The 57,671-nt window shown below is 46.4% G+C and carries 50 protein-coding genes, 1 tRNA gene and 1 pseudogene (2 of these 52 running past the window's edge); 13 read left to right on the forward strand and 39 right to left on the reverse strand.

Annotated features, from left to right (window positions below):
• The 22 genes and pseudogenes from PWYN_RS05465 to ggt form a co-directional block, all read right to left on the reverse strand.
• Positions 1 to 1,361 carry the 5' portion of an FMN-binding protein gene (locus tag PWYN_RS05465; RefSeq protein WP_036649277.1) on the reverse strand. 868 nt of this gene lie to the left of the window's left edge, so 1,361 of the gene's 2,229 nt are visible here — the first part of the coding sequence; its start codon is at positions 1,359 to 1,361; its stop codon lies beyond the left edge, outside the window.
• 551 nt (positions 1,362 to 1,912) lie between these two features.
• Positions 1,913 to 2,365, reverse strand: a complete 453-nt coding sequence (locus PWYN_RS05470) for an IDEAL domain-containing protein (protein ID WP_036649280.1) — start codon at positions 2,363 to 2,365, stop codon at positions 1,913 to 1,915.
• A gap of 579 nt (positions 2,366 to 2,944) precedes the next feature.
• Complete coding sequence (locus PWYN_RS05475; RefSeq protein ID WP_052087777.1) at positions 2,945 to 4,396, reverse strand: IS1182 family transposase; 1,452 nt, start codon at positions 4,394 to 4,396, stop codon at positions 2,945 to 2,947.
• 150 nt (positions 4,397 to 4,546) lie between these two features.
• A pseudogene (locus PWYN_RS30610) lies at positions 4,547 to 4,684 on the reverse strand (IS256 family transposase); the annotation flags it as partial.
• A gap of 97 nt (positions 4,685 to 4,781) precedes the next feature.
• Positions 4,782 to 6,593 carry an adenine deaminase gene (locus PWYN_RS05480; protein WP_036649282.1) on the reverse strand — a complete coding sequence of 604 codons (1,812 nt, stop codon included), beginning with the start codon at positions 6,591 to 6,593 and terminating at the stop codon, positions 4,782 to 4,784.
• A 119-nt stretch (positions 6,594 to 6,712) separates the two neighbouring features.
• Complete coding sequence (locus PWYN_RS05485; RefSeq protein ID WP_036649284.1) at positions 6,713 to 7,933, reverse strand: pyridoxal-phosphate-dependent aminotransferase family protein; 1,221 nt, start codon at positions 7,931 to 7,933, stop codon at positions 6,713 to 6,715.
• A gap of 24 nt (positions 7,934 to 7,957) precedes the next feature.
• Positions 7,958 to 9,250, reverse strand: a complete 1,293-nt coding sequence (locus PWYN_RS29115; RefSeq protein ID WP_240479689.1) for a M20 family metallo-hydrolase — start codon at positions 9,248 to 9,250, stop codon at positions 7,958 to 7,960.
• Entirely contained in the window at positions 9,214 to 10,608 is a 1,395-nt protein-coding gene (locus PWYN_RS29120; RefSeq protein WP_036649286.1) for an allantoinase, read from the reverse strand. Before PWYN_RS29120 ends, PWYN_RS29115 begins: the two co-directional genes overlap by 37 nt.
• Before the next feature lie 28 nt (positions 10,609 to 10,636).
• Positions 10,637 to 11,536, reverse strand: coding sequence for a 2-oxo-4-hydroxy-4-carboxy-5-ureidoimidazoline decarboxylase (gene uraD, locus PWYN_RS30810; RefSeq protein ID WP_036649288.1), 900 nt, complete (start codon positions 11,534 to 11,536; stop codon positions 10,637 to 10,639).
• Between the two features lie 2 nt (positions 11,537 to 11,538).
• A complete protein-coding gene (locus PWYN_RS05505) occupies positions 11,539 to 12,045 on the reverse strand; it encodes a (2Fe-2S)-binding protein (protein ID WP_036653340.1) in 507 nt (168 codons plus the stop codon).
• A 7-nt stretch (positions 12,046 to 12,052) separates the two neighbouring features.
• On the reverse strand, positions 12,053 to 14,356 hold the full coding sequence (pucD, locus tag PWYN_RS05510; RefSeq protein ID WP_036649290.1) for a xanthine dehydrogenase subunit D: 2,304 nt from the start codon (positions 14,354 to 14,356) through the stop codon (positions 12,053 to 12,055).
• Positions 14,357 to 14,508: 152 nt separating this feature from the next.
• Positions 14,509 to 15,954, reverse strand: coding sequence for a transposase (locus tag PWYN_RS05515; RefSeq protein ID WP_036647382.1), 1,446 nt, complete (start codon positions 15,952 to 15,954; stop codon positions 14,509 to 14,511).
• 314 nt (positions 15,955 to 16,268) lie between these two features.
• Complete coding sequence (locus tag PWYN_RS05520) at positions 16,269 to 17,165, reverse strand: FAD binding domain-containing protein (protein ID WP_052087778.1); 897 nt, start codon at positions 17,163 to 17,165, stop codon at positions 16,269 to 16,271.
• Positions 17,166 to 17,196: 31 nt separating this feature from the next.
• Positions 17,197 to 18,126 carry an ABC transporter permease gene (locus PWYN_RS05525; RefSeq protein WP_036649292.1) on the reverse strand — a complete coding sequence of 310 codons (930 nt, stop codon included), beginning with the start codon at positions 18,124 to 18,126 and terminating at the stop codon, positions 17,197 to 17,199.
• 48 nt (positions 18,127 to 18,174) lie between these two features.
• A complete protein-coding gene (locus PWYN_RS05530; protein WP_036653345.1) occupies positions 18,175 to 19,284 on the reverse strand; it encodes an ABC transporter permease in 1,110 nt (369 codons plus the stop codon).
• A 5-nt stretch (positions 19,285 to 19,289) separates the two neighbouring features.
• Entirely contained in the window at positions 19,290 to 20,822 is a 1,533-nt protein-coding gene (locus tag PWYN_RS05535; protein ID WP_036649294.1) for an ABC transporter ATP-binding protein, read from the reverse strand.
• Positions 20,823 to 20,936: 114 nt separating this feature from the next.
• Positions 20,937 to 22,100 carry a BMP family ABC transporter substrate-binding protein gene (locus PWYN_RS05540; protein WP_036649296.1) on the reverse strand — a complete coding sequence of 388 codons (1,164 nt, stop codon included), beginning with the start codon at positions 22,098 to 22,100 and terminating at the stop codon, positions 20,937 to 20,939.
• A gap of 218 nt (positions 22,101 to 22,318) precedes the next feature.
• Complete coding sequence (locus PWYN_RS05545) at positions 22,319 to 22,942, reverse strand: NTP transferase domain-containing protein (protein ID WP_036649299.1); 624 nt, start codon at positions 22,940 to 22,942, stop codon at positions 22,319 to 22,321.
• Positions 22,830 to 23,891: an XdhC family protein gene (locus tag PWYN_RS05550; RefSeq protein WP_052087780.1), complete on the reverse strand. Its 1,062-nt coding sequence runs from the start codon at positions 23,889 to 23,891 to the stop codon at positions 22,830 to 22,832. Before PWYN_RS05550 ends, PWYN_RS05545 begins: the two co-directional genes overlap by 113 nt.
• Positions 23,892 to 24,014: 123 nt before the next feature.
• Positions 24,015 to 25,496, reverse strand: a complete 1,482-nt coding sequence (locus tag PWYN_RS05555) for a PucR family transcriptional regulator (RefSeq protein ID WP_240479691.1) — start codon at positions 25,494 to 25,496, stop codon at positions 24,015 to 24,017.
• A gap of 597 nt (positions 25,497 to 26,093) precedes the next feature.
• A complete protein-coding gene (locus PWYN_RS05560) occupies positions 26,094 to 27,266 on the reverse strand; it encodes an amidase (protein WP_036653350.1) in 1,173 nt (390 codons plus the stop codon).
• A gap of 72 nt (positions 27,267 to 27,338) precedes the next feature.
• A complete protein-coding gene (gene ggt, locus PWYN_RS05565; protein ID WP_036649301.1) occupies positions 27,339 to 28,922 on the reverse strand; it encodes a gamma-glutamyltransferase in 1,584 nt (527 codons plus the stop codon).
• Positions 28,923 to 29,175: 253 nt separating this feature from the next.
• Here ggt and PWYN_RS05570 point away from each other — a divergent pair, with 253 nt between their 5' ends.
• Both PWYN_RS05570 and PWYN_RS05575 read left to right on the forward strand, forming a co-directional pair.
• Positions 29,176 to 29,769 carry a chromate efflux transporter ChrB gene (locus tag PWYN_RS05570; RefSeq protein ID WP_036649303.1) on the forward strand — a complete coding sequence of 198 codons (594 nt, stop codon included), beginning with the start codon at positions 29,176 to 29,178 and terminating at the stop codon, positions 29,767 to 29,769.
• The gene (locus PWYN_RS05575; RefSeq protein ID WP_036649307.1) at positions 29,770 to 30,309 is read left to right on the forward strand and encodes a chromate efflux transporter ChrA; all 540 of its coding nucleotides are present in this window, start codon (positions 29,770 to 29,772) and stop codon (positions 30,307 to 30,309) included.
• Here the strand turns inward: PWYN_RS05575 and PWYN_RS05580 are convergent.
• Positions 30,306 to 30,686, reverse strand: a complete 381-nt coding sequence (locus PWYN_RS05580) for a PH domain-containing protein (protein ID WP_036649308.1) — start codon at positions 30,684 to 30,686, stop codon at positions 30,306 to 30,308. The genes PWYN_RS05575 and PWYN_RS05580 overlap by 4 nt on opposite strands.
• A gap of 145 nt (positions 30,687 to 30,831) precedes the next feature.
• On the opposite strand from PWYN_RS05580, the gene PWYN_RS29550 reads away from it, so the two are divergent.
• The 3 genes from PWYN_RS29550 to abc-f are packed head-to-tail and all read left to right on the forward strand — an operon-like array spanning position 30,832 to position 33,039.
• Positions 30,832 to 30,996, forward strand: coding sequence for a hypothetical protein (locus tag PWYN_RS29550; protein ID WP_169744089.1), 165 nt, complete (start codon positions 30,832 to 30,834; stop codon positions 30,994 to 30,996).
• Positions 30,959 to 31,066: a cytochrome c3 family protein gene (locus PWYN_RS30625; RefSeq protein ID WP_169744090.1), complete on the forward strand. Its 108-nt coding sequence runs from the start codon at positions 30,959 to 30,961 to the stop codon at positions 31,064 to 31,066. Before PWYN_RS29550 ends, PWYN_RS30625 begins: the two co-directional genes overlap by 38 nt.
• A 26-nt stretch (positions 31,067 to 31,092) precedes the next feature.
• Positions 31,093 to 33,039 carry a ribosomal protection-like ABC-F family protein gene (gene abc-f / locus PWYN_RS05585; RefSeq protein WP_036649310.1) on the forward strand — a complete coding sequence of 649 codons (1,947 nt, stop codon included), beginning with the start codon at positions 31,093 to 31,095 and terminating at the stop codon, positions 33,037 to 33,039.
• Positions 33,040 to 33,239: 200 nt separating this feature from the next.
• On the opposite strand, the gene PWYN_RS29555 is transcribed toward abc-f, so the two are convergent.
• The 3 genes from PWYN_RS29555 to PWYN_RS05595 form a co-directional block, all read right to left on the reverse strand.
• Positions 33,240 to 33,392, reverse strand: a complete 153-nt coding sequence (locus tag PWYN_RS29555) for a hypothetical protein (protein WP_169744091.1) — start codon at positions 33,390 to 33,392, stop codon at positions 33,240 to 33,242.
• Between the two features lie 202 nt (positions 33,393 to 33,594).
• Positions 33,595 to 34,212, reverse strand: a complete 618-nt coding sequence (locus tag PWYN_RS05590; protein ID WP_036649312.1) for an NUDIX hydrolase — start codon at positions 34,210 to 34,212, stop codon at positions 33,595 to 33,597.
• A 32-nt stretch (positions 34,213 to 34,244) separates the two neighbouring features.
• Positions 34,245 to 35,198, reverse strand: a complete 954-nt coding sequence (locus tag PWYN_RS05595) for a TRM11 family SAM-dependent methyltransferase (protein ID WP_036649313.1) — start codon at positions 35,196 to 35,198, stop codon at positions 34,245 to 34,247.
• A 185-nt stretch (positions 35,199 to 35,383) separates the two neighbouring features.
• On the opposite strand from PWYN_RS05595, the gene PWYN_RS05600 reads away from it, so the two are divergent.
• Both PWYN_RS05600 and PWYN_RS30630 read left to right on the forward strand, forming a co-directional pair.
• Positions 35,384 to 36,739, forward strand: coding sequence for a dipeptidase (locus tag PWYN_RS05600; RefSeq protein WP_036649315.1), 1,356 nt, complete (start codon positions 35,384 to 35,386; stop codon positions 36,737 to 36,739).
• A 407-nt stretch (positions 36,740 to 37,146) separates the two neighbouring features.
• Positions 37,147 to 37,335 carry a P22AR C-terminal domain-containing protein gene (locus PWYN_RS30630; RefSeq protein ID WP_157261090.1) on the forward strand — a complete coding sequence of 63 codons (189 nt, stop codon included), beginning with the start codon at positions 37,147 to 37,149 and terminating at the stop codon, positions 37,333 to 37,335.
• 270 nt (positions 37,336 to 37,605) lie between these two features.
• Here PWYN_RS30630 and PWYN_RS05610 read toward each other — a convergent pair.
• The 3 genes from PWYN_RS05610 to PWYN_RS05620 all read right to left on the reverse strand — a co-directional run bounded on the left by PWYN_RS05610 (position 37,606) and on the right by PWYN_RS05620 (position 41,064).
• A tRNA-Gly gene (locus tag PWYN_RS05610) sits at positions 37,606 to 37,679 on the reverse strand.
• 59 nt (positions 37,680 to 37,738) lie between these two features.
• On the reverse strand, positions 37,739 to 39,865 hold the full coding sequence (locus PWYN_RS05615; RefSeq protein ID WP_036649321.1) for a putative bifunctional diguanylate cyclase/phosphodiesterase: 2,127 nt from the start codon (positions 39,863 to 39,865) through the stop codon (positions 37,739 to 37,741).
• 239 nt (positions 39,866 to 40,104) lie between these two features.
• On the reverse strand, positions 40,105 to 41,064 hold the full coding sequence (locus tag PWYN_RS05620; protein ID WP_205622736.1) for an aldolase catalytic domain-containing protein: 960 nt from the start codon (positions 41,062 to 41,064) through the stop codon (positions 40,105 to 40,107).
• 236 nt (positions 41,065 to 41,300) lie between these two features.
• Here PWYN_RS05620 and PWYN_RS05625 point away from each other — a divergent pair, with 236 nt between their 5' ends.
• The 4 genes from PWYN_RS05625 to PWYN_RS29560 all read left to right on the forward strand — a co-directional run bounded on the left by PWYN_RS05625 (position 41,301) and on the right by PWYN_RS29560 (position 44,031).
• Positions 41,301 to 41,543 (forward strand): FeoA family protein, encoded by a 243-nt coding sequence (locus tag PWYN_RS05625; protein ID WP_036649326.1) that lies wholly within the window; start codon positions 41,301 to 41,303, stop codon positions 41,541 to 41,543.
• Positions 41,540 to 43,552, forward strand: a complete 2,013-nt coding sequence (feoB, locus tag PWYN_RS05630; RefSeq protein ID WP_036649328.1) for a ferrous iron transport protein B — start codon at positions 41,540 to 41,542, stop codon at positions 43,550 to 43,552. The genes PWYN_RS05625 and feoB overlap by 4 nt, the downstream gene beginning before the upstream one ends.
• Before the next feature lie 43 nt (positions 43,553 to 43,595).
• On the forward strand, positions 43,596 to 43,784 hold the full coding sequence (locus PWYN_RS05635) for a FeoB-associated Cys-rich membrane protein (RefSeq protein ID WP_036649331.1): 189 nt from the start codon (positions 43,596 to 43,598) through the stop codon (positions 43,782 to 43,784).
• A gap of 109 nt (positions 43,785 to 43,893) precedes the next feature.
• Positions 43,894 to 44,031, forward strand: coding sequence for a hypothetical protein (locus PWYN_RS29560; protein ID WP_169744092.1), 138 nt, complete (start codon positions 43,894 to 43,896; stop codon positions 44,029 to 44,031).
• A 121-nt stretch (positions 44,032 to 44,152) separates the two neighbouring features.
• Here the strand turns inward: PWYN_RS29560 and PWYN_RS05640 are convergent, their stop codons facing one another.
• From PWYN_RS05640 to leuB, 5 genes are all read right to left on the reverse strand, one after another.
• The gene (locus tag PWYN_RS05640) at positions 44,153 to 45,661 is read right to left on the reverse strand and encodes a leucyl aminopeptidase (RefSeq protein ID WP_036649332.1); all 1,509 of its coding nucleotides are present in this window, start codon (positions 45,659 to 45,661) and stop codon (positions 44,153 to 44,155) included.
• A 112-nt stretch (positions 45,662 to 45,773) separates the two neighbouring features.
• On the reverse strand, positions 45,774 to 46,877 hold the full coding sequence (locus PWYN_RS05645) for an ATP-binding protein (RefSeq protein WP_036649334.1): 1,104 nt from the start codon (positions 46,875 to 46,877) through the stop codon (positions 45,774 to 45,776).
• 281 nt (positions 46,878 to 47,158) lie between these two features.
• Positions 47,159 to 47,566: a hypothetical protein gene (locus PWYN_RS05650; RefSeq protein ID WP_036649335.1), complete on the reverse strand. Its 408-nt coding sequence runs from the start codon at positions 47,564 to 47,566 to the stop codon at positions 47,159 to 47,161.
• Positions 47,567 to 47,780: 214 nt separating this feature from the next.
• Positions 47,781 to 48,320 carry a peroxiredoxin gene (locus PWYN_RS05655; protein WP_036649337.1) on the reverse strand — a complete coding sequence of 180 codons (540 nt, stop codon included), beginning with the start codon at positions 48,318 to 48,320 and terminating at the stop codon, positions 47,781 to 47,783.
• A 211-nt stretch (positions 48,321 to 48,531) separates the two neighbouring features.
• The gene (gene leuB, locus PWYN_RS05660; RefSeq protein WP_036649340.1) at positions 48,532 to 49,614 is read right to left on the reverse strand and encodes a 3-isopropylmalate dehydrogenase; all 1,083 of its coding nucleotides are present in this window, start codon (positions 49,612 to 49,614) and stop codon (positions 48,532 to 48,534) included.
• 220 nt (positions 49,615 to 49,834) lie between these two features.
• On the opposite strand from leuB, the gene PWYN_RS05665 reads away from it, so the two are divergent.
• Entirely contained in the window at positions 49,835 to 50,893 is a 1,059-nt protein-coding gene (locus PWYN_RS05665; RefSeq protein ID WP_036649343.1) for a hypothetical protein, read from the forward strand.
• A 95-nt stretch (positions 50,894 to 50,988) separates the two neighbouring features.
• Complete coding sequence (locus tag PWYN_RS05670) at positions 50,989 to 51,969, forward strand: aldo/keto reductase (protein WP_036649346.1); 981 nt, start codon at positions 50,989 to 50,991, stop codon at positions 51,967 to 51,969.
• 204 nt (positions 51,970 to 52,173) lie between these two features.
• On the opposite strand, the gene PWYN_RS05675 is transcribed toward PWYN_RS05670, so the two are convergent.
• The 5 genes from PWYN_RS05675 to PWYN_RS05695 all read right to left on the reverse strand — a co-directional run.
• Entirely contained in the window at positions 52,174 to 53,265 is a 1,092-nt protein-coding gene (locus PWYN_RS05675; RefSeq protein ID WP_036649349.1) for a DUF4097 family beta strand repeat-containing protein, read from the reverse strand.
• Between the two features lie 16 nt (positions 53,266 to 53,281).
• Complete coding sequence (locus PWYN_RS27875; protein WP_052087781.1) at positions 53,282 to 53,779, reverse strand: hypothetical protein; 498 nt, start codon at positions 53,777 to 53,779, stop codon at positions 53,282 to 53,284.
• A 32-nt stretch (positions 53,780 to 53,811) separates the two neighbouring features.
• Positions 53,812 to 54,276 carry an anti-sigma factor family protein gene (locus tag PWYN_RS05685; RefSeq protein ID WP_036649352.1) on the reverse strand — a complete coding sequence of 155 codons (465 nt, stop codon included), beginning with the start codon at positions 54,274 to 54,276 and terminating at the stop codon, positions 53,812 to 53,814.
• The gene (locus tag PWYN_RS05690; RefSeq protein WP_084146618.1) at positions 54,273 to 54,833 is read right to left on the reverse strand and encodes a sigma-70 family RNA polymerase sigma factor; all 561 of its coding nucleotides are present in this window, start codon (positions 54,831 to 54,833) and stop codon (positions 54,273 to 54,275) included. The genes PWYN_RS05685 and PWYN_RS05690 overlap by 4 nt, the downstream gene beginning before the upstream one ends.
• A gap of 423 nt (positions 54,834 to 55,256) precedes the next feature.
• Positions 55,257 to 57,671: the 3' portion of a collagen binding domain-containing protein gene (locus PWYN_RS05695; RefSeq protein ID WP_052087783.1), read on the reverse strand. The gene runs 1,227 nt beyond the window's last position; the window shows 2,415 of its 3,642 coding nt (coding positions 1,228-3,642); its start codon lies off the right edge, out of view; the stop codon is at positions 55,257 to 55,259.

The following is a 57,671-nucleotide window of genomic DNA, read 5'->3' on the forward strand; positions in this document are numbered from 1 at the left end:
ACCAACAGGAGAACCTTAGATTGGTTGTCAACACCGGCAAATTTACCGTCATAATATTGACCTGCAGTAGGAACCTTCAATGCCTTTTCGAATGCTCTTTCTACAGCTTGATTCCAGCTGTGACTACTTTCAGTAGCACCGGAAATTCCGTCTACCTTCTCATCGTAGTTAGCGATGAAAGATCCATTAGCAAGCAATTTAGCAGTCATAGGTGCGTTTGCTTTAACTACTGAAGCATAAGCAGTTGCGCCTCTGTCGATCAGGTTTGTTCCCAATCTGAACAATTTTACATCAACAAGTTTACCGTTACGGATAACGATGTCGGCTCTTTCTACGCCTACACTTCTTGCAGTACCGTAAGCGGAGTAGAACCCGTCTACATATGCAGATTTATTATCGATAATAGCATTTTGCTGTGCATCCCAGAATGCCTTTACAGCAGCCTTGAATTCAACTTCCAAGCCAGCTGTTGCAGTTGCAGCGATACCGTTAGCCAGCAGTGCTGGTTTGATAGCTGCGATAGCTGCAGTTTGCTCAGCTGTATAAGTCTTCTCATCAATAAAGTCTCCTGCAGCGTTCAGTGCATATACCTTAACATCAGTCAGCTTGTTAGCTGAATATGTTGTGAATACTGCATATTTACCTTCAGGATCAATACCCATATGTTCGCCGTCAAAGTAAACAGCGTCTGCAGGCTTAACTTTCAAAGCTCTTTCAAAAGCTCTGTCAACAGCCAATTTCCAACCGTTGCTTGAACGAGTAGCGCCGGATACAGCATCAACTGCAGCGGCTCCTTCTCTAGTCTTTCCAACCAATCTGTCTTCCATAAGACCATAAGCCTGCCAGAGAGTTTGATAGTTGTTGCGAGCATCTCTATCAATCAATTTAGGGCTAGTTCTCAAAAGTTCAACACTTGTGATCTTACCGTTTTTAATTGTTACTTTAGCGCCTTCAGTACCTTTGGAGTAAGCTTGACCGTAAGTAACATAAACTCCATCTTGGTATACGCTTGCTTTAACAGTAACAGGTTTTGCTGTTGCTGCAGGTTTCACTGCAGGTTTCACTGCAGGTTTCACTGCAGGTTTTACTGCAGGTTTTACAGTTGCCTTAGCTGTTGGTTTTGCTGTTGGTTTTGCTGTTGGTTTTGCTGTTGGTTTTGCTGTTGGTTTTGCTGTTGGTTTTGGTGCTGGTTTTGCTGTTGGCTTTGGTGCTGGTTTAGCTGTTGCAGCAGGTGCTTCCTCAGAAGCAGCGGATACCGCATCAACCTTTAGGTTCAAAGCTGGTGCATTAATTGTAAACGCGATCGGTGACAACAATAATGCGGCAGAAATAGTCAATGAAATAAATTTTTTGTTTTTCAATCTGTATTCTCCTTTACCAATTCCCCAGTTTTATGTAGCATTTTGACAAGTGAATCCTTCGCAAGTGTGATATACTTCCCTTCTCATGAAGAACCTGTTGTCTCTTCACAAGAGGTCATCCCCCCTCTCGCTCCTCTTCTACACCGAACAATTCGAATTCCCAAAAAAATGTATACGTGTTCATTTCTTTTTGATTAAGTGTGAATCTACCTATAATAAGGTGAATTTATTCACATAAAAAGATGTCGGTATTTTACCAGTATTTTCAGCTTGATATTATCAAACTTTTTAAGTTCTTTTCTGTATATAAAATCACACCCCCTATAATAAAAGTCACTATTTACCATATTACACCACATTCGCATGTCATTACCTATTAGAGTTTTTCATGGATCAAACATGACGAATGAAGTGACCGGCGAGCGGAAAATTTATCTTCTATCTATTCCTCAAGCAAACATTCTGAAAGAGATATCACTGGTCACTCGGTCGGTCATTTTAGAAGTGAGGTATGGTCAAAAAGTAGAGGGGGTAGTAGTAAAATAGCAAGCTTATGCTGTCAGTTGTCTATATTTATTAGTCAGCTCCTGAAACCACTGTTTGTCCTGAAGGGCCAGGGCGAAATCAATCAACTCTGTAATCTCACTCTTTTGCAGTTCCGGTGAATCATTAAAGCTAATTTCTGCACTTGCAGCAGCAGCCCCTTCTGAGCCTTCTGTGAAATCAAAGTCAAATTGGAGCTTAATGTCGCTCTCCATAAACTCGTTACGAAGGAAATACAGAATCTCGCACATGAGTACCGGTCTGATCTGGTTGTCAAATACACAGTCCATTACCTTTGCCCAATAATGCTGATTCGTGAGGTGTAACTTATCATTGGTTAAGAGATATTTCTCTCCCTGAAAATCATTGACGAAGTTTAGCTCCAGCGGCTCCATTTTAAATATACCGGCGATTTGCTTCTTGGCAATATTCACAATGTCTTGCGTTTCTAATCTAATCATCTTTCAAGCACCTCATCCCTCTTATTTGGACTTCCAGTAACTTCGCTGCTATCCGCAATAATACTACTAATTTTTATTTAATTTAAAGTTAATATCGTCATCATACTCTACTTTGTTTATAGTTTTATATAAATTTCTTAAAAAAAGTGATTCAAATTTGATAAATTTGTTTAATTTATGTCCTGAAATAAAAAAAGACTGTTTTGCGTGTTAAAAAACACCTCAAAACAGTCTAGTATATAGAACTATATAGATTGTACTTAAGATTTACTCCTTGGGTGTATGGTAGTGTGTTAGTAACTACGATGAATGTGTAGACTACGAGCATCTATCCGCGACAAATACGGCAAATCGTCTACCTACATGGGTTTCTATATATAGTTGCACAACTTACACTTATATTTCTCCCTTAGCACACTTTAGGGGGTTTAATTGCACTTTATACACTTATTTTTGGGTATTCCGGGGTTTAACCGGCATATTCGTGTTTTTAGTTGCACAATGTACACCTATCCATTCATCCGAGCGCCAAAAGCTAGAAATAAGTGTATAAAATCAGACTGTTGAGAAAGCAAACTTTCAAGCTGCAAATATCATGCGGAAACCCAAATGACGGTTAAAGTAGTGAAGGTTACTCTTTTTCATACACAAATGAAAAGCATAGGCCTCCATCTTTGCTAAGTGACGGGCCATTTTCTTCAGATTCTGTGCAATGGCCGTCATCAATGCCTGTTCCTGCATCTTGGCTTTGCCCCGCATTCGGCATCGACGGTACCCGTGGAGATTTTTGGCATCAGCAAAGCTACGCTCAATGGTTTGAGCGCGGTATTTGTAGATTTTCTCGCCTTCGGGACTTTTCCGGTTTTGGTGTACTTTCTCTTTGAAGTCTTCCCATACATGCCGCTGAATCGTACGCTGGTGCTTGGAGTTTTCAGTACATTGAGTGACTTTCGGGCAAGCCGCGCAGTGCCCCTTGGATGATATATACTCGTTGTAGCCTTGTCGGTTCGTCGTTCGGTACGTGAGTGGTTGTCCTAATGGACATACGTATACATCCTTTTTCGCATCATAGGTAAAGTCTTCTTTCGTGAGAAAGCCGGGTTTGCTGGGTGGTTTCCGCTCGGCAATTACAGTCATCCATGGCGTCGTTTGTTTGCAAATATGGGGCACCATGTATCCGGAATCCAAGGCTATGGCTTCGAGGGTGTCTCGAAAACCAAAGGTCTCCAGTTGCCGGGTTAAGCGCTCCATATACACGGTTGAATCATTGACATTGCCTGGCGTCACATACACATCGGTAATCATATTGTATTTGTGGTCAACCGTCCGGTGGTCTAAGTAAAAGAATCCTTCCGGTTTGTTCTTACGATTCATGTAGCCGCTCTCTGGATCAGTCAGGCTCACTTTCAGTTTTTTGGGCTCCTCCTCCCGTTTCCCGCGTGGAGGAGCTAATGGCTTTTTCCCGTGAGCACGGCGGCTTTCATGGACTGCGGTCTCCAACTCTTGCAGATAGGCGTGCGGGGACTCACTCGTCATTTGCTGCGTATAACGATTTTTATTGGCATTCGCCTCGATGTGCGTCGAATCTGTAATTAAGAGCCGCCCCGCAATCATGCGGTGGGAAATGGCAAGCCGCACCACTTCGTCGAAGATTTCCTGGAAGACATCGGTTCCCTGAAATCGTCCATTCCGGTTATAACTAATCGTGGAATGGTCCGGAACTGGTTCACTAAGGCCCAGGCCTAAAAACCACCGGTAGGCAAGGTTAACGTTAATGTCCTGCTCAAGGATGCGTTCGGAACGAATGTTAAACAGGTAGCCAATCAGCATCATTTTGAATAAACGGATGGGTGGAATCGAAGGTCTTCCTTGGGTTGCACTATAATAAGGGCGTACCTTTTCGGTAATGAACGAAAAATCCACATGTTTTTCGACCAAACGAAGGAGGTGATCGGAGGGAACCAACTGGTCTAAACAAACCATCTCCATTTGATATTTTCCGCTATCCCCTTGATCTTTTTCGTTTAACATAAGACACCGCGCTTTCTAGCAAAGTTATCTATATTATACCAAATTAACGCGGTGTCGTGTTGAAATTCGGACTTTCTCAACAGTCTGATAAAATACTTCTATTTCACTGACTACCTCCGAGTTTCTACAAGGGAATTAGGCTGTTTCTTCCTACCCTTCCTGCACCGGGTATCGCGCTTCAAAGATCTCGTTTGGTTTCTTCTTTACCTCTAAATCACCGAAGCCGCGAATCAACCGTTCGCCAAAACGTTCATTGTACTCTATTACATCAAGGTAGACGATTTTCTCTACCCAACCCGATTAAACGAATGAACAAAGGAATTCGAAAGCGCCTGAAACCTATGAACAGTCTCACCAATATGGATGTTAAGTTCAGCTTATATAACTATACAAAAAGTGATACCCTCTGAATCCCTTCTTCCGGTGATATCCGTACCAACCCTTTGTCGGTTAGGCGGAGGGTCGGGATCACGGCCAGCGCAAGCAAAGACAACGTCATAAAAGCATAATTTAATGTGCAACCCGCATCGTAGAGTGCTTTGCTGATAGCAGCAGATTGTGCGGACGCTATCTCAAACGGCTCAGTGGACATAAGACCCGCTATCGCCAACGGAAAAAGAGTTGTACCTCCCGCGGTTATTACAGCTACTCCCCCCTGCGCGTCAGCAACAGCATTCGCGGCCTGGGACATCAACTCATCGTCATTGCCGATTACCAGAACATTGTGACTGTCATGCGCAACGGTCATGGCTATAGCCGCCGGTTCATGAAATCCGATTCCATTTACTACGCCAACCGACTTATTCCCGGTTCCTTTATGACGTTCAAACACTGCAATTTTACAGAGACCATCCCCGTTACCTATTTGCAGCTTCCCCTCTTCCACAGGAAGTGTAAGAATTTGTTCTAGGGTCTCTACATGGTTTTCCCTGACTTCGATAACTCTTGCGGCAAGCTTGCCTGTACTAATCGGTGCAGGAATTACAAAATCTTCAGCTGTCGGACGTGATGACAAATGAACCGAACTCAGCACCTCTTGAGGATAAGTGTACGAGGACAATGTGGCTGTCATCACACCGTTTTCTGCAACTACAACACCCGCTGCTACGGTGAGCACAACATTAACGTCTGATAGATTGCCGTCCAACAGTATTATATCTGCATAAGAACCCGGAGTAATGGAACCGATGTCCCGAGCTAAGCCAAATCGTTCAGCCGTATTAATAGTTGCCATCTGGAAAGCTGTAACCGGCCTGACTCCCTGTGAAATAGCGTGCCGAACTACGAAATCCATATGACCTTCGTCACGAAGTGATTCTGAACTTCGGTCATCGGTTACCAGCATCATTCGGCGCGGATCAAGTCCTCTCTCTGTATGTGCTGTAATGGTTTTGGCTACATCGTGCCAAGCGGAGCCTCGGCGCATTTTGGCATACATCCCGAGCCGCACCCGTTCGATTACGTCATCTGCTGTGACACATTCATGATCACCGGTTACGCCGGCTGCAGCATATATAGGCAGCCTCCAATCACTGGAAGGCCAAGTAAAGTGTCCGTCTACGTATCTCCCTGCACGCAATGTAGCTTGAATTTCCCCTAGCATTTTCTCATCACTATAGACAACGCCTGGAAAGTTCATTACTTCACCCAATGCGATAACATCATCTCCCCAGGTGAAGGCTTCTGCCACTTCCTTTGGCCCAATAGATGCACCAGTTGTCTCGAATTCTTCTCCTGCCGCCGGCACACAGGAAGCAACCTGCATATAAGCAGCGAGAGGTGTTCCCCGCATCTCATCCAGCATCAGCTTTATGCCCTTGAGGCCAAATACATTGGCAATCTCATGGGCATCAAAGAACCCTCCGGTCGTACCCATCGGCAGAACCGCACGAGCAAACTCAGAAACTGTAAGCTGTGTACTCTCAATATGGCAGTGTCCATCCAGGAGTCCGGGGGCCATATATTTACCGCCCGCATCGATGACCTGTGTCCCTTCTCCAATCATGTGTGAGACCTCTTTGCCAACGTAGGCTATACGTCCGCCCTGAATACCGATAGACATGCCCTCTAGGATCTCTCCAGAGCATACATTAACCAGTTTACCGCCTCTAATAACCAGCGTTGCCGGTTGATCTCCACGGGCCGTAGCCACGAGCTCAGGTACACAATCAGCTAAAGGTTTTCTTATAAAAGCCATACTCACCGCTCCCCCCGTAATCAAATAAATTGAACCTTCTCCGCTGCTTCAAGAAGAAACGGCTTCATCGCCCTTAGCAGGACGAAAGCCGTTTTAATATCCACCGATTATCTTATGTTTTACTCATAAACGTCAAGTGCGGCTTGAATAGCAAGCCCCCGCGGCACTGTCACCCCGTGACGTATCAATACAGCCTCAAGAGCTCCAAGCAAACGCAGGATGTTATTCTCGCGGCAGCTAAAACCCATGGTGCCAATACGCCAGATCAAACCTTTTAAGGGTCCGAAAGTGCTGGCAATTTCAATACCAAACCGGTCAAGCAGCATCGAACGGACCGACTCCCCATCCACTCCTTCTGGAATCAGTACACAGGTAACTACTGTAAGCTTACTTTCGGGATCTCCATACAAGTTGAGTCCCATCGCTGTTAATCCGGCTATGAGAGCTTTTTCATGCAGGATATGTCTAGCAAAACGTGCCGCAAGCCCCTCTTCAAGCGTCAAACGTAAGCCTTCCCGAAGCGCATAGAGCATGGAGGTCATTTCCGTGTGATGGTTAAGTCTCTTAGGACTCCAGTAATCCTGAAGCATGCCAAGATCAAAATAATTACTTCGGACAAAAGACAGCTCCCCGGGTTCTACATCCCCGGTTCTTAAACCGCGTTCTACCCGTTTGCGGGTCAAAAGCTTTGCCTCAGCGCGTTCATTATAAGTAATGGGGGCCATGCCTGAGGGAACCGATAGACATTTCTGCGTCCCCCCGATTACAGCATCCAGCATCCAGGCATCCGTCTCTACAGGCACCCCCCCGATGGTTGCCACCGCATCGACAATGAACAGGCAATCCTGCTCCCGGCAGGCCCGCCCAATCTCCGCAAGCGGTTGAACACGACCGGTGGAGGTTTCTCCATGAACCATTGCAACCACATGCGGCCTGAAGTTTTCCATGGCAGCTATTACTTCACTAGACTCAAACACACTTCCCCAGGTTTTCTCCAGAACCCTTACTTCCGCACCGCAGCGTTCCGCAATTTCATGCAGGAGATGTCCGAAACGACCAAAGATCGGAATCAACACGCGATCCCCCGGTGCAATAAGGCTCACCATCGCCGCTTCGATACCTGAGCGGGAAGTCCCGTCTACAGGATAGGCCCATTGGTTGCCCGTAACGAACAATTCTCTCAGCATTCCCATAGTCTCATTCATAATATCTGTAAACTCCGGATCAAATTGCCCCAATACCGGGAAAGACATCGCCCGCAGTACACGCGGATCAACCTCCACCGGTCCCGGGGTCATTATGCACCGAAGTGAAGGCGACAAATCTTCGTACCGCTTCATGACAATCTCTCCTCTATAACAAATCTACTTATAGGCAAGCTCATATAATAGTTCGGTCAGAACTTCCAGGCCGACTCCGAGTTCCTCCGGAGAAGAATACTCTGCAGGAGAATGGCTGATTCCGTCCCGACTGGGAACAAATATCATTGCCGTAGGAAAGCGCGGCGCAAAGAGTTGAGCATCGTGTCCGGCACCGCTCACCATGTTGCGGTAGCTCCTGCCTTGCTTTTGGCAAATGCGTTCCAGACCGTAGCACAACTCGCTATTCATAGGTGCAGGAAGAGCACTGAGTCTTGGTGTGAGATCCAGGTTAAGGCCGCGTTTTGCTGCTATTTCATTAAAAGCTATAAGGGTATCGCTACAGAAGCGATCCAGCTTCTCAGCCTCACTATGCCGAATATCCAGCGTAAATTGCACCTCTCCAGGAATCACATTCGGTGTATTAGGGATTACCTCCAACCGACCTGTTGTTGCCACTAGCGGTTCACCGGCTTCCCCGGCTAAACGTTCAAGCAGAAGCAGCATTTCAGCAGTACCCATCAATGCATCCGCCCGCAAGTTCATCGGTGTTGTGCCCGCATGATTCGCTGTTCCTGAGACCCTGACTGTAAAACGTCTTTGTCCGGCGATAGCCTCCACAATACCGATCTGTGTTGAGGTCTTTTCTAGAAGTATTCCCTGCTCAATATGCAGCTCCACAAAAGCTCCAATATCATCTCTTCTTGTTGAATCTACGCGTTGGTTCATTGTGTCTTCGAAGTTATTATAATCACATTCTGCCATCGCACTCTTTAAGGTGATACCCTCAGAATCGGCGCAAGTATCTGCTTCACTTCCATCGTACATCCCTGTAACATGGCCTGAGCCCCAAAAGGTTAACGGAAACCTGCTGCCTTCCTCTTCACAAAACGATACCACCTCCAAAGACCGCAGCGGCTGTCCAAAAGTCTCTTGGAGATAATGAATTGCGGTAATCGCAGCGGCTATTCCATAAGCTCCGTCATATTTCCCGCCGTTAACAACGGTATCCACATGCGAGCCTGTTAGAATTACTTTATCATCCGGGTTTCGTCCGGCTAGCCGCCCATATACATTGCCGACTTTATCCGTTCCTACCTTTAGACCGAATCCAGCCATTTTCCCCTGCAAAAAAAGCTGTGCTTGGCTCCACTCCGGTGTATAAAGCAGCCTAGTTACACCCGGTCCCGGAGCGCTAAATACGGCCAAATCATCCAGCAGTTTCAACATCTCGGTGGATGCTGCTTGTATCATCGGCGTACTCATCGGATTAGCTGCCCTTCCTTGATCTGGAGCCATTGTCCACCATCCCCTGATACCACTCCGTCTTCAGCGGTGTAGACAATATTGCCACGGCATAGGGTTGCAGTTACCTCGCAGGATAAGGTCAACCCTATATATGGACTGTGTTTGTGACGATAGAAGAGATCCTCTGGTTCAAGTCTATAAGAACGGTTCGGATCGAGCAATACCAGGTCGGCATCGAGCCCCACCGTTATGGAGCCTTTGCGATCCTGCATTCCGAAACGCTTTGCCGGAAGCTCCGCCAACAACTTCGCAATTAAAGTTACGGGTAACCCCCTAACGGCTACCCCTTCGTGGAACATCAGTTCGAGACTGCTTTGTGCGCCTGAAATGCCTCCCCAGGCTTCAAAAAAGGACAAACCTTCTTTCAATTTCAGCTCTGTTGGACAAGGAGAATGATCCGATGCAACCAGGTCGATTTTGCCTTCTGAAAGCACCTTCCACAACTTCTCCCGTTCCTCTTCACTTCGTAAAGGCGGAGCGCATTTGGCTACCGGTCCGAGACTTTCCATGTGGGTCTCATTTAAAAGGAGATAATGGGGACAGGTTTCCGCGGAAACATCCAGTCCCCGAAGCTTGGCAGAATGAATCATTTCTATAGCAGCTGCAGTACTAATATGAACAAAATGCAACCGGCATCCCGTCCGTTCACTATACAGCAGTGCTCGCGCAACAGCTTCCAGTTCAGCTTCGGGTGGCCGGCATGCAGCGAAATCACCCGCTGTATTCCGCCCCTCCCGCTCGGCATCTGCAGAAAGTACGGCTGTGATGTCCTCGCTTTCTGCATGCAGCGCGAGAATGCCGCCAAGTGCAGCGATTTTCTTCATGCCTTGATAGAGAGTATTATCATCCACCTCACGGAATCGGCCCTCACCTTCGCCTCCCGGATTGGATAAAAAAGCCTTAAAACCGGTAACGCCAGCTGCTGCCAACGCCTCTAAATCATCCAGGTTCCCGGGAACTAATCCACCCCACAGCACATAGTCTATTGCGGAATTCCCATAAGCAGCTTCTGCCTTTAGCTTGAGGGCAGCCTCATTAACCGTAGGCGGATTACCGTTAAGGGGCATATCCGCGTAGGTCGTACAACCACCTGCAGCAAGAGCGGCAGACCCGCTCCGAAAGCCTTCCCAATGACCCATCGTTGGCTCATTAAAGTGAACATGCATATCAATCATACCCGGCAGCACATATTGTCCTTCCGCATCGATAACGTTGGAATCCGAAGTCAATGATAGATTCTCGCCCAACGCGGCAATTTTACCCTCAAGGATACCGATATCTAACCTTACCACTTCACCGGACAGCACTACATTCCCATTCTTAATTACAAGATCATACGAATTCTTCACGTTACGATCACCTCCGGTCCTCAGTTTCTTAGCTGCCCCGATACGTACTATATCCACCTGGAGCCACGAGCAGCGGAACATGGTAGTGATCCAAGGGGTTACTTATATTAAAGCGAATCGGGATCTGTTCAAGAAAGAAGGGGGCAGAATCAACAGTTTCATTTTCTTCCTCTAATCCTGTTTTTCGAAAATAATCGCCAGCCATAAACAGTAGTTCATAACAGCCGGTCTCCATCCGTGAACCGTCCAGTAGAGGAGCATCCAATCGACCGTCCTTGTTCGTAACCGCTTCAAGCAAAAGTTCACTCGTTCCATTCGCTAACCTTCTGAGCTGGAGTACCAGTCCTGCGGCTGGAATTCCACGGGAAAGATCAAGCACATGTGTTGTTAGTCGTCCGTATGGTTCTTTGGTATCTTCTTTGATCAAATCATTCAAGCGGAACCGGGTGATTATTCCGATTTCAGATAATGCCCGATCCCATTCCTCCTGCAGTGTTCTATTTACACGTTCGCTTATGGAACTGATAATGTCATCTTTGTTTTTACCGCGTACGGCGAGGATAAAAGGGAATTGAAATTTAGCCGTGTACGTTTGGTTCAGTTCTTTTAGTAAAAGAAACTCTTCAGGTGTCAGCTTATCCAGCCCTGCTCCCTGCTGCTCCGCTGCAGACAACGGACTAACCTGTAATCTCGTTGCCAAATCGGGGTGGGCTCTAAGCAGATGTTCAATTTGCTCACGGTCTGCCTGCCGCGCCGTTTCCAACATGCTGCTGTGAAGATGGTTTACGGATTCGAATGGGGCCAGAAGATATGTCCCTTCTGCTACCCAAGGGGAATGCTCAAATATCCCGCCCAAACTTGCTACAAATTTATCCTTACTCATACCATTTATCTCATCCAATGTTAAGGGAGAGTCCGTTCTAGCCATTTTCAGCTCACCCCTCTTTCAATAGCTTTGTTTACTGCACGCATAATGCCTCCGTACCCCGTACAACGGCATAAATTGCCGGATAAAGCCTCCTCAACATCTTCCTGCGTAGGCTTCGGGTTCTCAGCTAGTAGCGCAACAACCGAGATCACCATACCCGGTGTGCAATAGCCGCACTGGAAGCCGCCTTCCTCCAAAAACGCTTGCTGAACCGGATGCAAGCCCGATTCACTCAATCCTTCAATCGTTGTAATCTCTGCACCACTGCATTGGTAAGCCATCGTGAGACAGGCATTGACCGGGTGACCATCAATCAGTACCATACAGGCGCCGCAGCGCCCCAGTTCACAGGCACGTTTCGTACCCGTCAGTTCTAAATCTTCACGCAGCACATTAAGAAGCCTGCGTGTAGGTGGTACTTCTGTGGAGATTGAGTGTCCGTTAACACTGCATTCAAGTGTGAAAACAGAATCGGATGACTCTAGCTTTTCGTCTTCATTGCTGTCCATTTTATAATTATTGGGCATGTGAGTTCACCGCCTTTTGCGGAATAAACGGCGTAGCCTGCAGCCATTCGGGATCGATTGGCAGTCGGTTTACCCGTTTACGTACTGCCTGAAATACTGCCGAGGCAACAGCAGGTGCCAAATTGACTGAACCGACCTCACCGATACCGCGGGGACCGTAAGTATCATGCTCCGGCAAATCCTCAATCGGCTGTACCTGAATGCTGCCGTTCATATCTGCAATGGTAGGGACTAGATAAGTATCGAGGTTTTTGGTTATATAGCTGCCGCCCGACATCATAGCGTCCTCCGATAAAGTGAAGCCGATAGCCATGCTGCTGCCACCTTCGATTTGTCCAAGATAACCTTGCGGATTTGCAACAGGACCTGCAGCCACTGCGTGATACTGATCGGTTACCCGAACACGTCCGGTTAACAAATTGACCGCCACTTTCACAGCAATGGCTGAGTAGGTATACAAAAAGTGGGCACCTATCCTGTCAAAGGTTGTCGTGGGATAGTTAAACTTGGTTTCACTGACAATAGGAGCCGAAATACTACGTACCAACTCCGTGTAAGCAAGCAGCATTTCTCCATTCTTCTTCCAAATGCCTCCAGGACCGATCCTTAAATCGTCCATCGTGCAATCGGTCAAAGCAGCAGCCGCTGCTTCAAGAAGTCGGGCCGTAAAGTCCGGATGCAGCCGTCTAAGCGCCATCCACATCATGCTTGTTGCCCGGGAAGCCGTGCTTGAGCCGCTGTCCGGAACCACATCGGTATCCCCGATTACAATTCTTAAATCCTCAGCGGCGAATCCGTATTGCTCGATCAGCATCTGCTCCATCGTTGCAATTAGCCCTTGACCAAATTCCTCGTAGCCGAATACGGCTTCGATTTTGCCGTCAAGGGCCAGCAGGAGTCTCCCGCCCGCAGGGTCGGGAATACCGTAACCCAGACCTGCGCCATGCATAGCGATGGCAGCTCCTGTTCCGGTTACAATCCACGGTTCGGCAGTCGTCCTATTATCATCGCTCCCCTCTTCTTGGGGAGTGACTCCTGCCATAAGCGGGGAAGCCGCCAAAGCTTCCCATACCTGCATGGCCCCGTCTGTCTGGGCAATTTCCTGCCCCAGAGGTCCAAGATCCCCGTATTGCCGCAAATTCCTGCGGCGCATCTCCCAGGGTTCTATCGTCAACAACTCCGCCATCCGGTCGATCTGCCCCTCCAGCGCAAAGATTGCCTGATTCCCGCCAAAGCCGCGAAACTCACCGGACACACCGTTATTGGTGTATACGGCAAAGCCTTCAACATCCACATGTTCGATTAGATAAGGGCCCATTACATGCTCAGTGGCAAAATTAAGGACTTCTGCACCAAGCGTGGCATAAGCCCCCGTATCTGAAATAATTCTTACCTGATGGGCAATGATCTTACCTGATTGATTGCAGCCCGTCTTCATCGTAATTTTCATAGGATGGCGCTTAAGTCCGGCACGTATAGATTCCGCACGAGAGTTATGAAGTCGGACCGGACGCCGGGTCCTAAGGGCGAGCAAAGCTCCATACGGTTGTACATTAAGCTCGTCTTTCCCTCCGAAGGAACCGCCGATCGGACTGGAAATCACACGTATTTCCTCCTCCGGGATAGCCAGAATTCGGGATAGCTGCTTGCGGTCCATCAATCCGTGCTGGGTAGCAGAATAGACTGTTAGCCGCCCATTACTTTCAGGGATAAATAATCCGCCTTCCGTCTCCATATAGGTATGCATTTGACGAGGGGTCCAATAAGTCTCCTCCACGACATGAGTACACTCCTCGAAGGCAATCTGCGGCTGCCCCTTGCGATATTCGGTGTGATGCAGCACATTACCCTCAGCATGCAACAGGATTGCCCCTTCCTTCATGGCCTCTTCAGGGTCATCGAGCAGATGGAGGGGTTCATAAACCACATCAATTAGAGACAGAGCATACTCCGCAATTTCATCCGTGTCTGCCGCTACAGCCGCAATCGCATCCCCGGTATATCGCACTCGCTCACTGCAAAACACCGGTTGGTGGGGAAGCGCAATACCGAAACCGTTAAGTCCAGGCACATCCTCATGTGTGATAACAGCATGCACACCCGGAACGCTCAGAGCCTTCTCGGTATGAATAGAAAGAATACGCGCATGCGCCTGATGACTGCGAAGCACACGTCCGACTAACATCCCTTCCGCGCTCATGTCGGTCAAATACTGCAGCTTGCCGGATACCTTACCCTGTCCGTCGGGCCTTGTACGCCAGCGGATTCCGCTGGATTCCTTATTCAGCAGCATTTTCCCTCTCTCCTCTCGTGGTGGGCAAACAATCGTGTGAGAACAGAACTTCGTTGCAGCGGTTTTTTTTAATTGCAAAAAGGAGTCAATTTCATAATGCCCTGTGAATTAAAGCTGCAGTACTCCAAAAGCATATATTCTATTTTTAAAAATTAGGCGATTTGCTTCTTTTTTGAGATCTCTTGGTTTAGCTTTTCAAGTGCATACTTACACAAGTTGTAGGTGAGACAACTAAGTTCGAAATCCACCCTGGAACGTGTGTTTAACTGACGGCTACCCCCCATATTGAAATAAAGCTTCAAGTAGGCAAATACGCGTTCAATCGCTGTTCGCTTCTTAAATAACTTCTTAAACTTGCTACTTCCACGCGCCGGTGCTGTATACCGGCGAAGGTCTGTTTCGATTCGAATTTTGTGTACTTTCTGGCAACCTTTGTCGCTAAACGTACAGGTTTTACATTCTTTGGGACTTGTGTATTTTAGTGTTCCATATTTTTCATCAAAGCTATCGTAACTGTAGAGATGCCCTTGTTTACAAATCGGACGGCCTTCTTCATCCTGGCCCTCGGGCACTTCTTTCGCGTGCTGAATCATCGGAATTAACGCATAGGCTCCATTCCTTCGAGCCTGCTGGTAGACCGCTCCAGAATCATACCCTTTGTCTGCAAGCACATACTTCACCGTTAATTGAGGAAATTTTTGCTCCAACCCTTTCAGTAAAACAATAGCCAGTCGCTGGTCCGATACATGCCCAGAACTAAACAAACTGCTGACTATAAATTGACTTTGCGTGTCTACGAGCAGATTCGCTTTATATCCGTACCAGTACATCATCCGACCATTTCCCCGGGGGTCGCCTTTGCCACCGGTACTGGGATACTGGGGCATCTGAGCCAGCAGTTCATCGTAGCTGACGTCCAGCATTTCTGCTACTTTTTTCTCGAAGATGGTTAAGGATGCTTCGTATGCCGCCATTTGTTCTTCCCAAGCCGCCTTTTCCGTTTGAGGTACCCGTCCACGTTTATTCCGTTTGGGTTTTTCTGGTTTTTCGGGTATTGGGGCGGGCTGTTTTTCTTTAAGTAGGGCTTTGGCTGCTTTTTGGGGTTTTGCTGCCTTTCTGGGTTTCGTTTGTTCTTTTATTTTCGGATGACAATCCCAAGCCTCCAAATGAGAAGAATCCACCGCAAGTGTTTCGCCAGAAATAAACCCCTCCGCAATCGCCTGCTCAACAATCTGGTCCATCACGTTATTCAGCACCCCACACTGGTGCAGTTTTGTTGTAAGTCGTGAGTAGGCGGGACCACTTGGAATTCGATCGGATTCCGTAAACCGGCAACGTTTTCGAAAGGACTCATTGTCATGCAAGCGTCGAATGATATCTTTCACCGAAGGGATACGCTCCATTTTGCCAATCACTAAAGAGTAAATCATCGCCCGAGTATTGAGTTCTTCAGGCCGTCCCCGCACCGTACGTTTGTTAATTGCACGTAGAATCGTATTCATCGGGAGATAGTCCAGTACTGCCACACATTTGGGTTCAGCTTGCATGTTCATTAAATCTTCCATGGAGAATAGCTCTTCTTGTTGTATACTATACATGGGGTCCTCCTTCTTTCTCTCGTTTTGGTGTGGTAACTTAAACTTCGAGAAATTGGGTAGGTACTCCTTTTTTGTGTGCTCAAAATCCCTTATACATCAAGGGTTTTGAATTATGAAATTGACTCAAAAGTGCAACTATAATCCTTGCTAGAAACCAAACTACACATTTAGTTGTAGTTAATGCAGCTATTTCTCCATATTTGTGTGGAAAAGTGCCAATTCGCCTTTTATAGATGTACGAAATACAATTAAAAGCCTAAAAGGTGGATGTTAGCTCGAAATAAGTGTATAAAGTGCAACTGGAAGCATACCTTCTACACTTCAAAAGCCTTCCACAGCTCAGATACGATCAGGTTCCCTGCGGTTTTTTTCTTGTATGCCTCTGAAGCAAATGGATCGCTATAGGTTTCAAAGTCATTTACAACGGCTTCATATACAAGAGGGAGCAGTCTTTCATCGTACGTATTGCCTTCTAGCATAGCTTCAGCGGTGATAAGCCGCTGCGGCCGACCCGATCCTCCGCCTGCCGCAAGCCGTACTCTGCTTATCCGATGCGAAGAATCCATTGAAGCGGTTAACGCCACGGTTACGAGTGATGGAGTAAAAGCTTCTCTTCGGCCAACCTTGTGGTAAACCTCCACTTTGCATGATTCCTTCTCACTCGCCTTAGTTAAAGGAATACGGACCTCAGCAATGATATCCATAGTCGATCCCGCCCCTTCCCATCGGCTGTTCAGCCATTCGATCAAGGGCTGAGCATTCAGAACTTCACCGTCATAGGTAACCATCTCGGCATCATATACAAGTAATGCAGGAAGGATGTCCCCAAACCCCGAGGCGATATTTCCTCCAAGTGTGGCCAAATTCCGAACCGCCGGGGCAGCTATCCCCTTTACCGCAGATGAAACTGCCGAAGCCGCGGACTGTAAGTATATGTTCTTACGGCACTGTGACAATTTAGCAAGAGCACCCAGCGTTAGATAATATTCTGTTGAACGGATCTCTCCGATACCCTCAACACCCCGGAGATCGATTAGCTGATGGGGCATCGCTACGGTCCCGGCATCCCATTGCGTTCGCAGGAGTGTGCCACCGGAGACATATAGAGCGCTGTTCCCCAGAGCTGATTTCAACTCCCAAGCCTCGTGCAGGCTATGCGGCTGATGTAAGCCGGGCTGCCCAAGCAATCCTTCATCCCTTAGCGCTCCCATAGGAACTACCTCCTCTCCAGCAGGCATTCTATTAAAACCTTTGTTCCCGTATATAGGGAACACCCAATGCCTCCGGTGTGCCGGAAGGCTTATTGCGATTGCGGTAGCCCAAATACATCAGCACCAATATAGTCACGAGATAGGGAATCATTTTGAGAAAATACGATGGAACCACACTGCCAAGCAACTGAATACGGAAACCGAGTGAATCCAGCGCTCCGAAGAAATAAGCACAGAACAGCGCTCTTAGCGGATTCCATCTAGCAAATATAACAAGCCCTACAGCAATCCAACCGCGCCCGGCAGTTAGACCTTCGTTCCAGGTTGGTGCATAGGCCAATACCATATCTGCACCCGCAAGGCCGATTAGCATGGCACCTACGATCACATAGCTGTATCGAATCAGTTGTACACGAATACCCATCACATCTGCGGTAGCCGGGCTATCTCCAACGGCCCGCAAATGGAGCCCCCAGGATGTTCGATGAATCAGTAGATGAAGAACAAGCACCAGGACTAGACTGAACCATGTCAAATAATCCATGTTAGCAAATATATTCCCAATAACCGGAACGGGCTCCAACCAACCCAAGTGCAGCTTAGGTAAGGGTCCCGGCAGTGGTATACCGCTGATTGGCTTACCAAGATAAGCACTTAGCCCGCTCCCGAATAAGGTCATCGCAAGACCCGACATTGTCTGATTCGCTCGAAGCGTGACACACAGGAAGGAATGCAACAAGCCTAATACAGCCGTGACGGCTACCGTTGCCAGTAATGCAACAGCCAGATTGCCGGTGCGAATGTAAACAATACAGGTGGTCACCGCACCCATCAGCATCAGCCCCTCGGCGCCAAGCTGGATGATTCCGGCTCGTTCATTCAATATTCCGCCTAGCGTAGCCAGAAGGAGCGGAGTCCCTGCTGAAATCGCTGCTATTAATAACTGAGTAGTAAAGTCCATTCTATAACCCCTCCTTCGAGCTATCCATATAGGATAGCCCTTCCTTAATTATGCGCTCCGGCGAATGCGGAATCGGTGAATCATATCCCCGGCAATCAGGAAAAACAGGATGGAGCCCTGCAGCATTTCCGAAATAGACGAAGGTAATCCTATGGTTTGTACACTGAAACCCCCGACGATGAGACCCCCGAACAGGATGGAAGTAACAATAAGCCCCACCGGGTTCAGCTTTGCAAGCCATGCCACAATAATTGCCGTATATCCGTAACCTGGAGAGATACCTTGCATTAATTTATGGGTGACACCGGACACCTCAGCCATCCCAGCGATTCCTGCCAGACCGCCGCTGATTAGCATTACGATAATAATATGCCGTTTAATATGAATACCTGCATAACGGGCAGCTATCGGATTGGCTCCAATTAGCTTCAATTCATAACCCCAACGGGTAAACCGGATCATTAAGTAATAGATAACTACAGCAACGAGACCGAATATAAGTCCGATATGGAGCCGAGTACTACCCAGTACGGGCAGTGATTGCGCTGCGGTAAACATGGGCGAACCGGGGAAGTTAAAACCTTTGGGGTCTTTCCAAGGTCCGAATACTACATAATCAAGTGCCAGCAATGCTACATAATTCAGCATTAATGAAGTAATAAGCTCATTGACTCCAAAATGTGTTCTGGGAACAGCCGTCATTAACCCCCAGAGGGCTCCCGCAGCGAAACCGAATATGAGCATCAACAGGATGGACCAAAATGAAGAAAGATCGGGACAATAAATCGTCACAGCCGTAGCCGCCATGGCTCCAACCGTAAGCTGTCCCTCGGCTCCGATATTCCATACCGATATCCGGTAAGCTACTGAGATACCCAGTCCGCATAGCAGCAAGGGTATCGCCTTTACCAGTGTTTCTGTGAAGCCGTAGGAGGTGCCAAATGCACCGCGGAACATTTTTTCATATACAGTAAATGGACTCATTCCGTTAGCAGCAATGAATATGGCACAAAACACCAATGCTAGAAATACAGAGAGGACCGGTGTCCACCAAGGTGAACGGGTACGGCTTGAATCGTATTCCAGACGCAGTGAAGGGCGCTTGCCAGTCTTTAATGGAGAAGGTTCAAGCACTGCTGCAGTATTACTTCCATTTATCCGGCTCATACGACGCTCCCCTCTCTGCCCTGTATTCCTGCCATCAGCAACCCGATGGTCTCTCGATCTGCGTTATCATGTGTTTCCTCACCAATAATTGAACCGTTATAAATAACCAAAATACGGTCAGATAACTGTAGAAGCTCATCCAAATCCTCCGAAATGAGCAGAACGCCGCTTCCCGTTCCCCGCAGCTCCATAAGCAGGTCATGAACACCTGCCGCTGCGGCTACATCCAGCCCTTGAGTAGGATGTACAGCTACCATCAACTTAGGCTGATGACTAACTTCTCTGGCAAAGAGCAGCTTCTGTTGATTTCCGCCAGACAACTGCTGCACGGGAGTATCCAGTTCAGGGGTCTTTACATTAAATCTTCTTACAAGTTCCTCGGACCAGGAGCGGTTTTTTCCTGCCTTAAGGAAACCAAACTTGGAGTGATCCTCGCTACGATAGGATTTGAATAAGAGATTATCGACGGAGCCAAGCCGTCCGGCTAATCCGCTTTTCATCCGATTCTCCGGAACATGGGATATCCCTGCGTCGATAGCACCGCGTACAGAAGCCGACTTCACTGAACTACCGTCAAAGGTTATCTCACCATTCTTCCAAGTTCGTAGCCCTGTTAATACCTCCGCAAGTTCCTTCTGTCCATTACCGGCTACACCCGCAACGCCGACAATTTCTCCTTCACGTACACTTAGTGACAAGCCGTCAAGCGCCTTACGTCCATGATCGGCATAGACATCAAGATCCTTAACAATCAGCAAAGGACACCCATCTGTTGCTTCCCTCTCTTGGCGGCTGATCGTAACCTCTCTGCCTACCATCAATCGTGCCAACTCTAATTCATCCGTATCGGCCGTCACCAGTGTGGCAATCATTTTGCCTTTACGCATAACAGAGATGCGATCCGAGGAGGCCATGACCTCTTTCATTTTATGAGTCGTCATGATAACGGTTTTGCCCTCTTGCTTCATAACCTGCAGAGTGTTAAAGAGCTGCTCTGCTTCTCCGGGAGTCAGGACTGAAGTCGGCTCATCCAGAATAATAATATCTGCACCGCGGTACAGTGTCTTGACGATCTCCACACGCTGTTGTTCTCCGACAGACAACTGCCATATCGGGCGGTCCACATGGAATTTCAGGCCAAAATGCTCCGCCAACGCCTCAATTTCCTCATGCTTTTTATTCATCCATTTACTTCCGCGCCAGAAAGACGACTTTTCGCCAAGCACGATGTTTTCCGCTGCCGTGAGGCTTTGCACCAGTCTGAAGTTTTGATATACCATGCCAACGCCAAGTAAGGCAGCGTCTTTCGGGGAACGGATTTTCGCTGTTCTTCCATGTATGAGGATCTCTCCTTCATCCGCTCTGTATACACCCGACAGCATGCTCATGACCGTGCTTTTCCCTGCCCCATTCTCACCAAGCAGCGCATGAATCTCACCCGCATTTGCTGAAAAATCGACTTGATCGCTCGCGGTCACCGGACCGAATTTTTTCACTATACCCCGCATCTCTACTGAATGGTCCAGCATCGTGGAACGCCTCCTTTCCTTATAGTTATAGTACGGGTGGGGAAGGTTCTGTAATAGAACCCGCCCCACCCATTAAGTTGTGCGTGAAAGCTATAATATTTAGAGAAATTCTCTTTAGTTAGGAATAGTTCCCTCTACACCTTTTACGAGCCAATTCATCCCCAGCACTTCTTCAAGTGTTAGCTTTTGACCCTCTTGCACTTTCACGGCATCTTTGTTATCCGTAATCGGTCCTGTGAATACATCCAGCTCACCGCTAATGATCTTGGCCTTAGCCGCTTCCACGAGTGTCTTCACATCTTCAGGAACCTTGCTGCCGAAAGGCGCAAGCTCAACCATTCCGTCGGCCATGTCACCGGAGTACTGTTCATTCGTCCAGGTTCCATCCATAACCGATTTAACAGCTTTTACGTAATACGGACCCCAGTTCCAAACTGGATTTGTCAAATAATTATCCGGTGCGTATTTACCCATATCCGAGTCATTTCCTCCAGCAAAAGCACCGCGTTCCGCTGCAGCCTGAAGCGTGGCCGGCGAATCCTGGTAAGCCATCAATACATCCGCCCCTTTATCCAGCAAGCTGATTGCGGCTTGACGTTCTGTCGTAGGGTCATACCAAGTGTTGGTCCATACCACACTGACTTTAACATCCGGGTTTACGCTTTGTGCACCTAGTGTAAAGGCATTAAGGTTATAGATAACTTCACTAATCGGGAACGCCCCAACATAACCCAGCTGATTGTTCTTCGTCATTTTTCCTGCGGCAATCCCGGAAAGATAACTGGCTTGATAGTTTTTACCGAAGTAAGTTCCCATGTTCTCCGCTGTTTTGTAACCGGAAGCATGAAGGAATTTCACATTAGGGAATTTTCCTGCCACATTAAGGGTGAAATCCATATATCCGAAGCTTGTTGTAAATACAATGTCATGAGATTGCGCAAGCTCTGTGATGATACGTTCCGCATCGGCGCTCTCTGGAACGTTCTCTACAAAGTCTGCTTTAATTCCAAGTTCCTTTTCCATATAAAGACGGCCTTGATCATGTTGATACGTATAACCGCCGTCCCCCGGAGGCCCGATATAAACGAAAGCCACCTTAGGTTTCTCCGTAGCCGGTTCTGTTGTGGCTGCTGTTTCCCCCGTTGTACCTGCGTTTGTTGCCGGTGCATTTGTTGCATTTGTCGATGCGGCATTATTACTTCCACATCCTGCTAGAACTACTGCCAATACCAGCATTAGCAGTAAGCTAAGCGAGAATGACTGACCCCTTTTTTTCATAATTCTCCTCCTCCAAGGTTATAGCAATTTTGGCTTTAGCCAATAATGTATCTCTACTATACTTACGCCCGAGCATTACGTAAATTTATATAACATACGTTTGTTTTATTTTACGAAAAATAGGAGTTTTTCTGTGCATGATGCCTTATATGAGTGTGAATATACTTAAAAAATGTGATATTACCTAACATATTGAAAAATAACTTCTACCATTCGACCTAATTCCCGTTTATCTGACTCCAATGTCTAACAATATCCCCGAACTCTTCATGTGTGTCTGCATCCATGAAATAATGTGCGGAATCGACCTCCAGCACTACCCCTTTATAATCCGGTGAGCGCAGTATGCTGGATGCCCCCCGATCCCCGTCCAAACTCTGCAATACTGGAAACAATGCTTTGGAGAAGAGTGCTGGAGGCATACCCGCTCCCTTATGAGTGCTGGCCACAAAGTCTAATCCCGGAGAATTCTCAAAAGTGTCGATCAGACGATTAATAAGTCCTGTCGTGATAAAGGGTTGATCGGCAAGTGCAACAATAACAGCATCAGGTTGTGTAGGCAGTACAGCATTAAGTCCGCAGCGCAACGAAAAGGACAATCCCAGATGGGCGGTTAAGCATGTCTCAATACGCAACCTTTCCTGCTTATGGACAGCGGGCGGCAGCCACGCCAGCGTGTCATCGGCGCGTACCACAACGACCAGCGGTGACAGATTACAGCGGTCAAGCTCACTGAGCGCGACGCTCCCTAGTGAAATCTCCTGGGACAGCTTCAAAGAAACCTTGGAGACTCCCATTCGTCTGCTTTGTCCTGCTGCTAGGTAGATACCTGCTACTTTCAAAGTGGTCCCCTCCTTTGGCTAGTTTACGCGAGCCTGCCCTTCTAATTTGAATCATCTCAGCAACAATACTTACTGCAATTTCCTCCGGTCCTTCCCCGCCAATGGATATGCCTACCGGAGCATGCAATGAAGGAGGAACTTCAAGCCCTTCAAGAAGCAGATTTATACGCACGGCAGACCCGATAACTCCGATATAATGCGGATCAAGCGGCAGCACTCCTTCTAAAAAATATCGGTCTCTCTGGAACTGGTGGCTGCATATGAGCACATAATCCACACAACTAACTCCCAGACGGGAAGCTGCCTCTACAGGGGGACAAATCACTCTTTCCGCACCGGGGAATTCATTCGTCAGGGCGCCTTCCCGCCAATCGGCGATAGCAATTCGGAACCCCACTTTGGCCGCCAGAGCAGCAATAGGTCCCGCATCATGGCCTCCACCAAAAATCACCAGTCGCGGCTTAGGTTGCAGCAACGTGCTAAAAGCACTGGAATCTGTATGCGGTCCAGGTCGAGCAATCATACCCGGTTCCAACTCGTAGGAGTACCCACCCTCTGAGGTTAATTCGCGGAGCAGAATCAGACTTTCCCCCCTTGCCATCCGTTCATTTGCAACCAGAAGGATCTGCTTCAGTTCTCCCTTAACCGGTTCAAGCACCACTTTAATTTTGCCGCCGCAGCCCACCGCTTCTCCCCAAGAAAAGTCATCCGGAGACAGCATATCGTACTCTACAATTTCCGGTTGACCCGATGCCCAAATATCAGAAGTCCGCAGCTGTAAATCACTTTCCAGACACCCTGGACTAAGACTGCCCATTGACCCATTTTCAACAAACAGCATGACCGCACCGGCTTTGCGATACGAATGCCCCTCTACTCCAATTAGAGAAGCCAATACAGCAGGGGAGTCATTGTTCTTGATGTGCATAACGATATCGTGTATATCCATGAGCAACCCCTCCTTCGGTTGTTGCTATTTGCTTCAATCCTTCTCCAGCATCCCGCGGAACATGAACACGAGCTTCCCGCAACAGATCATTAATTTTTTTGAAATCAACATCCAGCAGTTCGCTTAGCTTCTCAATCCGTAGGTTGCCGTATTCCGGTGGATAAATAGTTTTTTGGCCGTTTCGTTGATATGACCGTCATTCTCTATATAGACCTCCAGCGTATGCAGCATCTCACGGACATACTCTGGTTCCCGGCAGAGCAGGCTTCCAAGGCTTCTATTGCAGTACTTAATCATGAATTCCGAAGGAATTTGCTGGAGCATCAGAGTAATTTCAAGCTGCCGATAATGGACAACATGCTCATTCACTCCCCAATACTGGGGTTTACTTAGACACTCCTTAACTTCAGCAAAAGCTTCTTTTAGACCTTCGGCCTTAGCCTTACGGCTGCTAATAGCCGCTTTTGGATAATAACCAGGTTCATACTTCAGCTTTTGAAAACATTCGCTTATGATGGCCTGTAATTTCGCAGGGTTGTATTTATCCACTGGATAAATCGATAGCAACCCTTCATCTACAAGAACATGTATCCCCTTCATTTCCTGCAACAGTGGATCCTCCATATACTCTTCTTTCAAGTGATACAGCTCACCCTTCCGGGATTCCCCCAAGCTCGACACATCTGTTAACAAAAGCTGAAAAGGCGATTGAAGAAGCTCAATATCCAGCTTGGCGGCTGCTTGTGCCAGTTCCGCACTAGAGAACCCCCCGTTCAAGCAACGTTTGAGCAGAGCGCTGAATTCCCTCTGTGAATCAGGCTCGAAGGAACTTTCGTACCCTGTTTGAATATGGAAAGAAATCAGTTCGGCCCCTTGAACAAATAAGCTCTCTTCAACGGGAAGCAGCAGCGGGTCAATATCGAAATACAGCAGATACCCGAGGCATTCCTCCCCTTGTAAAAGAGGAACTCGAAAACCCGCCCCTTCACCGATACGAATGCGCTGGCTCCGGTTAATCCATGGCCAGTTCGTCAGCAGTTGGGATTCCGGGAACTGTGAGTTATTGTAGAGAACGGCTCCCCGGGAGTTAATTACCGCGAGTGAATGCCCCATCACCTCAGAGATGGAATCCAATAGCGGTTGGCTCCGGCTCGAACGAAGAGCAAATCGCATCAGCTTTCTTTGTTTCTCCATTACCGTCTGCAAGGCATTGTTGCTCCGTGTAAGCTCCGCTCGAAACAAACCGTTCATTTGATCGGAGAAGGTGAATTGAAAAGGCAGCTCAATCAACGGGAAACCTAACAGCTCCGCCTCTGTGATCAGTGCTTCCGGAACGGCATCCCAGAAACGTCCTAGCTTGATACCAAGTCCCGCCGATCCTCGGCGGTTCAAGGTGTGAAGCAAAGCCGACGCTTCTTCCAGGTTATCTTTAATTAAATAAGCTGTTGTCAGCAGCATTTCGCCTTCCTTAATCCAATCAGAAATGTCCGGGGCATCCATCACATTGATGGATTTAACAATTCGGTGTTTACCTCTGGCCCCCGCTATAAGCTTTGCTTCTGATAGAGGATAAATGGATAATGCCTCTTCAACCGTAAGATGCATGCCACCCCTCCTTTTCAAACCCATTATCTTTCCTGTATATATGTTACTTTATGTAACATTATAGAGAAAATGAACCTTCTTGAATAGAGGAATATGAAAAATACCACTTACTTGCGTCAGGTAATATTACATAAGACACAAAAAATTAAGTTTTCATACCTATTTATCCTGTAATGCTATAACAAATTCACTTGATAAATATCATGAATCAGAGTATCAAAAAAGACCGTCCCGAGGAGCGGTCCTTACCTTAACTACTAAATCGAGTCTGGGGTGGGGATGGATGGTATGACCTCTTAGAGACGTTCCGATTTATTTAGCCACCATGGCTGCGAAAGCAACCTCCCCTTTAGACCCTACGGCTGCTGGTTGCTAATCACAAATCTTATCCTCAGACGCTTGTTGAAGATAAGTGTACTTAGTACACTTATTTCAGTAATTTCCCTCATCCCAATGAACTTAACTGCACTTTCTGCAACTAAATCCTCCCAATAGTCCATTCTCAGCCCACTTCGCTCCAAATAGCTGTATAAAGTGCAGTTACTTTTGTAATTCAGCCATATAGAGGTATTTTAGTTGTACAGAGTGCAGCTAAAGCTAGCCCCAGACTTCTTTAATCCACGACAACAGACGCAAATCCTGCCCATAACCTCCAATAATAGATATGCCAAGCGGCAGACCATCCTCCCCGGTCACAGGAAGGGTAACCTGCGGCAGGCCGGCCAACCCGGCAATGCAGCACAGCATCATCGCCCCACTCCGATTCCGCTCAAGCTGCCGGGAATCCCCGCCGCGCAGCGGAGCAGGACCCGGAACGGTCGGTATTACAAAACAGCCCGACTCTCCCAGCAGTTGACGCAGACGGGATGAAATCCCCTCCCTAGTCTGTTGTGCAAAGGTAAGATCCTTTGAATCCAGACTAGAAGCCCAGGCGAACCGGTCAGCAATATCCGGTCCGAACTCAGGCCGTTCCTGCTCAATCCATTCCCCATGGGTTGCCCAAATCTCACGCCCCTGTAGCTCTCGGAACACATCCATCCACACTTTAAGTCCTTCCGGAGCTATTTCGATGTCCAAAGCACGGCCTGCACCCGATTGCAGACGGCTTAGAGCGTTAGAAAGCTTTATCTCACTTTCCTTTTCAACTAGAGTCCATGCATCAGTAGCGATATAAATATGATCTATAGTATTTTTATTAGGTTCCTTCCCCATCGGCAAAAGAATCTTACCCACTTTGTGCAATAGTTCTGCATGCCCTGCCATCCACCCTACGGTATCAAACCCCGGTGAAAGTGGAATGACGCCCTTCATATCCACCGCTCCATGAGAGGGACGAAACCCATAAACTCCACAGTAGGAAGAAGGCACACGAATGGACCCCCCGGTATCTGTTCCAAGTGCAAAATCAACACTCCCAGAGGCTACTGCCACAGCAGAACCGCTAGACGATCCACCTGGAATACACCCAGATGCATGAGGGTTCACGGGAGTACCGTAATGGTAGTTCTCTCCTCCCAAACTGTACATCAACTCATCCGTAAGCGCCGCTCCTTTCAAAGAAGCACCAGCCACCAGCAGACTTCGAACTGCGGCTGCATGATAAGTAGAGGCTGAATGCGTCCGGGACCAGTCCGGATTACCCGCGGATGAGGTGTGACCGGCAACGGCGAACACATCCTTCACTGTGAAGCTAAGACCCTCAAGCGGCCCGTATCCTAGGGGCATCACCTCCAACATCGGGTCTATAAACGCACCATAGCGATTATCCAGAACCATCATTACACCCCCTAGGCTAAATGCTTTTTCGTGAAAAGAACGGTTGGAATCCATGCGTCAGTGTGTTTACCAGCCGATGGCCGCTCCATCACAACGCGGATCGGTCCCGCCGCTGCGAAATCCGTTATCAGCTATAGCGATCACATGGGCATGACCCATAATCCCGTCGAATGCATTGACAGTTCTAACTAGGTGCCCGGCTGCTGCCAGCCTTTGCAGAACCGTTTCAGGTACCCTGCTTTCCAGCTTCAGCTCCTGTGTAGGCTCTCCCCAGGTTCTTCCCCACACAAAACGCGGTGCCTCAACGGCCTGCTGCGGATTCATGCCATAGTGCAGCATACGTGTGAGCAGCAACGTTTGAGTTTGAGGTTGTCCTTCTCCACCCTGAGTACCATATAAAATGGCCGGTTTGCCGTCCTTGCAGGCCATTGCGGGCATCAGCGTATGAAAGGTACGTTTGTGCGGCTCCAGCGTATTCACAGCTCTCGGGTCCAGTGAGAAAAACGACCCTCGATTCTGCAGTAAAATCCCGGTATCCCCTGCGACTACACCTGATCCAAACTCAAAATACAGGCTCTGTATAAAAGAGACCGCATTGCCCTCCTCATCCACCACCGCTGCATAGGCTGTATCACGTCCGAGAGGCTCACTCGTAAGCTCCGCCGCTTCTTCAAGTGAAATTGAGGCGGCAAGCTTAGCCGCATAGCTTTTGTCTAGAAGTGTTTTTATAGGAATATCACTGAATAACGGATCAGTCAGCACCTGATCACGATCCCGAAAACTCAGCTTCAGCGCCTCAACCAGAAGATGATAATACTCGTATGAACCATTGGCGATGTCTGCAAAATCAAATTGTTCCAGTATATTAAGGCTCATGAGTGCAGCAAAACCCTGCGAATTAGGCGGTGCCTGGTAGATGGTATGCCCGAAGTAATCCGTGGAAATAGGCTCTACCCAATCCCCCGTGTGATCCCGAAAATCCTCAATTGTGAGCAATCCCCCCGCCTTCAGCATGTAATCAGAAACCGTTGCCGCTATCTCTCCCTTATAAAAAGCATCTCGTCCACCGTTCTGGAGTTTCCGAAGCGTAGCGGCCAACTGATGCTGGATGAATCTCTCCCCTGCCTCAGGGATCCGTCCACCCGGAATATAAATAGCGGCTGCCTGAGGCTGCGCGTTCAGCACCGACTCTGCATGACGAGTATTCTCATGTTGGTCCGGCGATACAGGGAAACCTTCGGAGGCGTATTCTATAGCGGGCTCTAATACCTCTGCCAGAGTGAGGCGTCCGTACTTCTTCAGTACAGCATCCCAGCTGTCTACCATACCAGGAACCGTAATAGCACTTCGGATGCCGCGTCTAGGGATGCCCGATTCGCCAGAATAGCTGTCTCGGCTGACATTGTAACCGGAACGTCCGCTGCCGTTATACGCACGAACCCGTCCTTCCCCGGCGTTGTAGGTCAGCCAAAAGGCATCGCCGCCAAGCCCGGTCATATGCGGATATACCACCGCCAGACAAGCACTAACGGCCACCGCCGCATCAAAAGCGTTGCCGCCCCTCAGCAGAATTCGAGCACCTGCAGCAGAGGCCAGGTAATGGGGACTCACTACCATTGTTTTGGTACCTACTACCGGTTTTCCTGCCATAACTCTCCCCCCTCTGAATAAACGTAGCCATAGCCTTTACACTGTCATTGAATAATGTCATTTAACATTACCCCTAAGCTTATAGTCAACGGATTAAAACAGAACGTAAAATATGGCCATTTTATTTGTGGATACTGCACAAACTTGATAAATTAAGATAGACATAAAGATAATAAACAAGGATGATTACATACGAAATGTATAAGAGAGATGTATAGAAATGAGGTACGGGATGGGCCAGAGGGGGTTTAACGTGAAATCAAACGAGAATCATTATGTACAATTAACAGCGTCCATGTTAAGGACTGGAGTACTGGGCTACGGCGGTGGACCCTCTGTAATCCCCCTCATCCGTCATGATGCCGTAACGCGTTATAACTGGCTGAATGATGATGAGTTCGGCGAGACCCTGGCAATCGCCAATGCCTTGCCTGGTCCGATTGCCACCAAAATGGCCGCTTATTTGGGGTATAAACTGAAAGGGGTACGAGGAGCTATAGTTTCTGTCCTCGCCCATATCCTCCCCAGCTGCATAGCAATGATTGCTCTATTATCGGCGGTTAATTACTTGAGCGGTTCGAAGGTTGTTGCCGGGATGATTGCGGGGGTCTCACCTGTTATTGCGGTTCTTCTAGGGCTGATGGCTTACGAATTCGCTCAAAAAACCTATAAAGGATTAGGGATATGGCTGGGCTTGGGGCTTTTTCTGTTGGCACTTCTTCTACTCGAGGTCCTTCATGTGCATCCGGCTATTGTTATCGTCCTCTTCCTCGGTTATGGAACCCTTCATTTCAGTATTATTGCGAAGCTTAACTCGAAACGTAATTCTAAAGGAGGGACCCCTTAAATGGAGTGGCTCAAACTGATTTACGGCTTTTTTATGGCTAATGTGCTTGGCTACGGTGGCGGTCCCTCCTCCATCCCGCTTATGTATGAGGAAATCGTTCCTCATTATGGATGGCTGACCGATGAGCAATTCTCCAATATGCTGGCACTCGGCAACGCACTTCCAGGTCCTATAGCTACCAAAATTGCTGCTTATGTCGGCTACGATGTATACGGCTGGCTAGGATTGATTGTGGCCTTGCTGGCAACGATCCTTCCCTCCGCAGCGGCGTTGATCATTTTGCTTCAGGTGATGCAGAAATATCGCAAGTCTCCCGTTGTGAAGGGCATGACCCTGCTTGTACAACCCGTCATCGCTGTAATGATGGCTGTTCTTACTTGGAAAATGGCTAAAGGGCCTGCGAATTCCATCGGAATCTGGCAGACCTTATTCATTGCTGCCGTTTCCCTTTGGGCCATCAAACGTCTTAAGCTGCACCCCGCCTTAGTGATCGTTGCCGCTTTTGCCTACGGCGGGTTAGTACTCCGCTACAGCGTCTAATTATTCAGAATATATTGCGACAGCACAGCCTGAACCTCATAGATATTCACACTTTTGTTGAATGTCTTCTTGAGGGGCATAGAGCCGCCGGATACATAAATACACAGCTCAGCGTCCAAATCAAAATGTCCGGCAGTCTCTACCGAATAATGCGATATACTTTTATACGGGATGGAATGGTACTCCGTTTTCTTGCCGGTCACCCCTTGTTTATCTACCATAATCAGTCGTTTATCTGTAAAAATGAACATATCCCTGATCAGCTTGTAGGCTCTTTCAATCTTTTCTTGAGGGGCAAGAATTTGGGCAAAATCTCTTTTGATCTCTGAGATATCCACCTGTGAAGCATTCCCTAGTAAACCGTTAAAAAGTGCCATCCTTTCAACCCCTTTTCATATCATTTTTTAGTTCAAATTATAATAATTATTCGGCAGTACAATTCTTATTCCACTTTTTTCTTGCTTTTCCCCTTAATTTTCATTAAACTAACTGTAAATTTGTTAACGAAGGAGGTGTGGTAGGATGGATCGCAATTGGACCAACAGTGTTATTAGCCGGCTGCCTATAGCTATGGCTGGCATCGTTCATGTAAATGGAAACAACGGGAGAACTCTGTCCATTTTCAAGAATTTAATAACACTACACAATTGTGAAATGCCTTTCCTGCCATCACCCGGACGGATCTAATAACCGGAGAATGATAAGGCCGTGGGGAAATTTCCCTGCGGTCTTTTTTTGTAAGCTGATGGCGGCATAAGGGCATTCCTATAAAGGAGAAAACCCATGATTATTCAATGTCAAAATGTACAAAAATACCACGGTGCCCAGCTTGTGTTGTCAGACATCACCTTCGATATTCGCCAAGGCGAAAAAATAGGCCTCATCGGCCGCAACGGTTGCGGTAAAACCACACTTTTCCATCTTCTAAACGGACAGGAACGCCCCGATCAGGGGCAAATCTCGATTCGTAAGGGCAGCGTAATCGGACAGCTGTCACAGATTCAGGAAGCCAGCGGGAACGAAAGTGTCTATAACGTACTACAGCGAAGTTTTGCTGAGCCGTTGCAATGGCAGAGTCGTCTACGGGAACTGGAGCTGGAAATGTCCTCCCTGAATGCAGGAACGAATGAGGAACGCTGGAACAAACTGCTGAAGGAGTATGGAACCCTGCAGGATAGATTTGAAGCCTCGGGAGGCTACGAGATCGAAGCATCCATTCAGCGTATATCCGCAGGACTGGGGATCGGAACTGGACAATATGAACGGGTCTTCTCCTCCCTCTCCGGCGGGGAGAAAACAAAGGTGGGTCTGGCAGAGCTGCTGCTGCGTCGACCTGATGTACTCCTATTGGATGAACCCACGAATCATCTGGATATGAATGCTATCGAATGGCTGGAGCAATTTCTTCAAGATTATGAGGGGACCGTCCTCGCTATTTCGCATGACCGTTATTTTCTGGACGCCGTTGTGAACAAGGTTATTGAGATTGAAGACGGGGAAGCGATCACTTACCATACGAATTACAGCGGGTATCAGACAGAGAAGGAAACACGGCTGCTGCAGCAATTCACGGATTATAAGGAGCAGCAGAAAAAGATCAAACAAATGAAAGAAACGATCAAACGCCTGATCGAATGGGGCAACCGCGCGGACAACCCCAAATTTCATAAGCGGGCGGCGGCGATGCAAAAAGCGTTGGATCGTATGGTCAAGGTAAAAAGACCTATTCTAGAGCGCAAATCCATCGATCTGCAACTGGAACAGAACGACCGTTCAGGCAATCAGGCTCTCACTCTCGACCAAATTGGCAAAGCCTACGGGAATCGCAGTTTATTTCAACAGGCTACTGAAATATTGCATTACGGAGAAACCACAGCGCTGATCGGCAGCAACGGAGCAGGCAAGAGTACGCTGCTAAGGATTATATTAGGCCAGGAAGCACCAGACATGGGAACCTGCACACTAGGTTCACGGGCTGTCGTTGGCTATCTGGCACAGGAAGCCATCCCTGACAATGGAGGACAATCCGTACTGAGATATTTCCGCGAGGAAGCTGGACTTGAGGAAGGGGAAGCCAGGGGCCAGCTGGCACGATTTCTATTCTACGGCAGCGATGTGTTCAAAGACATCACCAACCTTTCGGGCGGAGAATGGACCCGGCTACGCTTTGCTATTCTAATGCACCGACGTCCTAATCTGCTGATTCTTGATGAACCCACCAATCACTTGGATATCGATTCCCGTGAAGCCTTGGAGGAAGCGCTGGAGGAATTCCCCGGCACAGTACTCGCTGTATCCCATGACCGTTATTTCATAAATCGGCTATTCCGTAAGATATGGACTCTTGAAAATGGACAGTTCGGAGTATTCGACGGAAACTACGAATATTACAAGGAGAAGCAAGTGGAGAAAACCCTAGCCGCATCCGCATCCCAAGAGCAAAACAAATGTACAGAGGGTAAGAATACCGTTGGGCAAATTAGTACTAAGCGAGGACCCGCTACTCCTGAGGTTAAATTAAAACAGGACCGTTCTCTGTCTTCCTGGGAGAAGGATATCGCGGATGCCGAACAACAGATCGAGGGTATCGACCTTGAAATGCTTAATCCCCGAATGAGCAGTAATGCCGAAGGTCTAGCCGAATTGCAGCAAGAACGTGATATAATTCAGGAGAAGCTGGAACAGTTGTACGCAGGTTGGATGGTCGCTACTGAGAATAAAGTTTATTAGAACCAAGAAGAAACGGCTTTGCAATCCTTAATGGGAGCCTATGCTTCCGAAGCAGCGATACTCCGTATCGCTTTCAGGTATCCGTTTCACGTAGAAATATAAGCAAAGTATACTGAAAACTTCAAACAGGCTGCCTCTTCGATTCGAAGAAGCAGCCTTTTATATGTTATATCATCAAATTAGACTAACTATTCTTAACTTTACCGAAAAATACCCGAGGCCCATCCCAATACCGAGATCCATAACGGAATGCTAATCAATACACCCCACATTAAACCAGACGCAATGTTTCCTTCTGCAGGACGTACTATGCTTTCCTGATTAAGTGGAAGTCTCAACTCTTCTGGCTCCATAACGATCCCCTCCTAAATTTCTTATCGTCACAGTAGAGGAAAAAATGTAGACCGCTTGACCCAAAAAGTTAAATTTTTAGCCGTTTATTAGATATAAAGGCTCAGCGGTTTTCAGTTGTAAGTGCTTTCATAACGATAATTACCCAAAAACCGTATTCACTCAAACGTTAGCAGTAACAATGTATTATATTGTATGCGATTCCTAGTCCAATATTACTGGTTTATTAGGGTTTTGTAAATATTGGAACATGGTGTGAATCTGCTCCACTGTATTCCGCTCTATAGATAATTCCGGCAAGTGGTCTTCCGAGAAAAAAGAAACTCCGCTAGTCTCCAAGCCCTCCACAGCCTTCCCCCCGACAATCCGGCAGAGAATAAACAGTTTGTAGATATGATAAGCTTCCGGTGGATGATTATGAAATTTTTTGTCCATCACGGCCAATAGCCGAACTGCCTCCGTCTCAAATCCAGACTCCTCGCGAATCTCCTTCACTGCAACTTCACTTGGGGAAAGTCCGATATCAGCCCAACCTCCCGGTAGCGCCCATTTGCCGTCACTCTTTTCACGAACCAGCAGGATGCAATCATCTCTGAATACAACACCGCGAATATCGGTTTTAGGGGTGCAGTAGCCCTCATCATTAGCGAACGAGAGTCGAATGGTCTCTTTGCTCTCCAGCGTATAATTAGCCAAAATATCCACGCTCAGCTCCCGTAAAGCCTGATAACGCTCCACATCATACACATCTTTGGCATAGGCAAGGCCTGTTTGTGCGATGGCCTGGATTTCTTTTGCCCATGATAACCACTTTGGTTCCATTACTGCACCTCCTCTTCCGAGTATCCATAGGTTTATTGGCAGAGCATCAAATGCCGGGAAAATGGACCCTTTTTCGCCACACAGCGGTCTATAATCGTAAACCCAGCTTTAGAAATCATTTCATCCATAGGCTCAATGGCTACGATGACGACTCTATCCGCAATCCGGCGCGCATTCACAAGTATAGAATATTGCTCCTCCGGCGTAATACGTGAATATAGATTGTAAGGCATGTCCACAATGGCTACATCGTAATGTTCAGTGATATCTGCGATATCCCCAAGGGTAACCTCACTCGTAAACCCAAAATGAGCGATGTTCGTTCGAGCACCCGCCGCAATTAAAGGGTTGATATCCCGTCCTACCATATCTATTCCCATAGAGAGTGCCTCTACCATTACTGTCCCAATCCCACAGCAAGGATCGATGGCCTTGATGCCAATCGGATTCGGTACGGCCATATTAACGGCTGCTCTTGCTACGCGTGTACTGAGCGCAATAGAGTAGCTGCGCGGCTTTTTCATTTGACGAAACCAGGTTGCCTTATTCTTATGATAGGACCCAAAGTACCAGCGGCCACCCAGTGTGACAATCCCATAGACGAGCTGCGGATGGTTCACATCAGCTTCTCCCTCGATACGAAGGCCGATTTCCCGCTCAATCATTCTGCGTTCATCATACTCTATTTTGTCTGCAGGTAACAGATCATTGGTCTTTACAAAAATAACCTTGAAAGTCATCCCATGGAGTTGAACCTGCTCCGTTTGCGTGTAAATCTCAGGCAGGCTGTCTCCACTGTACATCACATCAATCCGTTCTTTAATAAAGGGGCTGCGGCTAACATCTACCTCAATGTCACTTTCAAAAATGTCCGGGGATACTTCCTTTCCAAACAGACAACGCAGCTCCATCTGACAAAGGGATCTCTCATCCTCCGAACAGGCGTATGTATATATAAATGTCGGCTTTCCGCTTTCCGTATTCAATTTAATCTCATCCTCTATCTTTTTAAAATGTTGTGCTGCCTTCTAATATACCTTATCCTTGCAGCTTAATCAGTCTATCATAGTTACCGACAGTAAGCATATCCGTATTCATTTTGATACCTAGTGAGTTCTCCAGTATAATGAACCCTGTAAAAGGTTTTCATCTCAAGGAGGTACATAACACTATGTCGTATGAATCTTATTTCAAAGAACACCGGGAGGAGCATCTGGAGGAGCTGAAGCAATGGCTTACTATTCCCAGTATCTCCGCCTTATCCGCACACAAGGAAGATGTCCTGACTGCAGCAAATTGGCTGTTGGATACCCTTAAGCGTGCAGGTCTGGAGAATATTGAACTTCATCCTACAGCAGGTCACCCTGTAATATATGCCGATTATCTGCATGCACCGGGTCAGCCGACTATTCTGGTATACGGCCACTACGATGTGCAGCCGGTTGATCCGCTGAATCTGTGGACGACTCCGCCGTTTGAACCGAACATCCGGGATGGCAAGCTGTACGCACGCGGCGCAACCGATGATAAAGGGCAAGTGTTCGTCCACATTAAAGCGCTTGAAGCTATTCTTAAGCAGGAAGGCACACTTCCGGTTAATATTAAGCTCTGTATTGAAGGGGAGGAAGAGATCGGCAGCGCTAATCTGCCACCATTCCTCGAAGCAAACAAAGCTAAGCTGGCAGCAGATGCCGTGCTTGTCTCGGACACTTCTTTATTGGAACGCGGCCGTCCTGCTATCTGCACCGGATTGCGCGGTCTATGCTCGCTTGAGGTTATTGTATCCACTGCCTCAACAGATTTACACTCAGGTTCGTTTGGCGGCGGTGTGCCTAATGCGCTTCATGCACTAGTATCTCTGCTCACCTCCCTCCACGACGATAAGGGACGTGTTTCTGTAGACGGCTTCTACAAGGGAGTTCCAGAACTCTCCCCGATGATGCGTGAAGAATTCACCAAGCAAGGGGTAGATGAGGATAAAATTAGACAAAACCTAGGGCTAGAGGCATTATACGGAGAAGAAGGCTACACTTTTGTTGAACGGGTTGGAGCTCGGCCGACGCTTGAGCTTAACGGTGTCTTCGGCGGCTTCCAAGGCGAGGGCAGCAAGACCGTCATCCCGAAAGAGGCTCATGCTAAAATTACATGCCGACTTGTTGGCGATCAAGATCCGCAAGCGATCCTCGATGCTATAGAGACTCATCTTAAGGCTAACCTCCAAGTCGGAGCGCGGCTGCAAGTGAAGCAAATGGAAAAAGCGCGCGCCTTCAATATTGACCCTTCCCATCCTATCTTGCAAACCGCGGCTGACGCCTATGGCAAAGTGTATGGAACACGGGCTCTGTTCACCAAAGATGGCGGCTCCATCCCAATCATGGAGAGCTTCTCGCGGGTTCTGGAAGCCCCTGTCGTTCTAATGGGTTTTGGCTTGGACGATGAGAATCTACATGCTCCGGATGAGCATTTCAACCTGGAGAATTTTGATATGGGTCTTCTAACCATTGTTGAATTCCTAAAGGCTCTTTAAGATTCAAAGTTTCAAAAAAGCTAGCCAGTCTCGGGTTATTGGAGACTGGCTAGCTTTCTTTATTGATCCCTGGCGGCGTGTTTCAGCAGGTTGAGTTAGCAAGGTCACTACCTTATTGAATCTGCACTTTCTCCTGCTATTCTGGTTAATCTACAGGTGAATTGGAATTTTCCCAACTCTTCAAGGATTCAACCCCTATGGAGATATTTAGAGGGGGATTCCCCCCCTCTAATTTCAGATTTTAGATCAATATGGGGTAGCGTCAAGAAGTTTATGTATGAGAGTAGAAATATCTCCCCAGGTATCTGCGACAACTACGGAAAATCGTCTACCTACATGGGTTTCAATATATATAGTTGCACAAATTACACTTATATTTCTCCTTTAGCACACATTAGGGTCTTTAATTGCACTTTATACACTTATTTTTTTGTATTCCGGGGTTTAACCGGCATATTCGTGTTTTTAGTTGCACTAAGTACATCTATCCTTACATCCGAGCGCTACAAGCTAGATATAAGTGTATAATATACATCTATTTCACTGACTACCTCCGAGTTTTCGGTAGGGTCAAGAAGGTTTGTGTAAGAGAGTAGAATGGTCTGTTCCCGCTGAATGCAGCGGAGAGAACGGACTGATTGCGGAAAAGCGACAGCGTTCGCCTGTAAGTTTTCCGAAGGAAAACTAGCTTCGAAAGCATAAGCTGTGTCTGGCTCTGGATTTATACCGTTAAGGTAAAATTCAAAAAATCTGGACACAACAGCGATTGGAGCAACGGTCCGTTCGCGGAGCGTCCACATCGAGTGTCCACCCTATTTTAACGCAAAGAAAAAACCCATGATTCACAAGGGTTTGGAATGTAAGTATGGAGCGGGTGATGGGAATCGAACCCACGCTATTAGCTTGGAAGGCTAAAGTTCTACCATTGAACTACACCCGCGACTTAGATTAAGACAAGAAATATTGTAACACTTTTTAGTAGTAAAAGCAATTCAGAAATTATGAGGGGATTTCTACTCTAAGCATTTTCAAAAAAGACTTTTCAAATTCCAGCGCTCGAATGGGCTTGCTGAACAAGAACCCTTGTGCATCATGACAGCGCTGCTGCCGCAAGAACTGCAGTTGATCCTTATTCTCTACACCTTCAGCTGTAACCTTAAGCTTCAAATGATGTGCCATCGAGGTAATGGTTGAGACAATAGCCGCATCGTTGCTGTCTTCCATAACCTCTTGAACAAAGGAGCGATCAATTTTCAAGCGGTCTATCGGCATATTTTTCAGATAATGAAGTGAGCTATAGCCCGTACCAAAATCATCAATACTGATAAATACCCCAAGCTCCTTCAAGCGCTTCAATTGGTCAAAGGTCGTTTCTTTATCCAGCGTCATACTCTCTGTGATTTCCAGATCGACATAACATGCTTCTAAACCGATATCACTAAGGATTGCACCGATTTTACCTGCCAGATTTGGCTGCAGAAATTGACGCATCGAGAGGTTTATAGATACACAGATAGGCTGATAACCTGCATTCTGCCACATTTTATTCTGAAGACAAGCCGTCTTGAGCACCCATTCGCCAATAGAGACAATCAACCCGCTCTCCTCTGCAATCGGAATGAATTCAGAGGGGGAGATTAGCCCGCGCTTCGGATGATCCCAGCGCAGCAGCGCCTCCATTCCTACGATTTCTTCTGTATCAAGGTGAACTTGCGGCTGATAGACCAGGTAGAATTCATTACGTTCAAGCGCTCTCCGCATATCATTTTCCAGCTTCAGGCGTTCCTTGGCTTTCATCTGCATAGCGGGTACGTAGCGGCGAATTTCAACCCCTTGATCCTTGGCATTATGGACTGCGGTATCCGCATTCTGAATCAGCTGCTCAGCGGTTTCTCCGTCACCGGGAAAGACACTCATCCCGAGACTTAGAGAAATGTGGTATTCTCCAGATTCCAGCTCAATCGGTAATTCGAATAGTCTCAGCAATTCTCTAGCCCGGGTCATACTCCCCTCTAGACTCGACCTTTCCGTCATAAGAAAGGCGAACTCATCTGCCCCCATACTGAATAGTTCTTCATTACGTCGGGCTTCAGAGTTTATCCGCTCAGATACGGTTTGCAGCATACGATCCCCGGCAAAATGCCCTAGAGAGTCATTGATATTTTTAAAATGATTAATATTCATGATTACTAGCGCTGAAAAGCCTTTACTTCTGTCTTTCTCTCCAGTCAGAATCATCTCCTCAACACGCTGCATCAAGCGGCGTCTGTTCGGGAGACCCGTCAAATCATCATGATAGGCTAAATAATTAATTTGGGCTTCTATCGCCTCATACTCTTGAAAGGGCTCTTCAATCGTTAATCGATAGACCCCTTGCAGCAATAGGTAATAGGCAATTCCGCTGCAAATCATACCGATTAGATTATCTACATCGTTAATAGCGGCTGGATTCATAAAGAAAACTTGTCCAAAAACAAAGAAGATTAACGATCGGATAATGATAAGCAGCGAAGCAGATTTCTCCACCTTCCCCGGATATACAATAACAGCAACTGCAATGAGGTAGATTAGTAGCACAAGCATATCCAATATTCGTTTCAGCGCTTCCAGAGCCAATGGACTTATGAACTGCGGGAATAAGGTATGACCAAAAGCAACCACTGCCAAAGCAGCTAATATCAACACAAATGCTTTACGAAATACTCTGACCTTATCAGTAATGGTAACCGGCGTGTCTTCTTTGCTGAAAATAACCAATATACCAATAGAACTGGCAAGTCGTGAGAAGGTAAGAATCCAAAGGGATTCTCCAGAACTGATATACGAAGATATGAACGGTACACCTACAAAGCCGAGGGTGTGAATAAAGTCGAAGATGCTAACACCTAAAAAAAGTGCAGCAGTATACAGCCTTCCCTTAGATAAACGGTTGGAGAAAAAAAGCCATCCCTGTGCAAATATGGAAAAAGCAAAGGCTACATTGCAGCAGCCAGCAATCAGATAAAATGCGGACAGCATATCCCAATCATAAGCCTGGTTAAGGGAACTGTGGAAAATCTGAATCAGCAGGAAGAGCAGTGCCCCACCTATAGCTGCATGAATAGTCTTTTTCTCTTCTTGTTTCATATGTCCCTCGCGTCTGAAATGATATCTACATCTAAATAATGGATTTATTTATGTCCTATGTATAAATATCGGCTGGATAGCTCTGTAAAGTTACACCGTTTTTTCGACAATGTAGAAGACGGTTTAACTAGGCTCACGCTTATACTTCATTATAAAGTGCATGATTATGAAAGAATCCAGATCGTCAGTTAAAAAAAAGCAGCTGCCCCTGTTTGCGGGGGCAGTGCTTCTGCAAGGTATTATTTGTCACCAAAGGTTACTTCCGGAGTTGTAAGCTTATCATAGAAATCAACAGCTTGATCCTTGTCCGCGGAGGAACGCAAAGCCATAGCGGAACGAGGATGCTCATCAAGAGTACCCGTGATCATATAAGGAATGATATATCCCCACTCTTCTTTCTCCCGCAATGGAATCATTAGACGTTCAACGATATCAAGTACCGGGCGTAAAGTATAACGTGTATTTTTCAAATGGGTAACAAGCAGTTCCGTTGGGCAATTGCCTGCAGCACGTCCCATCCCGTAACAGGAAGCATCCAGCAGCTCTACACCGTGTTCATTAGCAACAAGGGTATTAGAGAAGGCCAATTGCAAATTGTTATGGGTATGTACGCCTAAACGCTTGTTTGGCAGGTGAGTTTTGAATTTCTCGATCAGGTACTTCATATCATTATGATCCAAGCTGCCATAGGAATCGACGATGTAGACCACATCCACTACACTTTCACTGATCTGCTCGAAGGCTTCAAGAAGTTCATTCTCCATTACATTAGATAATGCCATAATGTTGATAGTTGTTTCATAACCTAAGTTATGAAAGGTTTGTACAAGTTGAAGCGCCTTGTCCACATCTTTGCTGTAGCAAGCCACACGAATCAGATCGAGCATGCTTTCGCTGCGCGGCAAAATATCATTCTCATCCACACGTCCAATATCCACGAGGGCAGAGAGCTTGGTATGACCCTTTTGCGGAATAACCTTGCGGAGAAAATCATCATTAAGAAATCTCCATGGGCCGGCACCTTCAGCGCCTTTAAGCAGCTTAGGGGAATTTTTATAGCCGATTTCCATATAATCAACACCGGCCTCATTAAGACCCGCGTAAAGATTTTGTACAAATTCCACACTGAAATCCCAGTTGTTCACAAGTCCTCCGTCACGGATGGTACAGTCGACGATTTTGCTATGATTAATCTTCACCAATAAACTCTCCTCTCAGCTATACATCATCATTATCCCACCATATCCGACAGGCAATCATTATCATTCATAATACTTTAGTGAAGATTAAAATGTAAAGAATATTTCACCGTTCGCCCATATATGCTTTCAGTATGGTTTGTATGTGACAAATGTTACAGTTAAATTGCCAGAAAAATGCTAAAGTACAGAAAAACTATTGAGATTGATTATCAGTCTCTTTTGGAGGGAAATAAATGGTCTTACTACCCTGCTCCCTATTACATCTACAACCGGGCACAATAGGCTCTATTCATAAAATTGATGGAATGAATCCCATTTTACGCCGTCGGCTTGCCGATTTGGGCGTTTCCGAAGGCGTCATCATCAGCCTCAAAGGAAAAGGTCCTTTTCTAGGACCTATTACATTGGAATGCAACGGTCAGTTATTCGCTATCCGTCGCAAGGAGGCTTCAAGGATTGAAGTCAATGTCTCATGAGATCGGTCGCATTGATTGGCAACCCCAACACAGGAAAGACCTCTCTTTTCAACACACTTACTTCATCTTATGAATATGTCGGGAACTGGGCCGGGGTAACCGTAGAGAAAAAGGTGGGCGACCTGAAGAACGGGGCCGGTAAGCTGATAGATCTACCCGGCATCTACTCCCTGCACCCGCTCTCCCGGGATGAAGGCGTAGCGGCTCAATACTTACTTGAGGAGTCCCCTGAAGCGGTTATCAACATTGTAGATGCCTCACAGCTGGAACGGAACTTGCTGCTCACTCTGCAACTTCTTGAATACGGAAAACCGACAGTACTTGGTTTGAATATGATGGACGTCGCAAATGCTCGGGGCATTCATGTCAATCCGGAAGTCCTTCAATCGCGCTTAGGCATTTCCGTCCTACCGCTTATCGCTAGAACCGGCAAAGGCAGTGGACAGGTTTTAAGCATTGTAGAGAAGCCCTCATCCATACCTCCGGTTCATTTCAAGCTTAACTACGGTGAAATTACCGAACTCGCCATATCTACTATAGAAAAGGAATTACAACATACACCTCATTTGCCTAATCACCGTTGGGTTGCCTTGCAATTACTTGAGCAGAATCCGGTTGTTCTGGAATTCTTGAAGTCACGTGTAGATACAGTTAAACTGCTGGCTATTTATGAGGCTTGTCAAAGCGAATTGCAAATCAAGAAGCTGGCCTTGACTCTTCCGCAGTGGATTCGTTCCATACGCATGGACTACATCCGTTCGTTATGCAAAGACGCTCTCGATACATCCGGGCAAAAGCCGCATAACCTGACGGAACGACTCGATACCGTGCTGACACACCGTTTTTTGGGACTGCCATTGTTCATATTCTTTATGTATGCTTTATTCAAAACAACCTTCGATTGGGTAGGCGGACCTTTATCTGGTCTTATAGACGGTCTGCTCTCCGGTCCTGTAAGTGAGGGAACTGCCTCGTTGCTTCAATATATCGGAGCATCCAGCTTTACTCATGCACTCATTATTGACGGTATTATTGGCGGTGTCGGCGGTGTTCTTGTCTTCGTCCCGCAGATTTTCATTCTGTTTCTCATTATCTCTTTCTTAGAGGATTCAGGTTACATGGCCAGAGTATGTCTGCTAATGGACAGTACCATGGAGAGAATGGGTCTGAACGGGAAAGCCTTCATTCCATTTATTATCGGCTTCGGCTGCAACGTCCCTGCAATTATGGCGGCGCGCAGTATCGAACAGCCTAAAGACCGGATGCTGACCACACTTCTGATGCCGCTGATGTCCTGCTCTGCAAGACTTCCAGTGTACGCCTTATTTGCAGCCGTATTCTTCCCAACTCAGCAGGCGGCAGCCATATTATCAATGTACGTGATGGGTATCATCTTCGCTCTGTTATTATGCAAGCTGTTCTCCAGATACTTATTTAAAAATGAAGCATCGATCTTTATTATCGAGCTTCCTCCATACCGTTTACCGCAGATCAAGACCCTGTCACGGAGCACTTGGGAAAAAGGTAAAGGCTTCCTACGCAAGGCAGGTACCATTATCCTTGCAGGTTCAGTCATTATCTGGCTGATGTCTTATGCCGGACCGGGCGGATTAGATGTAGAGATGGACTTCAGTTATTTAGCAAAATTCGGCGGTATTATTGCACCTTTGCTTGAGCCTCTAGGCTTTGGAACATGGCAAGCAGGAGCCACGCTTGTACCGGGTTTCCTGGCTAAGGAAGTCGTTGTATCCACTATGAATATTATTTACCACACTCCGGATGCTGCCGGATTGCAAAGCCAAGTTTCGCAGACATTCACACCACTGAGCTCAATCAGCTTCATGGCCTTTATTCTTCTCTATATCCCTTGTCTGGCTACAGTAGGTGTTATTAAGAAAGAAACAGCTTCTTGGAAATGGACCTTTTTCTCCATGGGTTATTGTCTAGTTCTGGCGTATGTAGTATGTTTGATCATTTACCAAGGCGGACGGCTGTTGGGCTGGGCATAATCATGGACGTCAAAGATCTTCCTAGGAAAGCGGGGCATACGTGATGATAAATGTGTTGATTGTAGGTCTTATATTCGGATATTCAGGATGGATGTTGTACCGTCATGTACAAAAAGGCAAAAAAGGAGCCTGTGCCGGTTGTGACAAGGGTAAAACCTGTGAGGCTGCATCCATGGATTCTCCTTTTTCTTGTAACAGCGGAAGCCTTAATACAAGCATTAAAAGTAAGTAAAACTATGGCAAATTTAATACCAATCTAAGATAAAATGGTTTAAAACCTTGGGAGACGGGTATGTTTGTTATAAGCAATTGCAACCAGACTCACCAAGGAGGGAATAACAATGAATACTAAGAAAACACTGTTTACTACCCTAGCGCTCGGTGCCGTATATCTGATGAAGAACAAGGAAACCCGTGATAAAGTAATGAATGGCATTCAATCCTTCACCAAGTCTAAGAAATCAGGCAGCACAATTTAAGAAGACCAAGAAGAAACGGCTTTTCCGTCCTTAATTGGACGGAATCCGTTTCTCGTAGAAATATAAGCACCAGCCCTTTAACGGGGCTGGTGCTTATTTTACGTTATGCAGGCGGGTACTCTTAATTCTCGGCCTGACTTAGCATCCATTCCAAAAGGGTGCGAACCATCACCCCTGTAGCCCCTTTCGGATTGACTCCGCGCTCCTTGGAGAGGAATGCTGTACCTGCAATGTCCAAGTGGAGCCAGGGCTTTCCTTCAGCGAAGGTACCGATAAATAGTCCTGCTGTTATTGCTGCTCCATATCCTCCTGTAGCATTGCGAAGATCGGCGACCTCACTTTTCAACATATCCTTAAATTCAGGGTAGGCTGGCAAGGGCCAGATTTTCTCCCCCGTTCTCTGAGAGGCGGCTGTGAATTCCTGCAAAAAGGCTTCATCGTTCGTGACCACGCCTGTAGCAACATCTCCTAAAGTTGAAAGCACAGCACCTGTGAGCGTGGCGATATCAATGATGCGTTCTGCTCCCCACTCTCTGGCATAAGTAAGAGCATCTGCCAGCACAACCCGGCCTTCTGCGTCCGTATTTAGAACTTCAATTGTACGACCGCTGAGAGAAGTAATGACATCACCAGGCTTGAATGCATTCGCTGAGACCATATTTTCGGCGGCAGGGATCACCATCACTACATTAATTCGTGGACGCAATCTCCCCAGCGCCTCTGCAACGCCCAATACGGCGGCTGCTCCACCCATTTCGCTAATCATGTCCTCCATTCCTGGAGCACGTTTCAGGGAAACACCACCCGTATCAAACGTGATGCCTTTACCTACCAGTCCAATTACATTCTCCCAATGCCCTGTTCCTTGATAGCGGATTACAATCATTCGCGGCAGGTTAATACTGCCCTTACCCACTGCCCATAATCCCCCCATCCCCTTATGCATAATTTCACGTTCATCCAATACCTCCACAGGGAAGCCATACCTCTCTGCAATCTCCACAGCGGACACAGCCAGATCAGCCGGCACCAGCATGTTTCCAGGAATATTAGTTAAAGTACGTGCTAATAGGGTGGCTTCTCCAAAGGCCTGCCCACGCTCAACACCTGCAGTCCAAAGTTCTCCCTCAGGCTCATCAATTTCCTGCTCTATATAAAACAAAGCCGAGGTTATGCCCCCATATTGAGGTTGCTCTTGTTTGTAATGTTTCCGTATATATGCTCCGAGTAGAAGACCTTCACTAAAGGTATGTGCAACTGCTGCCAAATCTACCTCAGCCGTCCAATCGCCTATTCCATTAGGGATCTGAATAACCAGATTCTCAGCTTTAAGTCTAACTGCTGCCCGTGCAATTTGGGCAAACATTAGACGCAGTTCATCTGCACTGAGAATACGGTCTCCCCTACCGATTAAGATGACCGCGGGAAAGTTAGATTCCTTCTCTAGCGGCAGAACATAACTTTGCTGCAACTTCCCCTCGAATATCCCAAGCGAGGCCAACCCACCTATTTTCGAATCCCATTCTGATGAAAGTCCGCCATCCTTTATTTCTAATTCCGAAATAATCCGAATTAGAACATCACCCGTTAACGTTGAAAGCGGAACTCCGCTCCTCCATCCAATATTCATAGTTACTCCACCACCTTTTATATATCTTATGCATTGTAACATAATAAGGCTGATCTCTTTCGGCAAGTGTAGAACCGTAGAGATCAGCCTATGATGTAGCTATTTATCGTGTTTATTGAATAAGAGGAAGTGAGATTATAAAGCTGGTACCTTCATTGAGCTTGCTGCTGACTGAAATGCATCCCCCATGATTTCTGATGATCTTGTCACTAACTGACAGCCCCAGTCCCGTCCCATTTTTCTTAGTCGTAAAAAAAGGATTGAACAAGCGATCCAGGGTACAAATACTCATCCCTTCCCCATTATCAGATATAAAAATGCGCACTTCAGCCCCTTCGCGCCGTGCCCCAATCTCTATCCTGCCGGTATAATCATCGTCCCTTTCTGTTATCGCTTCCATTGCATTTCTTATGATGTTAATAACCACCTGCTTCATCTGTTTCACATCCACCGAAATATTTAAATCTTCGGCAAAAGGATGCAGGTGAATCTCGCAACCCTTCATCAGGGCTTCACTCTCGGTTAGCAATACAACCTCCCTAAGCAGAAGAGATACCGGAATGATTCCAACTTGGGGAACAGAGGGTTTGGAGGATGCAAGGAATTCATGAATAATATCATTCGCACGGTCAATTTCTGCCAGAATAATCTTGGCATACTCTTCTTTGCCCAACTGAGAAAGGTGGGGGCGAAGTAATTGGATAAAACCGCGTATGGATGTTAATGGATTACGTATCTCATGGGCAATTGAGGCAGACAGTTTCCCGAGCATAGCCAGATTATCATTCTGATAAGCCGTTTGTTCAATACGCTTGTAATCAGAGATTTCCTTAATAACAAACAAATATTGCCCATTCATCTTTTCTCCGTAGGTCACGGATACCCGCCAATAACGGCCAAATTCATCTACAAACTCGTATGCGGATTTCCCCTTGTAAATCGTTTCCCTGTAAATATTCAATACTCTTCTTTTCTTGGCACGGCTTAATTGAACATGAGATAACATACTGAGGATAGTACACCCTACAAGAGCATGGCGTTTCATGTCCAGGATGGTATACATCTGACTGTTAATAAAGCTGAGAATTCCTTCTTCATCAAAAAGCATAATTCCACTGTCCAAGTTCTCCAGAACGTTCTCATATGTAGTATTTATGAGGCCGGATTGAAACGATCTTGCTGATAACAGCAAACCTTCCTGATATTCGCGTAACATGACACGAAGTTCCCCCTTCTACTGCAATTGACGAAGCCGCTCTACGACATCAAATTACTATGTATGTGAGTATATGACGAAGCCGTCAGAACATTCGGTTTTTGTTGTAAAATATCCAACCTTATTAACTATATTCCAATCATATCCAAGAGAGATGAACAACGCAATCAGAGATACTGTCGAATCCTAATTATTTCATAGAAATGATTCTAAAGACATAAGAAAAAAGCCTCTATTATGTTATCAAGAGGCTTCTTGGTAAATTAGGACTGCGGATTTAGTTAGGCTTTTTGCTGTAGACGGTGCCGCCGTTGGCTCATTACGGCTAACCGTTTCTTAAGCTCCCGCTCCCACTTGGTATCCCCAATTTGCTTGGCAACTGCCAGCAAATCCAACGACATATCAATCTGGCTTCTTACAATAGCTAATGGGTCTTCGGTTTCCATATTGATAACATTTTCAAAAATAGACTCTTCATCTTCCATGACATAGTCCTGAAAATCCACATCAGTCACGCCGTCCCCATGAGCATATTCAGCCAAAATTTCATATTCATTCTCGACCTTGTAATGAACCTCCACCCGATGACAAACCGGACAAAACAGCAGGGGAACATTATGAACTTGCGTACGATAATGTTTAAGTGTTCCCTTTGTTCCTACCATACTCGCGCCACAGCAAAAGCTCATGATTGCTCACCCTCCCAGGTTAATTTCAATGGTTTCGTATTATTGTATTACATTATGCCGATGGAGATTCCTCTTCCATATTTAACCTTTGCGCCCGTTTTCAAACAAGCGGCACAGGTTAGATTATTTTGGAGCAAAAAACCCCCTTATACCGAATTCAAATTCGGCAAAGGAGGTTGCTAATCATTTCTCAAGGATCGCCTAGAAAGGGACCTTACAGGTTCTTATCGCCCGGTTTCCAGTTCATTGCACATAAACCGCCCGATTGCAGTGCTTGAAGTACACGAAGTGTTTCTTCTACGCTGCGACCTACATCGTTATGGTTCACGACCTGATATTTCAACTCGCCATCAGGGTCGATGATGAACAGACCACGAAGGGCAATGCCTTCTTCTTCAATTAATATACCATAATCCTTCGCCACATTCTTAGTGATATCGGATGCAAGAGGGAAGCTCAACTGACCCAGACCGTTAGAGTCTTTAGGTGTGCTGATCCATGCCTTGTGGCTGTGGATTGAATCCACGCTGACCCCAAGAATTTCTGTATCAAGTGCCGCGAATTGATCTGCAGCATCACTAAGAGCTGTGATTTCTGTCGGGCATACAAATGTGAAATCAAGTGGATAGAAGAAGAATACAAGCCATTTGCCGCGATAGTCGGACAAGCTTACTTTACCAAAATCTTTGCCGTCACCAGATACTGTTTCCATTGTAAAATCGGGAGCCGGTCTACCTACCAAACGTTCTGCCATTGCTTACATCCTCCTTTGATTATGTAAGAAAAACAGCTGACTTGATCCGTCCGTTAGAGGACTGACGCTATCTATGCTTTTCTTGATATGATGAGTGGGTTACTACCCTTTCTACTACAACTCAAATGGTATCATCGTACAAAATCAAAGTCAAGATTACATTGATTACTTTTTTATAATAATTATAAATAAGCAATTTTATGTGACAGTTTTACGCTTTACGGATAGCTGCAGCAATTAAATTACCCATTTCTGTCGTACTAATCGCTTTACTCTTATCTACGGCAATGTCGCTTGTGCGGTGTCCTGCATCGAGAACCTCAGCTACAGCTGCTTCAATCGCTGCTGCCGCATCCTCATACCCGAAGGTCAATCGGAACATTAACGCAAGCGATAGAATGGTTGCAATTGGGTTAGCCAGTCCTTGTCCTGCAATGTCAGGTGCTGAACCGTGTACAGGCTCGTACAACCCGTAGCTGCCTTCACCCATTGAAGCAGAAGCAAGCATACCAATAGAACCGGTAAGCATCGCTGCTTCATCACTCAGAATATCACCGAACATATTCTCAGTGACAATTACGTCAAAGCTGGATGGACGGCGAAGAAGCTGCATGGCGCAATTATCAACCAGTACGTGCTCCAACTCTACATCCGGATATTCCGGAGCAAGCTTGTTTACTACCTCACGCCACAGACGTGATGTCTCCAATACGTTGGCTTTGTCGACAGAAGCCAGCTTCTTGCGGCGTTTCTGGGCAATCTCGAAAGCCTGACGTACAATACGTTCGATTTCTACAACATTATATACGCAAGTATCTACGGCTTCTTCGCCGAACTCTCCTTGACGGCGCAGCTTCTCACCGAAGTAGATACCACCGGTCAGTTCACGCACAACCATAAGGTCCGTACCTTCAAGTACTTCAGGCTTCAAGGTGGAAGCATCCTTCAAGCAATCAAAAACAACAGCAGGACGAAGGTTAGAGAATAACCCCAACGCTTTACGAATGCCGAGCAGTCCTGTCTCCGGACGAAGTTCCTTCGGATTGTTGTCCCATTGGGGTCCACCTACTGCCCCCAGAAGCACTGCATCTGCACTTCGGCAAATTTCCAGCGTATCTTCCGGCAGCGGTGTACCTCTCTGATCAATGGCAATTCCTCCAAAGAGAGCATGCTCAGTCTCGAACTTGTAACCGAATACCTCTTCGGTCACTTTCAATACTTTTTCAGCTTCAGCTACAACTTCAGGTCCGATGCCGTCGCCGGCGATTACTGCGATTTTTTTTACGTTGCTCATTCCAGTCACTCCTCTAGTGTTCTGCTCTTCCGCAGACATAGTTCTTCTTTATATTGTTGTAACATACTGTAGGCAAAAGGACAAAGATATAGATACTATTGGATTAATAGGCGGAGCCTATAAGAGGAGGAGTGAAGCTCTTTCATTGTATATTTCTTGGCAAGTCTGTAGAATTAGGTAATGGTTATAATTCCCAAATCAAGAAAGAAGGTCGATGATTTTGTTGAAAAAGGTTCTGGCTTTACTGTCACTTCTACTGGCAATAGCTTCTCCCGCATTCGCTGCAGCTCCATCTTTACCCGGTCTTCGTCCGAACGATGCAACGACTATTTCCCTAAACGATGAAACTTCTCTGTTGGTCAATAAAGGAAATGCAACTATCACCGCTATTAACCTAAGCACTGAAACCCTCAGTTGGAAGAAGGCTTTTACAACCCTGTATGATGTGAAAATACTTCAGTATCCAACAAAAATTATTATTCTGACCGAAGAGAAGCAGCATCTAAAAAAACTTACGCTGGATGCTTCGGGTAATCTTTTGACACAAACGGTGTATGTATCTATGAAGACAGGCATGAATCCCTACTTGGCTTACTGGGTCGCTCCAGATGAGCATAACAACGAGATGATACTTATTCAACAAGACAAGAATACTCAACTATTTAAATCTCCTTGGAACAAACCTTTTAAACAACTAAAGACAGCAATGGAACCTAATTCGAGCTACGAGAACGTTATTTTGAGAAAGCTAGCCTTTCAGTCTCCCTACCTCATTGTTGAACAAGACGGAGGGGCCTTTATGCAGGATCAAATCTTTTATCAAGTTTTTGATATTTATTCAGGTAAGAAATACACCATCGCATCCGAGTGGAATGTCAGTAGCGAATTCTCGATCAGAAAAAATCAACTCATCATTACAACAAGCTATGGAGAATTACGCCCATCCATTGGTCCTAAGAAGGAGCATCAGATTTTCGGGGTTTATGACTTGAAGACAGGTAAACCTATCACATTAAAAACGTATACCTTTTCCAATGACTCTGTATTTTTTGCATGGGACTGCACTTTCCAAAACGACAATACTTTCTTCTTCACAGATCTAATTTCGAGTTCCTGGACTCTCTTCGATTCTAATGGAACTGGATATTTTCCTATGCAAAATAATCCTGTAGCTACCTTACAGCAATTTATTCACTATTCATCAAAGCTTCATAAAGCCAGCTTTCTAATCTCATCAGATAATGGGAAGTCTTCCTTCTTAATCAATCAACAGCTGTAGCCGCTCCATTTGCTCTTATTTCTTAAGTTGTTTACAATTAGTAGGCAGTTGTAAGTTATAGGTTATTTCAAATTCATTGAAGGAGTGATTGCGAAGTGCAATACGCAAAGCTTGGTAAATCAGGCATGAAGGTTAGCCGCCTTTGTCTGGGAACGATGAATTTTGGTCCACAAACGGATGAGAAAGAAGCCTTCCGCATTATGGACGCTGCCCTGGATGCCGGCGTTAACTTTTTTGATACCGCTAATGTCTATGGCTGGGGTGAGAATTCCGGCCTGACGGAAAGTATTATGGGTCGGTGGTTCAAGCAAGGCGGCGGACGCCGGGAAAAAGTTGTACTCGCCACTAAAGTATATGGTGCTATGAGTGATAAGCTGGATGGCCCGAACGATGAAGGTGGACTTTCCTCCTACATTATCCGCCGTCACTTAGAGGCTTCGCTGCAGCGCCTTCAGACCGATCATATTGAGTTATATCAAATGCACCATGTAGACCGCAGCGTTTCATGGGACGAGCTATGGAACGCCTTTGAGCTTGCAGTCAACCAAGGAAAGATTGGTTATGTCGGTTCTAGTAATTTCGCCGGCTGGGATATAGCAATAGCACAACAAGAGGCAAAGGCACGCGGCTTCTTAGGTCTTGTATCGGAGCAGCATAAATACAGTCTGACCTGCCGCTTGCCGGAGCTTGAAGTGCTCCCTGCTTCCCGTAGCCTCGGGCTTGGCATTATTCCATGGAGTCCATTGGACGGGGGCCTTCTTGGCCGTAACGCACTCATGAAAATTGAAGGCAGCCGCAGCGGGGGCAATGCAGAGCGTGTGGAGCAGCATAAGAGCCAGCTTGAAGCCTTTGCAGCTTTGAGTATGGAGCTTGGTGAGCCACAAGATAATATTGCCTTAGCATGGCTCCTAGCGAACCCTGCCGTTACAGCACCTATTATCGGCCCACGTACACTGGAGCAATTCGAAAGCGCATTGCGCAGTCTTGAGGTTGTATTAGACGAGTCCGTGATGGCCCGCCTGGATGAGATTTTCCCAGGCCCAGGAGGAGAAGCTCCTAATGCCTACGCCTGGTAATATTGCCACTATAACAAGAAGAAACGGCCTTGCCGTCCTTAATGGGAGCTTATGCTTCCGAAGAAGCGATACTCCGTATCGCTTTCAGGTATCCGTTTCTCGTAGAAATATAAGCAAAGTATACTGAAAACTTATACTTTCTGATATTTTAATCAAAGGGATATCCCGGTGCCATTAATGGCCGGAATATCCCTTTTCTTGTCGTTATTCCATTACATCCACTGTTACACTACCATTGCTGGTAGATAAGTCAACCACATGGGATCCGTCACCCAGCGTAGCTGTTCCATGATTATCCCCGTCACGATCCCAAGGGACATTGCCCTTTAGTGATCCATTGCTTGTGTCAGCAGTAATCCTCGCATTTACCCCTGAAGGCAGATCCAACTGAATCTTTCCATTGCTTGAAGTGCATTTCCAGTCGCCGGTTATATCTGAATTACTCATGATTTTGCCATTGCTGCTCTTTGCAGTAAGCGAACCATCAATATGATCCAGCGAGATTGCTCCGTTGGAGCTGACCAGTTCAACTTTACCTTGTATATTTTTGGCACTCAGAGAACCGTTGCTGGAATGCGCTTGAACATCACCCACTATATCATGAAGATCCATAGTTCCATTTGAGGTTTCTGCGATTAAGCCCGACTTAAGCTCCATAGCTTCAATTGAACCGTCGCTTGTGTCAATTTCCACGGCCAGATTCTGAGGAATACTAACGTTCAGATAAGGATTTTTAGAATTGAAGCCGAATTGAATGAGATTGAACCATTCCGTCTCTTGGTCCAGTTTCAACACCAAAGTATCTCCTTCTGTCGTTATTAGCCACTTCTTCTCAAGCGCACTTAATGCTTCGCTCTCAGAATCTCCTGGAACGAGCAGGCTTCCTTCATAATTCAATGAACTCCCCGGTACACCATTGATTTTCACCTTACCATTAGGAATAGATATCTTCACTGTCTTGATTTCGGATTTCACCTCTACGGTCCCATTAAGCGGAGTGAGCTTCATATTGCCAAACAGAGTATTAAACGAACCCCCAGACAAGGCAGATTGTCCTGCACTTGCTCCTATTAACAGAACGATAAGAAGGATAGCCCAGCCGCTTACACGGCTTTTGACATCTGAACGAATCATAAGCCGGGTAAGCATTTCGATACCCAAGGCAATAAGCAATACCGGCCATAAATAACCAAGCGCTGCATATGTCAGCTCACCATACTGTACAAGCCCAATGATTACTCCCAAAGCTATACAGCCTATAGCTGCGGTTAAACTGCCAATCTTCCATTTCCCCATGTTGCTTCCAACTCCCTTAAGCCCTTGTATTGTTTTTCAGCATCCGCAGACCGTAGCCGATTAGTCCGACTGACAGTAGAATGGTGCCGATGTTAATTTCAGTAAGAATGCTCCATAGTGTCGGAAATGCCGTAATGATCAGCAGCAATACTCCGGCAACTACACAAGCACCACCTACCCAGGCAGGGTTGATATCATCCTGGGGGAAACCCGGGAGTGAATTCATGTCGAATGTCCAGGGGGCGCCAAAGCTATCGGGGTGGAACATCAACCGCTCATGCTCTGCTATTGATATTTTCATCCAGGTGGCTTTTTGCAAAGCATCAAATAATTGATAGAACCATAACGCAGCCAGTGCGAATGGAAAGACCGTTGGCATCGATGGGATAAAGATAATGCATACGAAAGCCCCGATCATAAACTGCAGGCCTAATTTTTTGAATCCAAGATACATATGGCCGAGTCCTGGCACCATAGCCAGCATGAATGTAAGCCAGCGCTTCTTCTTAATCATGAAACACCCTCCTAATATTCTTAATTATTTGTTTATTTATTTATGGGTGGATTGGCCTGCGGACCGAACAAAGCGGTAACCGAGTTTGACATGTGACCATTTATTTCTGTAATCTGATAGGCTAGCCCCTCAAATACACCAAACTGAAATAATAAAAAGGTCAGACATGCCGCCACACTATAATGCGTCCACGAGGTCCGCGGCGTATAACGACGTCTTGAAGTAGTTGGGACAGGAACCCGCTGAATGCGTTCGGCTTCGATAAGCTCAATCTTAGCCATAACCGCATCTGTTAGATCAGGGATATCCAAGTCTTCTTGCTTCCCCATATCCCCTTCCATCTCTCTCCAGAGTGCAGCCAGTTCACGTGCTTCCTCCAGATTTTGTTCGCAAGCGGGACAGGTATCTATATGAAGACGAATGCTTTGTTCTCTCTCGAGGGATAACAAGCCATCCAGATAATGAGGCATCCATTCTTTGATCTGTTCACAATTCATCGCCATTCCTCCCCACTCTTACGCATCATTTGTCTGGCACGATATAACTGTGACTCCACGGTTTTGACAGAAACACCTTTTTGCTCTGCAATTTCCTGATAGGAATGACGCTGAAAATAATACAGTTGTACGACCGACCGGTACGGTTCCGCAAGACTGTTAAGATTCTCATCCAGTTCAGCTGACGCTTCTTTACGAAGGGCAGCATGCTCTGGGGTTTGCGACGTAATCCAATCATTCTCGGTATAAGTGGCCGTACTTCGGTGCCGCCATTCCCTGTCATTGGCCCGTTTCCAGTCCAGACAAGTACGATAAGCGATCCTGTACAGCCAGGTAGAGAAGGAGGATTGCCCTCTGAAGGAAGGGAGTGCTTTATAGGCTTTTATAAAAACCTCCTGGGCCATATCCTTGGCCGACTCGGCTTCTCCCGTAATTTTCAAGCAAACTCTATATACCAAGCCCTGATAACGCGTCACCAGATGCCCAAAGGCTTCATGCTGACCACTGAGCACGGCTGAAATCCACTCCGCCTCTTCCAGTATTCTCCCCTCCTCCAGCTTCTTTAAGTTAGACGACGCTCATTCTGATATCCCTGCAACCAACCTAGAATATTATTAAAACCATTATCCATTCTGCTAATTTTAGCTTTTCACAAAGAGGTGGCAGAATCAACATTTATAGTCATAGGACATAATAACTCAAATATCGCAGCTTGAAATAAGCAGATGTGCCTGTGTAATTTAAGTATCGATACACAGCATCTTTGCCCGGAAAGGATTCGGCTTTATGGCTTTCAAGTAAATAAATAGGCAGGTATATCCGAATTTCTTGTTGATTTTCTATTTTGACGAGAGATCTTTTATTAATTGCTTAGGCTATATTCATCAAGGGTTCGCTCTGCGAAGTTTGACATAATAATACAGCCAAGACACCCTAAATTCAGTTCGGGTATCTTGGCTGTATCCTAAGCATTTCTATTCTTATTTTTCTTTAGTATTCATGTTGAATCTTCTTTGCAAGTAAAAACCAAGAATAATCAAGCCACTTCCGAATAAATAGATCGGACGAGAGCTATTTTCACCCGTCTTCGGGAGCGTTGCCGGCGGCATACCTTGATCACCACTTTCGCCTGGCTGCGTAACTGTTCCCTTAGGTACTTCCTCTACGATAATTTCAATGAGTACCTCTTCATCTTTGCCGTTTTCATCCGTAACGATGATCGAAAATTTATCTTTTCCAATATAGCCAGGGTTCGGCGTATAATGCCATTTGCCGTCTGGTGTTAAAGTCACCTTACCGTGCCCTGGCTGATCACCAATACTCGGAATACCTCCTAAGGGAAGCTCACCTTCGATAGGAACATCCTCCTTAGTCTTTCCTTGAGTAGCGGTTGGAGCAGGTGTTGGTGTAGCCGGCGAGGCCGAAGCGATTGCCTTAGGTGTTTCAGTAACGGCTGGGGTTGGGCTTGGTGTTACAATAACCCCTGGAACCGGTGAAGATGTTGGTACTACTGGCGGTACTACAGGTGGTACTACTGGCGGTACTACAGGTGGTACTACAGGTGGTACTACTGGCGGTTCTACCGGTGGTACTACTGGCGGAACAACCGGAGGAACTACTACTTCTGCTTTATTCGTCACTGTCATCAAAGTTTCTATTGTCGAATTAAAAGTTACGGGATACTTGGTTGTATCCAAAATATAACCTTGGGGTGCTACCTTCTCTTGCAGGATGTAGCTTCCCGGCCAAAGATTTTTAAACACGGCTGTTCCTTCAGCATTCGTAGTAACTGTATTAAATAATACTTCTTCTGAGCCATTTAAACGATATAGAGCAAAGGTTGCTCCAGTAAGAAGCTTGCTGTGATCTGCTTCATCAACTTTGGTGACGGTGAGTTGCTTTTTAAAGCCAGTTCCCACCCCGTCTGCTTCAGAAAGAGCCACGATGATGTCCTTTTCGTTAGTTTTAGTGACTGTAATAGAATTATTACCTTCAAACTTAACTTTGTTGCTAAGCGTTTCCCCATTATTCGCGACAATTAAAGATTCATATTCTAGAATATAGGGTTTTTCAATGTCATTGTTGAAGCTTAAAACAAACTGCTGTTGGCCCGTTTCCTCATTCGTTGTCATAACAAGCTCATACCCAGTACCCTTAACCAACTCAGATCCCGACTTTGTTACGGTACCATTTGAAGACACATTCGTTGGATAGAGGTGAAATGAATCCTGCAGTAAAATTTGATTGGTACTTGGCTCGTCCGTTATTTTGGCATCTTTGACGAAGGACTGATTAAAGTTGATATTAAGAGTCCATTTCATTTTAGTATTACTTTGAACTCCGCTTTTGCTAACATATTCACCAGCTTTAGGAATACTCAGATTCGCCATTAAATCTCTCGATACAGCTACAGAGCCATCAGTGAAATTCGCTTTATTAGGAACAGTATTATCGATTAGCTGATCCTTCAAGCTAGTTTTAAACACGACATAGTACGGTGAAGTTATGGATTCTTTGAAAGTTACAGCTAATTGTTTGGTGGATGGAATATAGGATACTGTATATTCATCTGTGTCAATCGAATTTGTACCCTTCTTAGGTGTTCCATCAGTTTCAATCGTCAGAGGGTATATCTCCACTGAATCCCCTATAAAGTTCTGATTGCTTTGCAGGACGTCAGTTAATAATGGGCTTGTTATAGTCTTCTCGTTGTAGTTGATCCCAATGGTCCATGTAATTTCTTTCAGAATCGCATTATAGGAACCATACTTAAAGCCGTTATCTTTAACTTCCTTTCTAGGGTCAAACGTTGCCGTTGCCGATTTAACTTCTACGTCTGAAGTGGAGGGATATTCCCATTCCATCTCTGCCTTATTAATGAACTTGGCTTCTTGAGTAAGCCATTCAGGCTCAAGCCAATCGTTGTTAAAGCTGGTCGAGTACGTAATCGTATGAGGTTCAGAAATACGCGAATTGAATTGAACATTAAAACCTACACCCTCGACTGCACCAGTAATGGTATAGTCCGTATTTTGGTTTAGCGTCGTATTGCCTTTTTTAACAGCCAGTGAACCCGGGACCAATTTTAGTCCTTTGCGGGTGAAGCTGTCTTTTACAATCACATTATCCATATCGTAGCTGTCACCATTAATTTGGATGGACCATTGTACCGTTTTGTCCGCATAATTAACGTTTCCTAACGTTTTTCTTAAAATGGCTTGTTCAATCACACCCACTGCGCTAGAGGTATAAGTAGAAGATGTAACCGTATTATTTATGGTAAGCTTGTCTTCAATTCGGGCAACAGCTTTAGTATCGTATAGAATTTTGTAGGCTGATGATACATCGTTATTGAAAGTAAGAATGAATCCTTTCTTGCCTGTGACAGTTGGAGG

This window comes from Paenibacillus wynnii (assembly GCF_000757885.1).
Lineage (GTDB): Bacteria > Bacillota > Bacilli > Paenibacillales > Paenibacillaceae > Paenibacillus_AQ > Paenibacillus_AQ wynnii.

What these genes read in the sequence shown, in the direction of transcription:
- PWYN_RS05615 (WP_036649321.1), bottom strand. Translation starts at nt 39,865, where the DNA reads ATGAAACAAGAAGAGAAAAAGACTATTCATGCAGCTATAGGTGGGGCA.
- PWYN_RS05575 (WP_036649307.1), top strand. Translation starts at nt 29,770, where the DNA reads ATGGAGTGGCTCAAACTGATTTACGGCTTTTTTATGGCTAATGTGCTT.
- PWYN_RS05535 (WP_036649294.1), bottom strand. Translation starts at nt 20,822, where the DNA reads ATGCTGGACCATTCAGTAGAGATGCGGGGTATAGTGAAAAAATTCGGT.
- PWYN_RS05515 (WP_036647382.1), bottom strand. Translation starts at nt 15,954, where the DNA reads ATGTATAGTATACAACAAGAAGAGCTATTCTCCATGGAAGATTTAATG.
- PWYN_RS05685 (WP_036649352.1), bottom strand. Translation starts at nt 54,276, where the DNA reads ATGAATTGTGAACAGATCAAAGAATGGATGCCTCATTATCTGGATGGC.
- pucD (WP_036649290.1), bottom strand. Translation starts at nt 14,356, where the DNA reads ATGCTGCTGAATAAGGAATCCAGCGGAATCCGCTGGCGTACAAGGCCC.
- PWYN_RS29555 (WP_169744091.1), bottom strand. Translation starts at nt 33,392, where the DNA reads ATGGAGCCAGAAGAGTTGAGACTTCCACTTAATCAGGAAAGCATAGTA.
- PWYN_RS05625 (WP_036649326.1), top strand. Translation starts at nt 41,301, where the DNA reads ATGGTCTTACTACCCTGCTCCCTATTACATCTACAACCGGGCACAATA.
- PWYN_RS05590 (WP_036649312.1), bottom strand. Translation starts at nt 34,212, where the DNA reads ATGGAACCAAAGTGGTTATCATGGGCAAAAGAAATCCAGGCCATCGCA.
- PWYN_RS05640 (WP_036649332.1), bottom strand. Translation starts at nt 45,661, where the DNA reads ATGAATATTGGATGGAGGAGCGGAGTTCCGCTTTCAACGTTAACGGGT.
- PWYN_RS05525 (WP_036649292.1), bottom strand. Translation starts at nt 18,126, where the DNA reads ATGGACTTTACTACTCAGTTATTAATAGCAGCGATTTCAGCAGGGACT.
- abc-f (WP_036649310.1), top strand. Translation starts at nt 31,093, where the DNA reads ATGATTATTCAATGTCAAAATGTACAAAAATACCACGGTGCCCAGCTT.
- PWYN_RS05645 (WP_036649334.1), bottom strand. Translation starts at nt 46,877, where the DNA reads ATGTTACGCGAATATCAGGAAGGTTTGCTGTTATCAGCAAGATCGTTT.
- PWYN_RS05580 (WP_036649308.1), bottom strand. Translation starts at nt 30,686, where the DNA reads ATGGCACTTTTTAACGGTTTACTAGGGAATGCTTCACAGGTGGATATC.
- PWYN_RS29550 (WP_169744089.1), top strand. Translation starts at nt 30,832, where the DNA reads ATGGATCGCAATTGGACCAACAGTGTTATTAGCCGGCTGCCTATAGCT.
- ggt (WP_036649301.1), bottom strand. Translation starts at nt 28,922, where the DNA reads ATGGCAGGAAAACCGGTAGTAGGTACCAAAACAATGGTAGTGAGTCCC.
- PWYN_RS05520 (WP_052087778.1), bottom strand. Translation starts at nt 17,165, where the DNA reads ATGGGAGCGCTAAGGGATGAAGGATTGCTTGGGCAGCCCGGCTTACAT.
- PWYN_RS05650 (WP_036649335.1), bottom strand. Translation starts at nt 47,566, where the DNA reads ATGAGCTTTTGCTGTGGCGCGAGTATGGTAGGAACAAAGGGAACACTT.
- uraD (WP_036649288.1), bottom strand. Translation starts at nt 11,536, where the DNA reads ATGGCTAGAACGGACTCTCCCTTAACATTGGATGAGATAAATGGTATG.
- PWYN_RS29560 (WP_169744092.1), top strand. Translation starts at nt 43,894, where the DNA reads ATGAATACTAAGAAAACACTGTTTACTACCCTAGCGCTCGGTGCCGTA.
- PWYN_RS05470 (WP_036649280.1), bottom strand. Translation starts at nt 2,365, where the DNA reads ATGATTAGATTAGAAACGCAAGACATTGTGAATATTGCCAAGAAGCAA.
- PWYN_RS05505 (WP_036653340.1), bottom strand. Translation starts at nt 12,045, where the DNA reads ATGGACAGCAATGAAGACGAAAAGCTAGAGTCATCCGATTCTGTTTTC.
- leuB (WP_036649340.1), bottom strand. Translation starts at nt 49,614, where the DNA reads ATGAGCAACGTAAAAAAAATCGCAGTAATCGCCGGCGACGGCATCGGA.
- PWYN_RS05600 (WP_036649315.1), top strand. Translation starts at nt 35,384, where the DNA reads ATGTCGTATGAATCTTATTTCAAAGAACACCGGGAGGAGCATCTGGAG.
- PWYN_RS29115 (WP_240479689.1), bottom strand. Translation starts at nt 9,250, where the DNA reads ATGGCTCCAGATCAAGGAAGGGCAGCTAATCCGATGAGTACGCCGATG.
- PWYN_RS05485 (WP_036649284.1), bottom strand. Translation starts at nt 7,933, where the DNA reads ATGAAGCGGTACGAAGATTTGTCGCCTTCACTTCGGTGCATAATGACC.
- PWYN_RS05480 (WP_036649282.1), bottom strand. Translation starts at nt 6,593, where the DNA reads ATGGCTTTTATAAGAAAACCTTTAGCTGATTGTGTACCTGAGCTCGTG.
- PWYN_RS27875 (WP_052087781.1), bottom strand. Translation starts at nt 53,779, where the DNA reads ATGATTAAGAAGAAGCGCTGGCTTACATTCATGCTGGCTATGGTGCCA.
- PWYN_RS05555 (WP_240479691.1), bottom strand. Translation starts at nt 25,496, where the DNA reads ATGCATCTTACGGTTGAAGAGGCATTATCCATTTATCCTCTATCAGAA.
- PWYN_RS05550 (WP_052087780.1), bottom strand. Translation starts at nt 23,891, where the DNA reads ATGGATATACACGATATCGTTATGCACATCAAGAACAATGACTCCCCT.
- PWYN_RS05655 (WP_036649337.1), bottom strand. Translation starts at nt 48,320, where the DNA reads ATGGCAGAACGTTTGGTAGGTAGACCGGCTCCCGATTTTACAATGGAA.
- PWYN_RS05475 (WP_052087777.1), bottom strand. Translation starts at nt 4,396, where the DNA reads ATGTTAAACGAAAAAGATCAAGGGGATAGCGGAAAATATCAAATGGAG.
- PWYN_RS05540 (WP_036649296.1), bottom strand. Translation starts at nt 22,100, where the DNA reads ATGAAAAAAAGGGGTCAGTCATTCTCGCTTAGCTTACTGCTAATGCTG.
- feoB (WP_036649328.1), top strand. Translation starts at nt 41,540, where the DNA reads ATGAGATCGGTCGCATTGATTGGCAACCCCAACACAGGAAAGACCTCT.
- PWYN_RS05675 (WP_036649349.1), bottom strand. Translation starts at nt 53,265, where the DNA reads ATGGGGAAATGGAAGATTGGCAGTTTAACCGCAGCTATAGGCTGTATA.
- PWYN_RS05635 (WP_036649331.1), top strand. Translation starts at nt 43,596, where the DNA reads ATGATAAATGTGTTGATTGTAGGTCTTATATTCGGATATTCAGGATGG.